The sequence below is a fragment of the Desulfovibrio porci genome, assembly GCF_009696265.1.
In the GTDB taxonomy this organism is placed as follows: Bacteria; Desulfobacterota; Desulfovibrionia; order Desulfovibrionales; family Desulfovibrionaceae; genus Desulfovibrio; species Desulfovibrio porci.
The window spans coordinates 56,740-112,761 of record NZ_VUMH01000005.1 but is presented as its reverse complement, the minus strand read 5'-3'; the positions used below and the strand labels follow the sequence as shown (position 1 = coordinate 112,761).

General features: G+C 60.3%; 52 protein-coding genes, 1 tRNA gene and 1 pseudogene (2 of these 54 cut by a window edge). 28 read left to right on the top strand and 26 right to left on the bottom strand.

Going from position 1 to position 56,022, the window contains the following annotated elements; all coding sequences use genetic code 11:
* The 5 genes from FYJ44_RS06655 to FYJ44_RS06635 form a co-directional block, all read right to left on the bottom strand.
* On the bottom strand, positions 1-614 hold the 5' portion of the coding sequence (locus tag FYJ44_RS06655; RefSeq protein ID WP_154510465.1) for a chemotaxis protein CheW. 52 nt of this gene lie to the left of the window's left edge; 614 of the gene's 666 nt are visible here — the first part of the coding sequence; it begins with the start codon at positions 612-614; its stop codon lies beyond the left edge, outside the window.
* Complete coding sequence (locus FYJ44_RS06650; RefSeq protein ID WP_154510464.1) at positions 608-1,384, bottom strand: ParA family protein; 777 nt, start codon at positions 1,382-1,384, stop codon at positions 608-610. Before FYJ44_RS06650 ends, FYJ44_RS06655 begins: the two co-directional genes overlap by 7 nt.
* Positions 1,385-1,396: 12 nt before the next feature.
* On the bottom strand, positions 1,397-2,233 hold the full coding sequence (locus tag FYJ44_RS06645) for a CheR family methyltransferase (RefSeq protein WP_229772580.1): 837 nt from the start codon (positions 2,231-2,233) through the stop codon (positions 1,397-1,399).
* 557 nt (positions 2,234-2,790) lie between these two features.
* Positions 2,791-4,728, bottom strand: coding sequence for a HEAT repeat domain-containing protein (locus FYJ44_RS06640; protein WP_229772566.1), 1,938 nt, complete (start codon positions 4,726-4,728; stop codon positions 2,791-2,793).
* A gap of 30 nt (positions 4,729-4,758) precedes the next feature.
* Entirely contained in the window at positions 4,759-5,826 is a 1,068-nt protein-coding gene (locus tag FYJ44_RS06635; protein WP_154510462.1) for a protein-glutamate methylesterase/protein-glutamine glutaminase, read from the bottom strand.
* A 134-nt stretch (positions 5,827-5,960) separates the two neighbouring features.
* On the opposite strand from FYJ44_RS06635, the gene FYJ44_RS06630 reads away from it, so the two are divergent.
* Positions 5,961-6,038, top strand: a tRNA-Pro gene (locus FYJ44_RS06630).
* A gap of 73 nt (positions 6,039-6,111) precedes the next feature.
* Here the strand turns inward: FYJ44_RS06630 and FYJ44_RS06625 are convergent.
* Genes FYJ44_RS06625 through FYJ44_RS06610 form a run of 4 tightly spaced genes read right to left on the bottom strand, consistent with a single transcriptional unit; the run spans position 6,112 to position 10,653 of the window.
* A complete protein-coding gene (locus FYJ44_RS06625; protein ID WP_154510461.1) occupies positions 6,112-6,939 on the bottom strand; it encodes a lysophospholipid acyltransferase family protein in 828 nt (275 codons plus the stop codon).
* A complete protein-coding gene (locus FYJ44_RS06620) occupies positions 6,939-8,165 on the bottom strand; it encodes a replication-associated recombination protein A (protein ID WP_154510460.1) in 1,227 nt (408 codons plus the stop codon). Before FYJ44_RS06620 ends, FYJ44_RS06625 begins: the two co-directional genes overlap by 1 nt.
* Before the next feature lie 2 nt (positions 8,166-8,167).
* Positions 8,168-8,920, bottom strand: coding sequence for a 16S rRNA (uracil(1498)-N(3))-methyltransferase (locus FYJ44_RS06615; protein WP_154510458.1), 753 nt, complete (start codon positions 8,918-8,920; stop codon positions 8,168-8,170).
* Positions 8,917-10,653: a hypothetical protein gene (locus FYJ44_RS06610; protein ID WP_154510456.1), complete on the bottom strand. Its 1,737-nt coding sequence runs from the start codon at positions 10,651-10,653 to the stop codon at positions 8,917-8,919. Before FYJ44_RS06610 ends, FYJ44_RS06615 begins: the two co-directional genes overlap by 4 nt.
* Positions 10,654-10,883: 230 nt before the next feature.
* Here FYJ44_RS06610 and FYJ44_RS06605 point away from each other — a divergent pair, with 230 nt between their 5' ends.
* Genes FYJ44_RS06605 through FYJ44_RS06595 form a run of 3 tightly spaced genes read left to right on the top strand, consistent with a single transcriptional unit; the run spans position 10,884 to position 13,747 of the window.
* Entirely contained in the window at positions 10,884-11,921 is a 1,038-nt protein-coding gene (locus FYJ44_RS06605; RefSeq protein WP_154510454.1) for a GAF domain-containing protein, read from the top strand.
* Between the two features lie 2 nt (positions 11,922-11,923).
* Positions 11,924-12,949, top strand: a complete 1,026-nt coding sequence (gene mreB / locus FYJ44_RS06600) for a rod shape-determining protein (protein ID WP_154510452.1) — start codon at positions 11,924-11,926, stop codon at positions 12,947-12,949.
* Positions 12,950-12,961: 12 nt separating this feature from the next.
* Complete coding sequence (locus FYJ44_RS06595) at positions 12,962-13,747, top strand: inositol monophosphatase family protein (RefSeq protein ID WP_154510450.1); 786 nt, start codon at positions 12,962-12,964, stop codon at positions 13,745-13,747.
* A gap of 23 nt (positions 13,748-13,770) precedes the next feature.
* On the opposite strand, the gene FYJ44_RS06590 is transcribed toward FYJ44_RS06595, so the two are convergent.
* Positions 13,771-14,289 (bottom strand): NUDIX hydrolase, encoded by a 519-nt coding sequence (locus tag FYJ44_RS06590; protein ID WP_154510448.1) that lies wholly within the window; start codon positions 14,287-14,289, stop codon positions 13,771-13,773.
* Between FYJ44_RS06590 and rimI the strand changes: the two genes are divergently transcribed.
* The 3 genes from rimI (at position 14,288) to secG (ending at position 16,143) form a co-directional block, all read left to right on the top strand.
* Positions 14,288-14,764, top strand: a complete 477-nt coding sequence (gene rimI, locus FYJ44_RS06585) for a ribosomal protein S18-alanine N-acetyltransferase (protein ID WP_229772565.1) — start codon at positions 14,288-14,290, stop codon at positions 14,762-14,764. The two genes, FYJ44_RS06590 and rimI, sit on opposite strands and share 2 nt — an antisense overlap.
* Before the next feature lie 21 nt (positions 14,765-14,785).
* On the top strand, positions 14,786-15,550 hold the full coding sequence (tpiA, locus tag FYJ44_RS06580; RefSeq protein ID WP_154510444.1) for a triose-phosphate isomerase: 765 nt from the start codon (positions 14,786-14,788) through the stop codon (positions 15,548-15,550).
* 188 nt (positions 15,551-15,738) lie between these two features.
* Complete coding sequence (gene secG, locus FYJ44_RS06575) at positions 15,739-16,143, top strand: preprotein translocase subunit SecG (protein WP_288957365.1); 405 nt, start codon at positions 15,739-15,741, stop codon at positions 16,141-16,143.
* Here secG and FYJ44_RS14645 read toward each other — a convergent pair.
* Positions 16,065-16,502, bottom strand: a complete 438-nt coding sequence (locus FYJ44_RS14645; protein ID WP_229772563.1) for a hypothetical protein — start codon at positions 16,500-16,502, stop codon at positions 16,065-16,067. The genes secG and FYJ44_RS14645 overlap by 79 nt on opposite strands.
* Before the next feature lie 78 nt (positions 16,503-16,580).
* Here FYJ44_RS14645 and FYJ44_RS06570 point away from each other — a divergent pair, with 78 nt between their 5' ends.
* Positions 16,581-17,252 (top strand): Smr/MutS family protein, encoded by a 672-nt coding sequence (locus FYJ44_RS06570; protein WP_229772562.1) that lies wholly within the window; start codon positions 16,581-16,583, stop codon positions 17,250-17,252.
* Positions 17,253-17,448: 196 nt separating this feature from the next.
* Here the strand turns inward: FYJ44_RS06570 and FYJ44_RS06565 are convergent, their stop codons facing one another.
* The 6 genes from FYJ44_RS06565 to xerD form a co-directional block, all read right to left on the bottom strand.
* The gene (locus FYJ44_RS06565; RefSeq protein ID WP_154510438.1) at positions 17,449-17,850 is read right to left on the bottom strand and encodes a DnaJ family domain-containing protein; all 402 of its coding nucleotides are present in this window, start codon (positions 17,848-17,850) and stop codon (positions 17,449-17,451) included.
* Entirely contained in the window at positions 17,847-20,591 is a 2,745-nt protein-coding gene (mutS, locus tag FYJ44_RS06560) for a DNA mismatch repair protein MutS (protein ID WP_154510436.1), read from the bottom strand. The genes FYJ44_RS06565 and mutS overlap by 4 nt, the downstream gene beginning before the upstream one ends.
* Positions 20,592-20,724: 133 nt before the next feature.
* Positions 20,725-21,171, bottom strand: coding sequence for a LapA family protein (locus tag FYJ44_RS06555; RefSeq protein ID WP_154510434.1), 447 nt, complete (start codon positions 21,169-21,171; stop codon positions 20,725-20,727).
* 167 nt (positions 21,172-21,338) lie between these two features.
* Positions 21,339-21,833, bottom strand: a complete 495-nt coding sequence (locus FYJ44_RS06550; protein ID WP_154510432.1) for an HIT family protein — start codon at positions 21,831-21,833, stop codon at positions 21,339-21,341.
* A 27-nt stretch (positions 21,834-21,860) separates the two neighbouring features.
* Positions 21,861-24,584: a CBS domain-containing protein gene (locus FYJ44_RS06545; RefSeq protein ID WP_288229253.1), complete on the bottom strand. Its 2,724-nt coding sequence runs from the start codon at positions 24,582-24,584 to the stop codon at positions 21,861-21,863.
* Positions 24,581-25,510 (bottom strand): site-specific tyrosine recombinase XerD, encoded by a 930-nt coding sequence (gene xerD / locus FYJ44_RS06540; RefSeq protein WP_154510430.1) that lies wholly within the window; start codon positions 25,508-25,510, stop codon positions 24,581-24,583. The genes FYJ44_RS06545 and xerD overlap by 4 nt, the downstream gene beginning before the upstream one ends.
* Before the next feature lie 106 nt (positions 25,511-25,616).
* Between xerD and FYJ44_RS06535 the strand changes: the two genes are divergently transcribed.
* The 3 genes from FYJ44_RS06535 to FYJ44_RS06525 all read left to right on the top strand — a co-directional run bounded on the left by FYJ44_RS06535 (position 25,617) and on the right by FYJ44_RS06525 (position 27,559).
* Positions 25,617-26,576, top strand: a complete 960-nt coding sequence (locus FYJ44_RS06535) for a diguanylate cyclase domain-containing protein (protein WP_154510428.1) — start codon at positions 25,617-25,619, stop codon at positions 26,574-26,576.
* A gap of 32 nt (positions 26,577-26,608) precedes the next feature.
* Positions 26,609-27,124: a 2-amino-4-hydroxy-6-hydroxymethyldihydropteridine diphosphokinase gene (folK, locus tag FYJ44_RS06530; protein WP_288229256.1), complete on the top strand. Its 516-nt coding sequence runs from the start codon at positions 26,609-26,611 to the stop codon at positions 27,122-27,124.
* 138 nt (positions 27,125-27,262) lie between these two features.
* The gene (locus FYJ44_RS06525; protein ID WP_154510424.1) at positions 27,263-27,559 is read left to right on the top strand and encodes a transcriptional regulator; all 297 of its coding nucleotides are present in this window, start codon (positions 27,263-27,265) and stop codon (positions 27,557-27,559) included.
* A gap of 66 nt (positions 27,560-27,625) precedes the next feature.
* Here the strand turns inward: FYJ44_RS06525 and FYJ44_RS14440 are convergent, their stop codons facing one another.
* Both FYJ44_RS14440 and FYJ44_RS06520 read right to left on the bottom strand, forming a co-directional pair.
* Positions 27,626-27,802 (bottom strand): hypothetical protein, encoded by a 177-nt coding sequence (locus FYJ44_RS14440; protein WP_195840968.1) that lies wholly within the window; start codon positions 27,800-27,802, stop codon positions 27,626-27,628.
* A 10-nt stretch (positions 27,803-27,812) separates the two neighbouring features.
* Positions 27,813-29,135: a M23 family metallopeptidase gene (locus tag FYJ44_RS06520; protein WP_154510422.1), complete on the bottom strand. Its 1,323-nt coding sequence runs from the start codon at positions 29,133-29,135 to the stop codon at positions 27,813-27,815.
* A gap of 239 nt (positions 29,136-29,374) precedes the next feature.
* Here FYJ44_RS06520 and FYJ44_RS06515 point away from each other — a divergent pair, with 239 nt between their 5' ends.
* From FYJ44_RS06515 to FYJ44_RS06455, 13 genes are all read left to right on the top strand, one after another.
* Complete coding sequence (locus tag FYJ44_RS06515) at positions 29,375-30,001, top strand: protein-L-isoaspartate(D-aspartate) O-methyltransferase (protein WP_154510657.1); 627 nt, start codon at positions 29,375-29,377, stop codon at positions 29,999-30,001.
* Positions 30,002-30,037: 36 nt separating this feature from the next.
* Entirely contained in the window at positions 30,038-30,952 is a 915-nt protein-coding gene (locus FYJ44_RS06510) for an Mrp/NBP35 family ATP-binding protein (protein ID WP_154510420.1), read from the top strand.
* 145 nt (positions 30,953-31,097) lie between these two features.
* Entirely contained in the window at positions 31,098-31,661 is a 564-nt protein-coding gene (gene pgsA / locus FYJ44_RS06505; RefSeq protein WP_154510418.1) for a CDP-diacylglycerol--glycerol-3-phosphate 3-phosphatidyltransferase, read from the top strand.
* Entirely contained in the window at positions 31,658-31,912 is a 255-nt protein-coding gene (locus FYJ44_RS06500; protein ID WP_154510415.1) for a hypothetical protein, read from the top strand. The genes pgsA and FYJ44_RS06500 overlap by 4 nt, the downstream gene beginning before the upstream one ends.
* A gap of 3 nt (positions 31,913-31,915) precedes the next feature.
* On the top strand, positions 31,916-32,239 hold the full coding sequence (locus tag FYJ44_RS06495; RefSeq protein ID WP_154510412.1) for an FtsB family cell division protein: 324 nt from the start codon (positions 31,916-31,918) through the stop codon (positions 32,237-32,239).
* A complete protein-coding gene (locus tag FYJ44_RS06490) occupies positions 32,223-33,311 on the top strand; it encodes a hypothetical protein (protein ID WP_154510409.1) in 1,089 nt (362 codons plus the stop codon). Before FYJ44_RS06495 ends, FYJ44_RS06490 begins: the two co-directional genes overlap by 17 nt.
* A gap of 94 nt (positions 33,312-33,405) precedes the next feature.
* The gene (locus tag FYJ44_RS06485; protein WP_288229259.1) at positions 33,406-34,887 is read left to right on the top strand and encodes a hypothetical protein; all 1,482 of its coding nucleotides are present in this window, start codon (positions 33,406-33,408) and stop codon (positions 34,885-34,887) included.
* 96 nt (positions 34,888-34,983) lie between these two features.
* A complete protein-coding gene (gene fbp / locus FYJ44_RS06480; protein WP_154510406.1) occupies positions 34,984-35,991 on the top strand; it encodes a class 1 fructose-bisphosphatase in 1,008 nt (335 codons plus the stop codon).
* Between the two features lie 28 nt (positions 35,992-36,019).
* The gene (gene tsaD / locus FYJ44_RS06475) at positions 36,020-37,102 is read left to right on the top strand and encodes a tRNA (adenosine(37)-N6)-threonylcarbamoyltransferase complex transferase subunit TsaD (protein WP_154510373.1); all 1,083 of its coding nucleotides are present in this window, start codon (positions 36,020-36,022) and stop codon (positions 37,100-37,102) included.
* A gap of 162 nt (positions 37,103-37,264) precedes the next feature.
* Positions 37,265-37,588 carry a thioredoxin gene (gene trxA / locus FYJ44_RS06470; protein ID WP_154510370.1) on the top strand — a complete coding sequence of 108 codons (324 nt, stop codon included), beginning with the start codon at positions 37,265-37,267 and terminating at the stop codon, positions 37,586-37,588.
* A complete protein-coding gene (locus FYJ44_RS06465; protein ID WP_154510367.1) occupies positions 37,585-38,514 on the top strand; it encodes an NAD(P)/FAD-dependent oxidoreductase in 930 nt (309 codons plus the stop codon). Before trxA ends, FYJ44_RS06465 begins: the two co-directional genes overlap by 4 nt.
* The gene (locus FYJ44_RS06460) at positions 38,507-39,238 is read left to right on the top strand and encodes an outer membrane protein assembly factor BamD (protein WP_154510364.1); all 732 of its coding nucleotides are present in this window, start codon (positions 38,507-38,509) and stop codon (positions 39,236-39,238) included. Before FYJ44_RS06465 ends, FYJ44_RS06460 begins: the two co-directional genes overlap by 8 nt.
* Positions 39,239-39,295: 57 nt before the next feature.
* A complete protein-coding gene (locus tag FYJ44_RS06455; protein ID WP_154510361.1) occupies positions 39,296-40,762 on the top strand; it encodes a cation diffusion facilitator family transporter in 1,467 nt (488 codons plus the stop codon).
* A gap of 13 nt (positions 40,763-40,775) precedes the next feature.
* Here FYJ44_RS06455 and yihA read toward each other — a convergent pair whose 3' ends face one another.
* Positions 40,776-41,390, bottom strand: a complete 615-nt coding sequence (yihA, locus tag FYJ44_RS06450; protein ID WP_154510357.1) for a ribosome biogenesis GTP-binding protein YihA/YsxC — start codon at positions 41,388-41,390, stop codon at positions 40,776-40,778.
* 195 nt (positions 41,391-41,585) lie between these two features.
* On the opposite strand from yihA, the gene efp reads away from it, so the two are divergent.
* From efp to lolA, 3 genes are all read left to right on the top strand, one after another.
* A complete protein-coding gene (gene efp, locus FYJ44_RS06445) occupies positions 41,586-42,143 on the top strand; it encodes an elongation factor P (protein WP_154510354.1) in 558 nt (185 codons plus the stop codon).
* A 99-nt stretch (positions 42,144-42,242) separates the two neighbouring features.
* A complete protein-coding gene (locus FYJ44_RS06440; RefSeq protein ID WP_407643776.1) occupies positions 42,243-44,600 on the top strand; it encodes a DNA translocase FtsK in 2,358 nt (785 codons plus the stop codon).
* Positions 44,601-44,627: 27 nt separating this feature from the next.
* The gene (lolA, locus tag FYJ44_RS06435; RefSeq protein ID WP_154510348.1) at positions 44,628-45,305 is read left to right on the top strand and encodes an outer membrane lipoprotein periplasmic chaperone LolA; all 678 of its coding nucleotides are present in this window, start codon (positions 44,628-44,630) and stop codon (positions 45,303-45,305) included.
* A gap of 128 nt (positions 45,306-45,433) precedes the next feature.
* Here the strand turns inward: lolA and FYJ44_RS06430 are convergent, their stop codons facing one another.
* The 6 genes from FYJ44_RS06430 to FYJ44_RS14435 all read right to left on the bottom strand — a co-directional run bounded on the left by FYJ44_RS06430 (position 45,434) and on the right by FYJ44_RS14435 (position 55,503).
* Positions 45,434-46,606: an NAD(P)H-dependent flavin oxidoreductase gene (locus FYJ44_RS06430; protein ID WP_154510345.1), complete on the bottom strand. Its 1,173-nt coding sequence runs from the start codon at positions 46,604-46,606 to the stop codon at positions 45,434-45,436.
* Positions 46,607-47,031: 425 nt separating this feature from the next.
* Entirely contained in the window at positions 47,032-49,947 is a 2,916-nt protein-coding gene (locus FYJ44_RS06425; protein WP_154510342.1) for a PD-(D/E)XK nuclease family protein, read from the bottom strand.
* Positions 49,944-53,186 carry a UvrD-helicase domain-containing protein gene (locus tag FYJ44_RS06420; RefSeq protein WP_154510339.1) on the bottom strand — a complete coding sequence of 1,081 codons (3,243 nt, stop codon included), beginning with the start codon at positions 53,184-53,186 and terminating at the stop codon, positions 49,944-49,946. The genes FYJ44_RS06425 and FYJ44_RS06420 overlap by 4 nt, the downstream gene beginning before the upstream one ends.
* 11 nt (positions 53,187-53,197) lie before the next feature.
* Entirely contained in the window at positions 53,198-54,502 is a 1,305-nt protein-coding gene (locus FYJ44_RS06415; RefSeq protein WP_154510336.1) for an ATP-dependent 6-phosphofructokinase, read from the bottom strand.
* 27 nt (positions 54,503-54,529) lie between these two features.
* Entirely contained in the window at positions 54,530-55,087 is a 558-nt protein-coding gene (locus FYJ44_RS06410) for an HD domain-containing protein (RefSeq protein ID WP_154510333.1), read from the bottom strand.
* A 44-nt stretch (positions 55,088-55,131) separates the two neighbouring features.
* The gene (locus FYJ44_RS14435) at positions 55,132-55,503 is read right to left on the bottom strand and encodes a hypothetical protein (RefSeq protein WP_195840970.1); all 372 of its coding nucleotides are present in this window, start codon (positions 55,501-55,503) and stop codon (positions 55,132-55,134) included.
* Here FYJ44_RS14435 and FYJ44_RS15015 point away from each other — a divergent pair.
* Positions 55,420-56,022, top strand: a pseudogene (locus FYJ44_RS15015) (glycosyltransferase family protein) (its annotated part continues 6 nt past the right edge of the window); the annotation flags it as partial. The gene FYJ44_RS14435 and the pseudogene FYJ44_RS15015 sit on opposite strands and share 84 nt — an antisense overlap.

Genomic DNA, 56,022 nt, shown 5'->3' with positions numbered 1-56,022 from the left:
ACACGATCATTGATATCGGCTATGCCGCATAAAAAATCCGCACTGGCCCCCAACTGAACTTCGGCATTCCAAGTTATTTTGTCTTGTTCAACAGTATGCATGGTCTGCACTTTATCGATAATCAAGCCTAATTGCATTTGCTCAGAGGTGCAGACAATGATGAAGCTCTGTGCCGTATACCGGTAGTCCCCCTCTTGGGTGAGCAGGGCGTCCAAATGGAGCAGGGGGGTCACCCGCCCACGCAGATTGACGACCCCGGCCACAAATGGCGGAGCCAACGGCAGCCTGACCAGGGGCATATACCGCAGCACTTCCTGAATGGCCGCCACGGGTAACAGAAAGGTTTGTCCGCGCACGAGGAAGGAAACCATCTGTATTCGGGCTTCGTCACGTAACCGGGCCTTCAGCGAAATCTGGGGCGCTGCGGCCTGTTCCGCTTCATTGACCGGCAGAGCCGCGTCCGGTTCCAAGACAGGCAGGCCCGCCAAGGCGTCGGCGCCGAGATATTTCTGAACGAAGGCCTGCTCGGCATCGCTCAGCCCGCCCGGCGTCCGACGGGAATCCGGCGTCTCAAAGCACTGGTCGGCAAAATATTCTTCCGGCGTCTTTACCATAAACTGAGCACTTCCTCGGCCAGAGAGTCATAACTAAGCGCGCCTCTGGATTGAGCGTCAATATCATAAATGGTGCAGCCCAGCGCGCTCGCTTCTCGAAAATGCGTATCCACGCCGATAATAGTGGCGAACAGGGCATGCCCCATCTTGCGCCGCATCAAATCCAGCACCCGGGTACAAGCCTTGGCCCTTTTGTCGTACATGGTGGGCACCGCCCGGTAGCGGATGGGACTCGGCAACACCTTGTTCAGCGTGTGCAATGTGTCAAACAGCAGTTTCAAGCCGTGCAGGGCCAAAAAATCGGTCTGAATGGGAATGATCAGCAGATCAGCCGCCACCAGAGCGTTGACCAGCAGAATGCCCACATGCGGTGGGCAGTCCAATACCACAAAGTCATATCTTGTCATCAAAACATGCAAACTGCGGGCCAGAACACTGCCCTTGGCAGTGCGCTCGCGGAAATCCACTTCCAGTTCCGAAAGACGGATGCTGCCGGGGGCGAGGTCCATGCCCTGCAGGGCCGCAGGGTGGATGATGTCCGGCCAGATGTCCGGCCATACCCCGTCTTGCGCCAGGAAAATATCGTACAGGCTGGCGCGCAGTTCCTCAGGGTAAATCTTGGCATGCAAGGTGGCGCAGGCATGCGGATCAAGATCCAGCAGCAACACCTTTTTGCCGCGTCGCGACAGGGCGCTGCCCAACGTCAAGGAAGTGGTGGTTTTGCCCACGCCTCCTTTCTGATTGGCTACAGCCAGGATTTTCGCGCCCATAACTTCATGGCGTCAACTCAGTTTGCGATAGACGATGGTGCCCTTATGATGCTCAAGCTGAAACGCGCGACTGATGTTGTGCAGCGATTCCGAATGACCGATGAGCAACACGCCGTTGGGCTCCAGATTATCATAAAACGCATTGATGACTTTCCGCTTCATCTCATCGTCAAAATAGATGATCACGTTGCGGCAAAAAACGATCTGTGATTTCTCCACCCGGCGCAGCTGTTCCTTGTCGCTCAGGTTGATCTGCCCGAAGGAGACGATATGCTTGAGCGCGGGGTCCACCTTGTAGAGATTGCCTTCTTTGGTGAAGTAGGAGGAAATGATTTCCTTGGGCGTCGTGCGCAAGGCATATTCGTTGTACACGCCGCGCCGCGCCGCGCCCAGAACGGCTTCCGACAGGTCATTGGCCGTGATCTTGATGTCCCAGGTACGGATATCGCTCTTGAGCACTTCGTGCAGAATGATAGCCAGAGTATATGGTTCCTCGCCCGTGGAACAGCCGGCGGACCATATTCTCAGCTTTTTCTGGCCGGATTTCTTACATTGCTCCAGCGTTTCGGCCAGCACGGATTTCTGAAACACTTCCAGCTGCGGCGGATTGCGAAAGAAGCTGGTTTCATTAGTGGTAACCACTTCAAAAAGTTTGTTCAGCTCGGTGCGCCGGTTGGCGTCGAAACGCAGAAAGTTGTAATATTCGTTGTAGCTTTTGAGGTTTAGTTCCTTGATCCGGTTGGAAAGCCGGTTTTCTACAAGGTATTTGCGGTTTTCGGCAATAAATATGCCGCATTGCTGGTAGATGAAATCCCGCAGCAGCACAAATTCCTCATTGGAAATCTGCAAATCCTTACGGAAGGGAGATGCCGCACGGAACGCGGGAACCGTCTGGTCCTGCGACCGGAAAGCGGTGCCGGGTTGCAGCGGCGGGCGCTGCGGGTCCGCAGGCTGCTGGCGGAAGGCGGAGGGGCGCGCGGCGCTCGTGCCGAAGGCTGATGCCGGAGTGGTTCCGTCCGCCTTGACGGCGGGCTTGGCAAAGCTTCGCAGGGGTGGCGCGGTCGGATTCTGCGCGCCGGCGGGCGTCTGACCGGCCGGCCTGAAAGCCGAAAACGGGCGCGCCGCATCCGTTTTGGCGGCCGCCGCGTTTTGTGTCGCGCTTCTGTTGAACAATGAACTCGCGGCTGCGTCGGCAGCCGGAGCGGGTGTTTTGAAGGAGGAACCCGGCTGGCTTTGCCCGGCGCCGGAGAATGCGGAAGGCTGCCTGGGCTTGTAGAGCGACGTGGGACGTTCCGTAGCGCCTGGGGCGGGCTGCGCGGGCTTGTCGGTTGACGGCGTCTGGGAATCCGTTTCGCCGCTCTTGAGCTGGGAAGTCTTTGGGAAAAGTGTGGGAGGGGTCGCCATAGTTACTCCTGTTCCGCCTGGATGGCGGCCACGGCATCAGCCGCCGCGTGCTGGATTTCAGGATCTTCATGATCCATCATGCCCAGCAGCACGCTGAAAGCGACATTGCCGCCGATCCTGCCCAGCGCTTCAATGATCTTAAATGCGACCATGGGGCTCGCGTGTTCTAGCATTTGCGCCAGGGTGGGCACGGCTTCGGCGTTTTTATTCACGCCCAGAGCTTCGATGGCGCGAATCCGCACCCATTCGTTCTCATCCCTGAGGGCCGTGACCAAATGCGGCATAACAGCCGAGGTGCCGATCTGCCCCAGAAGGTCCACCAGGGCCACGCGCACGTCCTTGTCTTCGTCAAACAGACGGGGCAGCAGCCGGGGCAGATAGCGCTCCGCCACGCCGCCCAGATTCAGAAAAGCCTCTACAGCCACGCGGCGGATGGCGGGGTCTTCGTCTTCCAGGGCTTCGGTAATTTCCGTGAGATTTTCGGTGACGCTGTAACGGCCCAGCGCATACACCGCCATCATGCGCTGCATGGCGTCATCGCTGCGGAACCGCTCTTTGAACCGGGCGTTCAGGTTGGCGCTGTGCAAATTGATGCAGGCCTCCAGCGCCATTTCCTTCACGTCCACATAGCGGTGGTCGAGCTGGCTGAACACCACATCTTCCACATCCGGGCAGGTATGCTGATTGCCGAAAAAGACCAGGGCGCTTTTGAGCACCTCCGCGTCATCGCATTCGTCGATGATGGAAAGGAAGAAAGGCATATCGTCGCAGCTGCCCAACTGGGCCACTTCCGCCACAGCGGCGCGCTGCAGCTCACGGCTCACCCGCCAGAACAGATTTTTGATTTCCTCCACCGGACGGTGATCGTCCATAAGCTGGCAGGCTTCCATGGCGATCATGGTACGGCTTTCGTCCTCGCTGCGCAGGGCGTCGCGCACAATGTCATTATATCCGATGGAAGCGATGGCCCGGATGGCGGCCTCATACAGCTCGGCCTTGCGCTCCGGATCCAGACCCGTGGCCAGATCCAGAATGGCGCTGCTGGCTTCTTCCTTGCCGATGGCGCTGAGGCCCTGCAGGGCCGCCATCTGAATCTCCTCGTCATTGTCGGAAAGAGCGTCCAGCAGATAGGCGCGCAGTCGCTCCTGCGACTTGGCAGCCAGCAGGGAAAGCGAGCGGCCGCTCAAAATCTGCACAATGGCCTTGACTATCTTGTGGCGCAGCACCACGCTGACGTTTTCCAGCGAGTTGAACAGCAGAGGAATGGTCTTGATGTCGCCCAGGCCGCCCAGCGCGTCGATAATCGCCGAGCTGACCAGCATGGAGGATTGCGGCAGCAACTGCACCAGGGCATTGATGGCTGACGGATCTTTGATTTTAGCCAGGGCCTCCACCACGGCGAACTGCACCCATTCTTCGTCGTGCATCGCCTGGCAGAGGTCGTTCACGGATTCGGGAAAAGCAAGATTACCCAGGCTGACGGCCGCCTGATAACGGACATTGACTTCCGGATCCTTGAGCAGGGCGTCGCCCAGCAGCAGAGCGGACTGGTGGCTGAGGCAATAGCCCAGAATGTCCGCGATGAAAATGCGCAGATCCGGATCGTCGTCGCGGAGATAGGGCTGCATGCTCTCAATGCTGTCCACCCCTATCTCACGCAGGATGTCCATGGCCACATTGCGCACCGGCGCTTCGTCACTGCGCAGCAAGGGCAGCAGTTCCACGATGGATTGAGCGCCGCGGATTTTGCGCAGGCCGTATTCCGCGGCTTCCTGCACGCCGATATTTTCGCTTTTGATCCGTTCACAGAGCAAGGGCACGGCCTCTTTCAGGCCCATGTCGCCCGCGCTGAACGCCGCGCTGCGCACGACATCGTTGTCACCGGATTGAAGGGCTTCAAGAATCTGCGCCGCGCTGTATTGTGAATTTTCCATGCTCATAATGGTATTATCCTGGTGAAATGCTACAGGTCAGCCTCTGACCGTTGTGATGATGGCCTGGGCTATTTCGTCGGCATCCAGAATCAGATTGGCGAGTTTTGCGTCTACCACGGCCTTGGGCATGCCATAAACCACGCAAGAGGCCTCATTTTGAGCGATGAGGCAACCACCCTTTTCTTTGAGAACACGGGCTCCGTCGCAACCGTCGGAACCCATGCCCGTGAGCATGACCCCCAAGGTGCGCCGCCCCATGCTGCGTCCCGCCGTTTCCATAAGCACATTGACTGTGGGCTTGTACAGCGCGTCACGCGGTTCATCAGTCACGGCCACCTCGGGCAGAGGACCGCGCATACGCACGCCGATATGCTTGCCGCCGGGACAGACATAGGCATGGCCGTTTTTGAATTTGTCGCCATTGACCGCCTCGGAAACCGAAATCTTGCACACGCTGTCCAGACGCTTGGCAAACGGGCCGGTAAAGGTGGCCGGCATATGCTGAGCGATCAGAATGCAGGCCGGAAGATCGGCGGGCAAAGCGGAAAGCACCTTTTGCACCACCGGCGGCCCGCCTGTGGAAACGCCGATGACGACCAGATCGCGCGGACCGGGACAGGGGGTTTGCACATAATCCGCCGGCTGAGAAGGCTGACTGCGGTGGGCGAGTGGTTGCACGATATGATTGATGCGGCGGTATTTCAGCTTGACGATGGTTTTTTTACGGGCAATGGCCTTGACCTTGCGGCGCAGTTCATCGCCGAAACAGTCGCGGTCGTTGCTCATGGTTTTAAGAATAAAATCCAGCGCGCCATATTCCATGGCTTTAAGCGTGCTTTCTGCACCGCTTTCCGTGAGTGAACTGACCATCAGCACCGGCATGGGATGTGTTTTCATGAGATTCTGAAGGGTAGCCAAGCCGTCGAGGCGCGGCATTTCCACATCCAGGGTCATAACATCGGCATCCAGCTCCACGGCTTTTTTCAGAGCATCCTGCCCGTCACGCGCCGTGCCGGCCACTTTGATATCCGGGTCCTGCTCCAGGAGAGAAACCAGGGCATGGCGCATGAAAGTTGAATCATCCACAACAAGGACACGGATCATAGAAACGCTCACTCCGGAATAAATTTTCCCGCGTTCAGAGAATTGTTCCGGTATGCTACGCCAGGCAAGATGATTTGACAAACAAAAAAAAGCCTTGCCAAATATACGAGGTTAGCATAGAGTGCCTTTCTCAACGGGATGTGGCTCAGCTTGGCTAGAGCGCAGCGTTCGGGACGCTGAGGCCGCGCGTTCAAATCGCGCCATCCCGACCAGGAAATTCAGGGCTTGCGTGACCGCGCAAGCCCTTTTCCATGATGGCCGTTCAGCACTTCCGACGGCCCCGCCTCAACGGTTCATACCGTCCTGTTCCTGCCAGGCCGCCAGCGTGCTGGAAATATATTCGCAGATGGCGGCGTGCTCTTCCTTGCCCTGGCCCCGGACGCGCATGGGCCGCGCGAAACGGTAGCGCACGGCCATGCCGGCTTTGACCGGTCCCAGTTCCTTGATTTTTTTGCCCTGGCCCCAGGCATCCGTCTTGAGAGCCACGGGCACAATGGGCACGCCCGCCTTCCGGGCCAGTTTGACGCCGATGCTGTTGAAATGGCGCGCGTCAAACACGCTGGAGCGTGTGCTCTGGGGAAAGACGATGATGGAAATGCCTTTTCTGAGGCGTTCCACGCCGCCGTCCAATACGGCGGAGAGATCTTCGCGGGGATTGACCCGGCCCACCACAATAGGGTCGCGCGAGCGCATCACCGCGCCAAAAAAAGGCATGGTGGTCAGGCTCTTCTTGACCACAAAGGTCACGGGCCTGCGCGGGCGGATCATGCCCGGCAGCATGAAGGTCTCCAAGGTGCTCATGTGGTTGGCCACAAAGAGGCAGGGACCGTCCTCGGCGGTAATGGCGTCCATGCCCTCCACTTCAATGGGGCAGCCCATGCGCTCCATAAGATCCGCCGTCCAGATGCTGGCGTAGACCCACGCGGCGTCGTCGCACAGTCCGCGCGCGGCCCGGCGGCAGAGCCAGCGCACCGGCCCGAGAAAAAGACGGCTGTAGAAGGAAAGCGAGGGCAACATCCGGCTGAATACGCCCGCCTGGATTCCGGGGCTGCGATAGGTGTCGCCGGTGAGGAATTTTTCAAGAAAAACGCCGTCAATATGCTGGGGAATCATCACTGATCATCCGTTTTTTTGATTTTATGGATTTTGCGCCACCACTGCGAGAGCCGCGGTTCCTCACCATTGTCGCGCGGCTGGTAAAAACGCCTGCCTTCCAGCTCGGGCGGCAGATAGGACTGTTCCACCCAGGAATCAGGATAATTGTGCGGATATTTGTATTCCTTGCCGTAGCCCCACTCCTTCTGCAATTGCGTTGAAGGATTGCGCAGATGCAGGGGCACGGCGCGCGCGCCGTTAAGTTTCACCTCGCGCACGGCATTGAGATAGGCCGCGTAAGAGGCGTTGCTTTTGCGGGCCAGGGCCAGATAGACCACCGTTTCGGCCAAAGGAATAAAGCCCTCGGGCATGCCTACGAACTCCACAGCCTGCTGGCAGGACACGGCCAGGGGCAGGGCGTTCGGATCGGCCAACCCCACGTCCTCTGAAGCGGAAAGGATCAGGCGGCGGCAGACGAAGCGCGGATCTTCGCCGCCTTCCAGCAGGCAGGCCAGATAATAGAGGGCCGCGTCCACGTCGCTGCCGCGAATGGACTTGATCAGGGCCGAGGCCAGTTCGTAATGACTGTCGCCGTCCTTGTCGTGGCGGACCAGCACTTCGGGCAGAGCCGTCTTGATCTGCTCCAGATTCCGCTTGTCCTCGGGCAGCGCGGCCGCATATTCCACCAGATTGAGCAGGCTGCGGGCGTCGCCGTGGGCCACACCCGCCAGCAGGTCCAGCACTTCGTCGTCCAGCCGCACCTGAAGATCCTGCGCGCCGCGCCGCGCCAACTGCATCAGCTCGGAGCGGCCCAGAGGACGCAGGCGCAGCACATGTAGCCGCGAGAGGAGCTGGCGGGTGACGCTGAAGGACGGATTTTCCGTGGTAGTGGCCAGCAGGGTCAACTCGCCGGATTCCACCAGGGGCAGAAAAAAATCCTGCTGGGCCTTGGAAAAACGGTGCAGTTCATCCAGCACCAGAATCTCCACCCCGGCCAGGGAGCGGCGCAAATGTTGCAGACCCGCTTCCGGCGCACTGAGGCGCAGGTATTTTTTACCAGTGGATTTGGCCAGCAGCAAAGCCAGTGTGGACTTGCCGCAACCGGGCGGGCCGAAAAAAAGCAGGCTGGGCAGGCGCTTGGCCTGCATCAGCGAACGCAGACGGTCCGTCAGATGAGTCTGGCCCAGAAATTGCGCCACGTCGTCCGGGCGCATGCGTTCCGGCAGGGGCTTGCTGATGGCCATGCTCAGCCCTCCGCGCGTTCCGCGCCCCGGCCCGGCAACTGCGAGGCCCACCAATGGATGCCCAGACAGAGGGTGGCCGCCGTTTCACAACGCAGGACCCGGGCTCCCAGGCTGACCGCAGCAAAGCCCGCCGTGTGCAGAATATCCAGCTCCCGCGCTGAAAAACCGCCCTCGGGCCCGATGACATAGACGGAGAGGCCCGGCCTGCCCGCCAGATCCGGCGTGAGCATGGGGACGTTTTCCTGCATTTCCCAAGGCAGAATGCGCTGGTCGGCGGTGCGGGAAAGCTCGGCAAGCTCGTCCGCGCCGCTGCTCAGGACGCGCACTTCCGGCAGCCAGGGATTTCCGCTTTGCTTGGCTCCGGCGATCATCTGCCCCAGGCAGGACTCACGCGCGCCGGCCGGCAATTTGCCCTGACTGTGGTCGCCCTGCCAGAGCCAGACGGCATGCGCGCCCAGCTCCACGGCTTTTTCCATAAAAAAGCCACGCCGCACGGCCTTGCTGAAGGCCAGAGCCATCACGGCCAGGGACACGGGCCGGGGTGTAAAAGATTCGTCCAGGCATTCCAGACGCGCGTTTTTTTTTCCTGCCGCGCGGATGACAAAGCGGCCTGTGCGGCCTTGGCCGTCCAGCAGGCCCACTTCATCGCCCGGCCCAAGACGAAGTACCTGACCCAGATGTTTGGCCTCCTGGCCCTCCAGGGCAACTTCGTACCCCCAAGCCTCGGGCGGAAGATAGAAAAAAGGTCCGCTCATGCCACAACCGTTTCCTTCATCAGCTTGCTTTCCGTGCCGAGACGCGCCTTACGCACGGCTTTGAAGCCGTCCTGCAGAGAAACCAACCTGCCGTAATTTTTGCGTATCTCCAGCCCGGCCTTGGTCAGCGCGCCTTCGGGCACGTCCAGATAATTGCGCCGCAAATACCGGTCACGCAGAATTTTTTCCACACACTCAATGATATCATCCACCAGGGCCGGGAAGAAGTTGACGATCTCAAACTTGAGTTCATTAAGCAGGTCCACGGCCTCACGCATCATCTGCCGGTAGGTAATGCGCGCGCCCTTGAAGGTGCGCTGGCAGATATCCTCCAGGATGCGCACCCGGCGGGCCTGCTGGATATAGCTGAAGCGCGTGCATACCTCCTGGTACAGATCGCGCATGCTGTCGAAAGTTTCGGCATTGTCCGGCTCGAAAAGATATCCAGACAGCACCTTGCTGACATTGGCGAAAAACTCATCACTGTAGCTGATCATCCGGCGCTGATGCTTGGTCAGCCAGGTGTATAGAAACTTGAGGCGCTTTTCGTCCGTATCGGTATTCTCCACCACCTCGGTGCGCTTATAAACGATGCGGCCCGTGAATTCGCCCCGGACGATGTCGTTGAGGCGCAAAAACATATTGCTGGCGTCCTTGATGATGTTCAGGCCGCGCAGAGGTTCGCCGGTGAGCGGATGCAGCACTTCCTGTTCGACCACGGAAAGGGCGCGGTCCTGGCGCACGTTGCTGGAGTCGAAACGGTGCTGGCGGTAGGTGATCCGCATGATGACCACGCGCCGGGACTTGTCCAGAAAAAAACCGTCCCGGTCGATGATGTCCAGGGCTTCTTCCTGGTCCTCGTCCACGGCCACCAGGGCGATTTTTTCCAGCAGGGGGTAGCGCCGGTTTTCGCCGTTGGAAAGGTAGGTGGTCAACGTGCGGTCGGTCTGGCCCATGACGCGCAACAGGAAGCGCTCGCCCATCTTGTGCAGCTTGCGGGCGAAAAGCGCGCTGGAGGTGCGCCGCTCGGACACGATGGGAAAGCCGTACAGTTCCATGAGGTACTGATAGACAAACATCCGGTTGCGTTCGTACATATCGCTGTCGCCGTAGACGAATTTGCCGATACGGATGCCGAAGCGCTTGAGCTCGCTGTCGATGTCGGAAGGGAAGGAGGCGAACACTCCGGCCAGATGGAAAAGCTTGTCCGCATCCCAGGCCAGAACCTGGGCTCTGTCCATATTCAGCAGATAGGGCATCAGGGATGGATAGTTGTCCAGCAGCACTGTGTCCACATAGCGGAACTGCTGGCGGAAAATATCCTGATGGATGCGCGGCAGGCGCGAAGCCAGGGTCTGAACGTTCTGGCCGATGACCTGATTTTCCAGAGGGCAGCAGGCGCCGTCGGCCTCGGTGATGACCGGGTGGAGTTTGTCGAACTGGAAAATCTCGGAAAAGTAGTCCAGCTGGCGGGCAAAGGCCACCAGGGCGAAGCCCGGCAGATCCTTGTACTCGAACATATCGTTGTCAAAGGAGGGCAGCAGTTCGCGGCCTTCCACCAGCGGATAGTTTTTGTTCTCCTGATAGGGCTTGGCCAGGCAAAAGCGGATGTGCACCGCGTCCAGAAAGCGCTTGAGCGCGCCCAGCTCGCTGACGGCAACAGGTTCGGACAACGTCGCGGCATCTCGCCAGGGCAGCCCGTCTTTGCTGAAAACCTCTTGCCATTTCATCATCCACAAATCCTGATAACAATTTTTTTTATTTTTTTAACCTTTTTTCTAAAATATTTCCAGTACTCCCGGCATGGCTTTGAAGATTTTCCATTGCCGTTCAGCCTAACGAGACAAGGACAGCGACAGGCGCGAAAGCAGTTGCGACGCCGGAAACGCTTTGCTACAACAAGTCAGCGCATGCGATCCTTTGTCCCAACCGCCGCGCCCCGTCACCTTCAACCCCACGCGCTATGACCGCAAATTCTCTTGAGAAACATATTCTGAGCATTGTTTGCAGCGTTTTTGACGCTTATTCGGCCGTGCTGTTTCTGCCTGACGAGGAAGGCGAGGCCCATCATCTGTCCGCGGCCTTCAGCCTGGGCGACAAGATTTCTCCCGATATCGCCATTCTGCCGGGCAGAGGGCTGGTGGGCTGGATCATCCGCAACCGCCAGCCCCTGCTGGTGCCCAATTTCGATCAGCGGCAGAGCAATCTGGGCTATTACGAGGACGGCGAGGAAGCCAGCATCAAGGCCTTCATGGGCTGTCCGGTGCCCACTGGCGGCGCGTTGTGCGTGGACAGCAAACGGCAGTATTCTTTTTCCGACAAGGATCACAAAATACTCCAGCTCTTCGCGGAACTGATTTCCCGCCAGCAGGGCAGCAAAGGCCGCCAGGAACTGGCCGGGGATATTCCGCGTTATTTCACGGAACTGGGCGTTATTCAGGACTTGCGCTTCCGCTACAAGCGCTGGCCGCAGTTTTTGCAGAATTATCTGCGCACCATGGCCGACGCCACGGGTTTTGACTACTGCGCCTTCGCTTCGGTGGACGCGCCCGGCGAAACCTACTGTGTGGAATGCGAGTCGGCCCGTCTGCTGCTGATGGACGGCGAACCGCTGATTCTGCCCATGGGTAGCGGCATCACCGGCTGGGTCTTCCGCAACGACCAGCCTGTGGTGGCCGAAGGCGTGGAAGGCGCTCCGGCTTCGGTGCTGTTCGGCAAGCTGCCGGACATGCCTGATTTTCAGGCCGCCATGTGCATGCCGGTGATGGTCAATAAAAGCACGCGCGGCGTGCTTTGTCTGGCGCACACCAGTCCCCGCCAGATCGACGAGAGCATGCGCAGCTTCGTACGCCAGGCTGTGGATCATCTGGCGCTTTTCCTGGAAAATCTGTACCTCAAAACCCGGCTGCGGACCATGCTGCCCAAGGCCAGAGTGCACAGCGACGGCCCGCAAGCCTATGATCCGGACACCGCGCCCATGCCGCCCGGCAAAGAACTGTAACCATGTTTCTGCAGCGTTTTTTTCGTTTTTTTTCCAAAGACATAGCCATGGATCTGGGCACGGCCAACACCCTGCTCTATACCAGATCCCACGGCATTGTGATCAATGAGCCTTCAGTGGTGGCCATTGATACCCAGAAAAACGCCGTGCTGGCCGTGGGCGCCGGAGCCAAGGAATTTCTGGGCCGCACGCCCAGGCGTATCCGCGCCATCCGCCCCATGAAGGACGGCGTCATCGCGGATTTCGACGTCACCCGCGAAATGATCGCCTATTTCGTGCGCAAGGCCATCGACGGCCTGCGTCTGGTCAAGCCCTCCATGGTCATCTGCATTCCTACGGGCATCACCCAGGTGGAAAAAAAGGCCGTCATTGATTCCGCCCTGCTGGCCGGCGCGGCTGACGTGGGGCTGGTGGAGGAGCCCATGGCCGCGGCCATCGGCGCCGATCTGCCCATCCATGAGCCGCTGGGCAACCTGGTGCTGGACATTGGCGGGGGCACTAGCGAGGTGGCAGTCATTTCTCTGGCGGGCATCGCCAACGCCCAGTCCATCCGCGTGGCCGGCGACGCCATGAATCTGGCCGTGCAGCGCTATATGCGCGACGTCTTCCGCATGGAGTTGGGCGAGAACACGGCGGAAAACGTCAAAAAAATTCTGGGTTCAGCCATGCCCCAGCCCAATGCCCCGTCTCTGGAGGTTTCCGGCAAGGATCTGGTGCAGGGTACGCCCAAAGTGGTGACCGTGAGCGAGGGACACATCCGCGAGGCCTTGCGTGAGCCCATACAGGCCATTCTTGAGACTGTGCTGCGCGCTCTGGAAAAAACGCCGCCCGAGCTTTCCGCCGATATTTACCGCAACGGCATGCTCATGGCCGGCGGCGGTTCGCTGCTCAAGGGTCTGGATCAGTTCATCGCCCGTGAAACCCGCCTCAAGGTCTTTGTGGACAAAGATCCGCTGACCACGGTTCTGCGCGGCACAGCCAAAGCCATGCTTGACCGCCGGGCCTATCAGGCTGTTTTCATCAACTGACAAGGTTGTGCCATGTTTCAGGCTGCGTCCATCTTATGCGAGTGCGTGGACATCGTGCGCCGGAGCGGCGAAATCATCCGCGCGCATTGGTCCGGGCCGCGCCGTGTGCGGCACAAGGGCAGTATTGATCTGGTGACGGAAACGGATCTGGCGGTGGAGGCTTTTCTCAAGGAAAAGCTGGCTGCCCTGTTGCCCGGGGCGGCTTTCATGGCTGAGGAGAGCAGCGCGGCGGACCGGGATCCCGGCGCGCTCTGCTGGATCATCGACCCGGTGGACGGCACCACCAACTTCGTGCATCGCATCCCGCAGGTGGGCACTTCCGTGGCGCTCTGGCAGGAAGGGCAGGTCACCCTGGGCATCGTTAACGTGCCCATGCTTGACGAATGTTTCTGGGCCGCGCGCGGACAGGGGGCCTTTTGCAACAACAGGTCCATTGCCGTATCCGGAGCCGACACGCTCACCGAGGCGCTGGTGGGCACGGGTTTTCCCTATGACGTGGCGGAACGCCTGCCCGAAGTGCTGGAGCGGCTCGCGGCCGTCCTGCCCGTGAGCCAGGGGCTGCGGCGCATCGGAGCCGCGTCGGTGGATCTGGCGTATCTGGCCTGCGGGCGTCTGGACGCTTTTTACGAGGCGGGACTGAAACCCTGGGATCTGGCTGCGGGCTGGCTTCTGGTGGAGGAAGCGGGCGGCCGGGTCAGCAACCTGCGCAATGAAAGCCTGCACTTCGGTGAAGCGCTGCTGGCGAGCAACGGCCGCCTGCACAAGGCCATGACGGCCCTGTTGGCGGAAACGGCCTGAATCCGTTTCCGGCGTTCTCCGGTTCAGCGTGGACGCACATAACCGCCCTGCACGGCCACCCGCATGAAAGGGGAGAGCAGATCATCGAAATGCGCGCGCAGGCCTTTGAGTTCATCGTAATCCAGCAGCATGTTCCGGTCCGGATCCAGGGCCTTTTGCGCGGCCAGGGCGGCGGGCAGACGGGCTTCAAACAGGGCCACAAAGGCCTGACGGCTTTCCGGGCAGGGAGGACAAAAGCCCAGGGACAACAGACGGCCGCCTTCCTCGCGCCAGTCCTCGCGCAGCATGGCGCGGGCCCGCGCCTCAAAGGCCTGTCCCGCCCTGACCAGGGCAAATGATGAAAAGCCCCAGCCGCGCCCCGCGCGAAAGGTCAGTAACGCCCGGCCTGCGCTGTCGCGGATCAGCAGGGCGACGGCGCGATGGCGCAGGCGCTGGCGCAGCACATCCTTTTCGGCCATGACGCAGAGTGGGGTGTTGCGTTCGTCCACCACCTCCAGAAACAAGGCGGCGTTTTTCAAGCCCGGATAAAGGTTTTGTTTCATGTACGGATCCGTTTCCATTGCAGCTTCCTCAACGCCGCTTTTTCAGCGTCTTGACGCGCGTCACGCCACGAGCATGCACGCGCTTGAGCGGCGCTGTTTTTCCCTGCCCTGGTCCGAAGCGCAGTGCCGCGCGGCCTTTGCACAGCCGGCCTTCGCGGCTTTTGGCCTTTTTCGGGGGCCGGAACTGCTGGCCTATATTTCCGTATACCATACCCTTGATGAACTGGAAATACTCAACCTGGCCGTGGTTCCTGAAGAGCGTCGCAAAGGCTTCGGACGCCGCATCCTGAACGCGGCCTTGCATGTGGCCCGTAAAATGGGTATGCAGAAAGTCTTGCTTGAGGTGCGGGTGGGCAACCACGCGGCCATTGCCCTCTACCGGAGCAGCGGTTTCCGCCAGGTCGGCGTGCGCCCCCGCTATTATACGGACAGCGGCGAAGACGCGCTGATTTACGTTTGTTCCCTGCAAGAATGATCCCCAGCCAAAGGTGCTGTTATGCAAAAAATTATTGCCGCCAACTGGAAGATGTATAAAACGCGCCCTGAAGCCGCGCAAACCGCCGCCGAATTGGCGCTGGCCCTGCCCGACGGCACGCCGCATGGCCGTTTGGTGCTGGTTTTCCCGCCGTTCACGGCCGTTGATGCGGTGGCGGAGGCTTTTACCGGCAAAAAGAACCTGGCGGTGGGCGGGCAGAATTTTTATCCCGCCGCGCAGGGAGCTTTTACCGGAGAAATTTCGACGGGCATGCTGAATGATGCGGGCGCGACCTGGGTTCTGGTCGGCCATTCCGAGCGTCGCCATGTCTTCAGCGAAAGCGACGAGCTGATAGCCCGCAAGACCGCCTTTGCCCTGGCGCAGGGCTTCAAGGTTATGCTCTGCGTGGGCGAAATGCTGCATGAGCGTGAAGCCGGGCAGCTCAGGGACGTGCTGTCCCGCCAGCTTTCCACAGCTCTGGAGCCGCTGCCCGAAGCCCTGCGCGGGACTTTGGCCGGGCGGCTGGCTGTAGCCTATGAGCCTGTCTGGGCCATCGGCACGGGCAAGGTGGCCGGTCCGGTGGAGGTACAGGAGGCGCACGCGGCCCTGCGCGCGCTGCTTGCAGACATGCTGGGCGAAACCGCCGCTGAACTGCCCATTCTGTACGGCGGCAGCGTCAAACCGACCAACGCCTCCGCCCTGGTCGGACTTGACAATGTGGACGGTCTTCTGGTAGGAGGCGCTTCTTTAGAGGCGCAAAGTTTTCTACAGATTATCGGATCGTAGTAAACGCCCGTCCCTGTCTGCCCGCTCCGCGGATGAGGCAGAGGACGAGTGCGTTTTGGCCGGCTTCGCCGATTGACGGCGGAGCGCCCGCAACAGCCGGGTCTTGTGCCGCGATTTTGTGCAAGGCGGGATCGGCTTATCCTTTTTTGGCGCGCCGCCGGGCTGTGCCGGGCGGTGAGGAGGAATTCGTGCAGACTCTTATTCTTACGCTGCATATTATTGTGTGCGTATTGCTGGTCATTCTGGTCCTGCTTCAGGCGGGCAAGGAAGGCATGGGCGTCATTTTCGGCGGCGGCAACACTTCGGTGTTCGGCAGCGGCGGCGCGGGCGGCATTCTGGCCAAGCTCACCACGCTGATGGCCGTCATCTTCGTGATTACCTCCCTGAGCTATACCTATGTGACGAGTTCCCGTCCCAGCAGCGAGTCCACCATTCTGAACGTCAAAATTGAAGAACCCGCCGCTTCGGTTCCGGCACCCGCGGTTCCCGCGCCTGCGCAGGATCCGAAGGCCGGTCAGACCGCTCCCGCGCCGCAGCAGCCCGCCGCGACGCCGGGTGCGGAAACCCCGGCCGACGCGCCGAAGGCGCCATAGCTTTTTCTCAGTCGACTTTTGTTGAGCCGCGGCATTGCCGCGGCTTTTTTTACCACCACGAAAATCCGTCCGGTTATAGCGCCATGTCCGACAATGATGCTTTTGCTGAAAACCCGTTCCGAGCCCTGAATCTCAAATCCTTCCCTGACAAAAAAAAGAACGCCGCAGCGGAATCCGTGCTGCGACGGGAGAAAAGGCGAGGAAAACAGTGTGGTTCCACCGCAATGCCTGATGCGGAAGATGCCGCGTTGGATCCCGAAGACGCCGCGCTTTTTCTGTGGGCCATGAGCCGTGTCCAACAAGGCGCGGGGAAACGAAAAGACCGTGCGCGCGGTTTTCGCCTGGAAGAGCAGTGCCATTTGCCCGGAGCCGGGGAACGTAAAAAAAAGCGTGCTGCGGGACAAGCCGCCGGACAGGAAAGCGCGGGAAAGAAAAACATGTCCTTGTCCGTCGGCGACGCGAAAAAGAGCGCGGAGTCTCCGCAACGGGACGAGGCGCTGTTGTTCGCACGTCACGAGGGAGGCGATGGCCCTGATGACGCCGAAACAGCAGCCTTTTTGCGGGCTATGGGAGAGGTGCGCCCGTTACAGGCGCGAGGGCGTGAAGTCAGTCCGGAACCGCAGCCCGGCACGCCGCCGCCTCAGGGAGAACTGAGCCTGCAGGATTTCATGGACGGCAAGCTGGAGTTCGCTCTCTCCTTTACGGACGAATATCTGGAAGGCCATGTGGTGGGTCTGGACCAAATGATCATGAATAAATTGCGCGCCGGCGGCCTGAGCCCCGAGGCGCATCTCGACCTGCACGGCCTCAATGCCGTACAGGCCTTTGAAGCCTTGCGCGGCTTTATGCGCAGCTGCTGGTACAAGGGACTGCGCACTGTGCTGGTGGTGCCGGGGCGGGGCCGCAATTCGCCCGACGGCATGGGCGTGCTGCGGGAAAAACTGCAAAGCTGGCTGACCCAGGATCCCTTCAAGCGCGTGGTGCTGGCCTTTTGCACGGCCCAGCCCCATGACGGCGGGCCGGGTAGCGTCTATGTGCTATTGCGCAAGTACCGCAAAAAAGGCCGTATTTACTGGGAGCGCATGCCCGCGGACGCGGACCTATATTAGAGCCTGTTGGAATCATGCCGTTTTGCCCGCCGGCTGCGCCGGATTTCACCTGCTTTTCCGATCGGGCGCAGATATCTGCTTCCTCATCCGTAAGCAGCTTCACTGCAACGGCCGAGACAAAAGTACGCTCCCTCAATGCAGGTGTATCTTCCTTGCAGACGAACAAAACCCTATAGTGTTGAACCGTTAGCCCCTCTCAATGAGCTTTGTCCAGAGCGCTCAGACGCTCCAGCAGCCGCGCGTAATAGGGATCGTCCTGCTCAATGCGGATGGAGCGCTGGTGGCGCATCCGGGCGCGCTGGATCATAAAGCGCAGCTTCTGCATCTGGCGGACGCGCTCCCGCTCGTCCTCGCACCGTTCCAGAAGATCCACAAGACGGTTGATTTCCTTGCGTTCGGCCAGTTCCGGCGGCAGACAGCCCGCATTGCGCAAAATTTTGTAAGCCATGCGCAATTCTTCGGGTACATGACTCATATCTTCCAGTTCCAGAGGTCGGCCACGGCCGGGGAGATCGTCGAATTCTCCCTTGGCCTGCGCCTCTTCAATGCGCTTTTCGGCAATAAACTGGATGACGGACCAGGGATTGGCGTCGCTCATGCTTCTTCGACCTGTGCCTCTTCGCTGTCGCCGTCAGGTTCCGTACCCCAAAGCCGCTTCCATTCCATCAGAAGCTTGAGCGCGTCCAGCGGGCTGAGCGTCTCGGGCGCGAGATCGCGCAGCAGACGGACCAGAGGATGCTCCGCCGCAGGCGGTGCGGCGTTGATTTCCGGCAGCGCGTCCGTAGCGGCGTCATTGCTGTTGCCCTGCGGCAAGTCCAGACCCGGCAGAGGCATGGATGCCACTGCCACGGCTTTTCGCGCGCCTTCGCGCCCCCGTTCCAGACCGGCCAGAATAGCTCTGGCCCGCTGCACCACGGGAACAGGCACACCGGCCAAGCGCGCCACTTCCACGCCGTAGCTCCGGTCTGAAGGACCGGGCACCAGCTTGTGCAGAAAAAGAATGTCGTTATTGTACTCACGGATGGCGATATTCATGGTGAAGACGCCGGGAATGCGTCCCTCCAAGGCCGTGAGTTCGTGGTAATGCGTGGCAAAAAGCGTGCGCAACTCGCCGCCCGCGCGCCGGGCGAGGTCTTCCACCACGGCCCAGGCCAGGGCCACCCCGTCATAGGTGCTGGTGCCGCGCCCGATCTCGTCCAGGATGACCAGACTACGCCGGGTGGCCTGGCGCAGAATACGCGCGGTTTCCATCATTTCCACCATAAAGGTGCTCTGTCCCTGAGCCAGATTGTCCGAAGCGCCCACGCGGGAGAAGAGCCGGTCCACCAGCCCCAGCGTGGCTTCGGCCGCAGGCACCATGGAGCCCATCTGAGCCAGCAGGCAAATAATGGCCACCTGACGCAGCACTGTGGATTTGCCCGCCATATTGGGACCGGTGAGCAGGCAGAGGCGGCGCTTCTGGTCCAGGCGGAAATTGTTGGGCACAAAATTGGCGCTGCCCATCATGGCTTCCACCACCGGATGTCGGCCCTCGCGAATGTCCAGATGCGCGTCGTCTGTAAGCCGGGGGCGGCACCAGTTGTTCTGGCGTCCCACGTGGGCGAGGCTTTGCCAATAATCCAGCTGGGCCACCAGATCCGCCATATGCACAATGCGTTCACGCTGGCGGGCCATGTGCTCGCGTAGATCCTGAAACATCTTGTATTCCAGGCTCTTGCGCTTATCCGCAGCGGAAAGCAGCTCTTCTTCCAGTTCCTTGAGCGCCACGGTGGTGAAGCGTTCGGCATTGGCCAGAGTCTGCCGACGGATGAAATGCTCAGGCATGGGACCGGAATGGGACGCGCGCGTCACCTCATAATAATAGCCGAACACGCGGTTATAGCCCATCTTCAGCTTTGAAATGCCGGTTCGCCGCTGCTCTTCTTCAAGTAATTCCTGAAGTTTTTGCTCGCCGTGCTCCACCAGGTCCAACAGTTTGTCCAGTTCGGCATTGTAGCCGCTTTTGAACAGGCCGCCGTCAGTGATCACGGAGGGGGGGCTGTCGACCAGAGCGGCACTCAGCAGCGCGGCGCAATCCTCAAGGTGATCCCAGGTTTTGACGATCCGGCAGAGGCTTTGCGGCAGTTCATGGCCCAAAGCCTGCGCTTCGGTGGCGTAGCCCGAGTCTGAATTTTTAATCAGAGCCGCGTAGACGCCGGGCAGGGCGGCAAGACTGTTGCGCAGGGCGATGAAGTCGCGCGGCCCGCCGCGATTGAGGCTGATTCGGGTGGAGAGGCGCTCCAGATCATACACCTCGCGCAGGCTCTCCCGCAATGCGGCGCGACGCCGGTCGTCGTCATGAAAAAAGGCCACGGCTTCCTGAATCTGGGCGATAGGTCCGGCTTCCCGCCAGGGATGGCGGAGCATATCCTCCAGAAAGCGCCCGCCCATGGGCGTCATGGTGTCGTCCAGCACATGCCGCAATGTGCCTTTGCCCTTGCGCCCGTTAAGACGGGTGAAGATCTCCAGGTTACGCTCGGTCACCTCGTCGATCAGCAGCCGACGGCTCAGGTCCAGGGGTCTGAACGGCATGAGGTGGTCGGGATTGCGCTTCTGGGTCTGGTCCAGATAGACCAGCAGCGCTCCGCAGGAGCGCATCAGTTCATTCTTGCCCTGCAGACCCAGAGCCCCGGCCTCGCGCACACCCTGCGCCCTGAGCACGCGTTCCGTGGCGCGCTTGAGTTCAAAGTGCGCCGCAGGTATACGCACAAGGCGCACGCCTTCCAGCAGGCAGTGCGGCGGCAGTTCCAGACCTTCGGGCACCAAGAGTTCACGCGGGGCCAGTTTCTGCGCCCATTGCCAGAGTTCGGCCTGGCGTTTGAATTCCACGCCCGACCACTGGCCGGTGGAAATATCCGCCCAGGCGAAGCCGCCCCGCCCCTGTCCCGTATCGTAGCAAAGCGCGCCGAGATAGTTGTGGCTCTTGGTGTTCAGATTGGCGTCTTCCAGCACCGTGCCCGGCGTAATCACGCACGTGACGGCCCGTTTGACCAGCCCCTTGGCGGCCTTGGGGTCTTCCGTCTGGTCACAGATGGCCACATGGAAGCCCTTGTCGATGAGCTGGGCCACATAGCTCTGCACGGCATGCCAGGGCACACCGCACATGGGCACAGGGTTCTCGCTGTCTTTGCTGCGGCTCGTCAGCGCGATCTGAAGTTCGCGCGCTGCGGTGACGGCGTCGTCGAAGAACAGTTCGTAGAAGTCGCCCATCCGGTAAAAGAGCAGGGCATCAGGGTAATCAGCCTTGATGCGCATGTACTGTTCAAACATGGGCGTCAGTTTGGCGGGAGTTTCGGCCATGGTGGTTACGCTACGCTAAAAGGTGATAAGATCGTTTAGTAATAAACGATAACCTATTCACGCCATCGCGTAAACCATATAAAAAGGACCGCGCCCGTCAAAAGTTGAAAGGGGCGCGGTCCGGCGGGATCAATCAGGCCTTGTCCGGGTCGGGAGCCAGCACGTCTTCCGGCAAGGCGGAGGAAGCGGCGGATTTGCTTTCGCCGGATTGCTTTCCGGCATCAGTCGGACAGCCTTGCGTCTTGCGCAAAAAAGAACTGCGTGAAGTTTCCGCGCCCAGTTGCTTGCGCAACTTTTCCACCTCACGTTCAAGGCTGCTGACGCGCCATTTGCTCTTCATCAGGCGCGCGGACAGGTTTACCTTATCCCAGACCAAAAAACCGAGCGCCAGCACGGCCCCCACAAAAAAGGCCGCCACAACCATGAAATAGAAGGGCAGGGGAATGGAGGCCATGGGAGGCAGGAAGAAAAGATTGAGCGTCAACACCAGATTCTGGGAAAGGGCGTTCTGGTTCTGGAAAAAGAAGACCAGCGCCAGAAAAAAGAGGATGGCGAGTAACAGAACCTTGACATACCGCATAGATATACTCCTTGAGGCTACAAGCTGTCCCAAAATTTTTCCAAGGCGTTCTGGAAAATCGCTTTACCTGAAAAGCAAAGCGCCGAGCACATCGTCAGCGGATCACAATGCAACGGTTCCGCCAGTCGTGTTGCCCGCCGTTTCCCGCGCAGGAAACGACGCGGACGTCAGACCGTTTCCTCTCCGCGACAGAAATAAGGCCGCAACGCCGTATATGTCCGGTTGAGGTGCTCCGGCATGGTGCGCACCTCGTCAAACACGGCCATGAATGAGGAATCGCCGTTCCAGCGCGGCACCAAATGAAAATGCAGATGCTCGCGAATGCCCGCGCCGGCGGCCTGTCCCTGGTTGAGCCCCACGTTGATGCCTTCGCAGTTAAAGTGTTCCTTGAGGATCACAGTGCAGCGCCGGACCAGGTCCATGATTTCATGGGTGTCCTCAACGGGCAGGTTGGCAAGAGCCATGACATGCCGGTACGGACAAACCATGATGTGGCCGTTATTGTAGGGGTATTTGTTCATGATCACAAACGCCCGCGCGCCGCGATACAACACCAGACGCTCCTCGTCTTCTTCCGTGGTGGCAGGCAGACAGAACACGCAGGCATCGGGTTTGGGACCGAGAATGTATTCAATGCGCCAGGGCGCCCAAAGTTGTTTCATGACCAAATCATCATACATTGTATGGAGTCAGGGAGCAAGCATTGATTGCTTGCGCATGGGGCGATCACAGCTTTTGCCGCCGCTTTCGGGCACGCCTTCCAGCATCTTGCGGGCCAGTCTGAGCTGGCTTTGGGCATTGGGGGCTTCGCCGTCCAGCTTGGCCTCCAGAGCGGCTTTCAGAATGCGGCCATAGAGTGGTCCGGGAGCAAGCCCGAGGCGGCGCAGGTCCGCTCCGCAGATGTCGGCCTTTTCCCGCCGCCATTGGGTAATGTAACGCGAAAGATTTTTCTGAAGGCCCGGATTATCCGTTGAAGCCATGATGTACAGCAGACACTCCAGAGAAATGGAGCGCAGCAGATCGCACAAGACGCTGACCTTGGTCCGGCCGACGTCGTCCTGACGCTGCCAAGTTTCCAGTTTGCCGCGCACGGCGCGCATTTGTTCACGCTGGCCCAGAATTTCCGTCTTTTTGACCTCCGGCAGTCCCAGGCGGTGAAAATGGGCCGACGTTTCCGCATAGTTCAAGTTAAGGTTGAGCCCCAGGAAATAGAGCAGCCAGGCTTGCGCCGGTTCGTCGAAATAAAGCAGGCGATACCAGGTGAGCATTTCCCGCAGGCGGCACAGCAGATCCCGCCTGTTGGGCGTCAGGGCGAGATGGGGCGAAATGGCCCGCAGAATGCCCAGCTCGTCCAGACGGAAAAAGCAGGCCGGCGGGTCGGCCTCGTCGCAGATATGCTGGTACTCGCTGAACAGGCGCGGCCCGGAAAGGCGGTCCATGAGCTTGAGGGAAAGCGCGTTTTTAATCAGTTTTTCCGCGCCTGCGCCGATGCGGAACTTGTAGCGCTGCTCGAAACGCACGGCCCGGAGGCAGCGGGTGGGATCTTCCACGAAGCTCAGGGTATGCAGCACGCGGATGACGCGCTCCTTGACGTCGCGCTGGCCGCCGAAAAAGTCCACCAGCTGGCCGAAAGGCGTGCTGTCCAGGCGCACTGCCAGGGCATTGATGGTAAAATCACGCCGGAAAAGGTCCATCTTGATGGAAGAAAGCTCCACCGTGGGCAGAGCCGCCGGATATTCGTAGTATTCCAGACGGGCCGTGGCCACATCGATACGCGATTCGGCCCCCTTGGCGTCGTGAAAAATCACCACCGACGTCAGAAATTTCTGATGTTCCCGCACCCGCCCGCGCAATTCCTCCGCCAGTGCCTTGGCCAGAGCGATGCCGTTGCCCTCCACCACCAGGTCGATATCCTGATTGGGCCTGTCCAGCAGCAGATCACGCACAAAGCCGCCCACGGCATAAACGGGCAGGCCCAGCTTTCTGCCCAGTTGCCCGGCCAGGTGCAGCAGGTCGCGGATTTCGGCCGGCAGGCGGTCCTGAATGAGCTTGCCGATGTTGCGTTCCTTGCTGTTCTGGCTTTTCCGGTCCAGCAGGCTGCCCGGTTCGTCGGCAAAAACATTGATCAGGTCCGTGCGCGTGACCACGCCCACCACCTTTTCGCCGTCCACAATGGGCACCAGGCGCTGGCGCGCGTCCACAATGATGGCGGTGAGATCCTTCAAGCTGGCGTCGGGCGGCAGGACATGCACGCGTCGCTGCATGTAGTCCTCCACCGGCGAGGAACCCAGACCGTGCGCGCTGGCCCGCGAAGCGGTCTGAGCGTCCAGCAGTCCCACGCAGGCGCGCGTGCCCGGCCGGAACACGGGCACGGCCTTGAGGCCGAAATGGAGCATGAGTTCGTCGGCCTCGCGGATGCTGGAGGCGGATTCAATGCCCACAGCCGGCGACGACATGTATTCGCGCGCCGTTTTGTCCGGGTTGGCCTGATCGTACAGGCGGCGCAGAATGGTTTCACGCACCTCGTGGATGGTCATGGAACGGATGGAGGCCGAGGCCGCGTAGGCGTGGCCGCCGCCGCCCAGTTCGGCGCAGATGTCGCCCACGTTCACCGCGTCGCTGCGGCTGCGCGCCACCACCTGGATGCGGTCGCCCATGATGCCGATGGCGAAAAGCACGGAAAATTTTTCCATTTCCATCAGCCGGTGAGCCAGGTAGGCGAAATCCCCCAGGTAGTGCTCCATGGAGGCTTCGGCCAGAACCACCTGCGTGTTATTGATAGTATAGGTATGCGCCGACTCCAGCAGACTGTTCAGGGCCTGGATGTGCAGGCTGGTCAGTTCATGGGCGGCCATCTCGTTGATCTGATTGACGTCCATGCCCTGGCTCAGCAGCCAGGCGGCGGCCTGGAAGTCCTCGGGCGTGGTGGAGGAATAGGTAAACGAGCCCGTGTCGCCGTAAATGCCCAACCCCAGCAGGGTCGCTTCGGCGGGCTTCAGACGCGTGTTCCGCACCCGCAGCGCCTGAACCAGCAGACTGGTCACCGCGCCCACCTGAGCCAGTTGCACCGCATCCGCCGCCATGTCGTCCGGCGAGTCAGGGTGGTGATCCCAGACCTCTATCCGCACGCCGGAACGCTCCAGCAGGGGAACCACATGGCCCACGCGGCTGCGCTGACGGGTATCCACCAGCACCAGGCGGCCGAAATCCTCCCAATGCAGGTCGGCGACTTCGGCAAATCCGTAGGCGGCGCGATCCAGACCGGCATAAACTTTTTGCAGCCCCCGCTCCTGGCTGCCGGGAAAAAGCAGCACACAGGGGGCATAGAGATGACGCGCGGCCAGCATGGCCGCGAAGGCATCGAAATCCGCATTGGCGTGGCAGGTGATCAGGGTTGCCGTGGCGGCGCTCACAACTGGCTCCGGGGATGAAATTGACGGTGAATGCCGCGCAGGCGCTCAGCCTGGACATGGGTATAAATTTCAGTGGCGCTGATATCCGCGTGACCAAGCAGCAATTGCACCGCGCGCAGGTCCGCGCCGCCTTCCAGCAGGTGGGTGGCGAAGGAATGCCGGAAGGTGTGAGGCGAGATGGGACGCCGGATACCCGCCAGTATGGCGTATTTTTTAACCATTTTCCAGACGTATTGCCGACTCAGCGCACGGCCCGAGCGGTTGACGAAAAGCTGATTGCCGCTGGGCGAAAACTGCGGACGCCAGGCGCGCAGATAGTCGGCCAGCAGTTCCTGAATCATGTCGTGCAAGGGCACCAGGCGTTCTTTGGCTCCTTTGCCGAAGACACGCACCAGACCACGTTGCAGATCAAGATCGGCCACACTCAGATTGCGGAGTTCGGAAACCCGCAGGCCGGCGGCATACAGCAACTCCAGCATACAGCGATCACGTCGGCCGCTCTTGTCGTCCATGTCCGGCAGGGCCAGCAGCTTTTCCATTTCTTCACGGCTGAGCACCTCCGGCAGGTACTGGGGTAATTTGGGATTCTCCAGCAAAAGCGCCGGGTTGGTCTTCAATACGCCTTCCTCCACCGCAAAGGCGAAAAAGGCCCTCAGGGCGGAGAGCCGCCGGGCCAGCGTCCGTCCGGTATTGCCCCTGGCCCGCAGCCAGGCCAGATAAAGAAAAATTTCCTGTTCGTCCGGGCCGTTTTCGAGGCCGCCGCTCTGCCCGAGTTCTTCCTCAAAGAGGAAAAAGCTTTCCAGATCCTGACCGTAGGATTCCACGGTACGGGGCGAAAGCCCACGCTGCGCCAGCAGATAGTCACGCCAGGGCGGAAGCAGGTTGGAAAGGGGAGGGGACGCTTGTGTTCTTTTCATAGCCGTCATGCTAGCCGCCTTGCCGTCACCGGGCAAGTGCCGAACGGGTAAAAAGCGCTCCATTCGGGTTCGACGGGCTTCCCTCGCGTCCGTAAATGCGTTATGAGGAATCATTATGTACACTATCCACAACGAAGCAAACGTGGGCCCCTTGGGTCGGCGCGGCGTGGCCTTAACCAGCGAAATCATGAATCGTCACTATGCTCGCGATGAGGATTTTGTCTGGGACAAGCTCGTGGAAAACGTGATGTGGATCGGTCCTCTGCGTTCCCAGTTCGTAACCGGACTGGACAAGGTTAAGGCGCTTCTGGCCCAGGAGAAGGACGTGACCTTTACCATGGAGCAGGAAGAGTACTTTGTGCCTTACGAGAATGAGGATTTCTGCGTGGTGTCCGGCTGTTATTATGTGACCTCGGATCCGGAGACCAAGCTCTTCATCCGCTGTCACCAGCGGGTGAGTTTTTTCTACCGCCTGTTCGGCGACCGGCTCAAAGTGGCGCATATGCACCTTTCCCATCCTTATGAAGTCACGGACCCGGATGAATATTTTCCTTTCCGCTTCGGCAAGGAAGCCTATGAATATATTGCCAGCACCCACCAGCTGGCCTTTACGGACAGCCTCACGGAACTGGGTAACCGTAATGCCTATGAAACGGATCTGCTCCAACTTTCCGAACATCTGCCGGATATGAGTTCATTGGGTATGGTCCTCTTCGATCTTAACAATTTGAAGATGATCAACGACAGTCTGGGGCACCTCGCGGGCGACCAGTTGATCCGCAGTTTCGCCTTTCTGCTCAGGGAATCCATGCCCGACACGGCCAAGCTGTACCGCTACGGCGGGGACGAATTCGCGGTTTTTCTGCCCCAGACTGATAGGGGCGTTCTGGAAAGGGCGCTTCAGGAACTGGAAGACCGCAAGGAAGCCTATAATGCGACCAATGCCACCCGTCTCAGCTTTGCCGCGGGGCATGCCTTTTTCAAAAAAGGTACGGACAACACCCTTTCCGACGTCATCAAACGGGCGGACAGTCGTCTGTATGCCCGCAAGCGGGCCATGAAAAAACTGCTTTGAACCGGCATGGTGAAACAAGAGTGGAGGAGCGCGTGTCTCCACATGCGGAGATTCGGGCCTATGTGGGTCTGGGGTCCAACAGCCTTGATGCGGAGGACATGCTCACGCGGGCACGCGAAGGGCTTTCCCGTCTGCCGGGTCTGCGTTTGAACGCAATATCGCCTCTTTACAGCACTGAACCGCAGGGCTATACGGATCAGCCTTGGTTTCTGAACCAGGTGGTGGAGCTTTTGCCAGCATCGTTCTGGCGGCCGCAAAGCCTGCTGGCGGCCATGCTCCGCCTGGAAAGCAAGCTCGGACGCGTGCGCAGCCCGGATCCGGCGTTGCGCTATGGCCCGCGCGCCATAGATGCGGACCTCCTGCTTTTTGGCGAGGAGAGTTGCGCGGACCCGGTCTGCCGGGTGCCGCATCCGCGTCTGGTGCAGCGGGCTTTCGCTCTGGTGCCGCTGCTGGACATCGCACCCCATGTCCGTATCGACGGAATTACCGCGGCTCACTGGCTGGCGCGCCTGAACTACAGGCTGGACGGACGCAGAATTTTTCAGTGACGCGCCCCGGCCTCTGTGCTAATTTGTCAACCGGCCCCAAGCATGGCCCGCAAAAGCCACTGCGCGCCGATACAGTGCGGACACACGCCATATTCCGTTGCGGCGCAAACAGTCGGCAACGGTGAAGGAGCATGACGGATGTTGAAATGGCTTGTTCTGATCGTGGCGGTTTATGTTTTGTACCGCCTCTTCGCCAATGACGTGCTCAAGAAAAAAAAGACAAGCAAGGAAGAAAGCGCCGCAGATCTGGAACGGAAGGTGGCTGCGGGCGAAATGGTCAAAGATCCAGAATGCGGCACATATGTCTCGATAGACGGCAATATTTCCGTGCGAGACGGCGACAAGGTTTACCGTTTCTGCAGCTATGACTGCCGGGATAAATTTTTACAGCGCCTGCAAGAAGGCGGCCGTGAATTGCCCCCCCGCGACGAATAGGGCGGATTACCTTTTGGTGCGGCGTTAACGTAGAGGTCCGCCGGAACGCATTGACCGTCGGTGCGGTCACTGGCTGATGGAATGACAAAACGCCCCGCTGGCTGTCAGATCAGCGGGGCGTTTTACGTTTTTTTCGGAGAGCCTCAGAATATCTTGCTTTTGAAATTGTACCAATTCAAGCTGCGCCAGCAGCGCGTCGGCTGAGTCCGATGTCCCACGAGTGGCGCGGATATGTCCACGCATATAACATGCCTTAATTGGCCGCCGCCTCCAGTCTGCCCGTGATATTGTCGCGGACCCATTTGGGGTCGATCCATTCCAGAGGCGTCACTTCCACGCCGCCCACCAGGATGCCAAAATGCAGATGGTCGCCGAAGGCCAGGCCGGTGCTGCCCGTACGGGCGATGATCTGGCCTTTCTTGACCACGTCGCCTTTGTTGACCTGTATTTCGCTCAAATGCGAGTACAGGGACATGAGGCCCAGGCCGTGGTCGATGACCACAAGGTTACCGTAAATCCCCTGCTCACCCGTATAGACTACCCGGCCGCTGTTGGCGGCGGGCACGTCGGCGTTGCGCACCGAAGCCAGATCAAAGCCCAGATGGAAGGATTCGCCCACCAGCTTGCCCTGATAGTGGAAGAAGCGGTGGTCGGCGAAACCGGCCCGCGCGGCGGAGCGGGGCAGGCGGGTGAAGATGCCGCTCCAGAGCATGGCCGCCGCCGTATCCTTGCCGATTTCACGCAAGGTCTGCACATTGGCCGCACGCACCTGATTATTGATGTAAAGATAGCACTCAAGCGGATTGGCCGCATTGGGGGCCAGAGCGCGCAGCTTGTTTTCCACGGAGAGCAGAAAATCGTCCTTCAGCTCCAGGCTGTCGCTTTTGAAATTGCGCTCAAAGGCCATGACCGTCAGACGGCTTTTGGTCACGTTGCCGGCCAAGTCGGTGGCCGTGATTTCCACCGCGTTTTTAAAGTCGCGGGCCGTCATGGTATAGGGGAAAGGGAAAAAGCAGAGATAACTGCCGTCCTTTTGCAGAAAGCCGGGCACGAAATAGCCCGCCACCAGCACGCCGCTACTGCTCACGTCTTCGTCTATGGTATAGCGGACCACCGCCGAGCCGCCCCGGCGCACGTTGGGCGGCAGAGTTTTAACGGAAATGCGCGGCGGCTGGGTGTCCAGACGCATGGGCAACTGCACGGTGCGGGTGTTGCCCTGGCCGAAACCCGCCAACGAACCGTCCGTGGCGCGGATTTCCAGATCAAAAGCCCCTTCGCGCAGGTTGGAGTCCTTCAGGGGCACGTCCACCACACGCTCGGGCAGGTACTCGTCAAAATGTCTGTTGAAGATCACATTGAGCACGTTGTTTTTGCGGATGCCCACCGTAAGCGAGCGGATGCCGGAGGGGTCGTTCATATGAATCTGCAGCACCGTGGCCGGCGAGACCCTGCCGGTATTGGGCGTAACCTGAACGGCCGGTCCGTCCATATCTTTAAAAAAAGTATAGCCGCCGGCAGCCAGAGCGGCTATGACCAGCAGAACTAACACTGTGGAAAACATACTTTTTTTGCGCATTGATGGCTCCTCGTGACGGTCTTTAAAATGTTGGCACAAAGAAGGGCGATTTTCAAGGAAAAGTCTTGATTTTTTCTTGACCGCGCTCGGGGCGGCGCTGGACGCGCATTGACTTGGCTGCCAAAATCTGTTTTTTCTTCCGCAGTATGCAGAACGGCAGATACCCATATGGCCAGAGCTTCCCGAGTTCGCAAGAGACGCGCAATCCGCAGGTGGATCCCAGACGCCTGCGCCGCCGGATGGTACGGGAACAGCTTGAGGCCAGGGGCATCAGCCATCCCGGCGTGCTGGCGGCCATGGGGACCGTGCCCCGGCATCTTTTCGTGCAGGAGGCCTTGCGCTCCCAGGCCTATGAGGATACCCCCCTGCCCATCGGTTACGGCCAGACCATTTCCCAGCCGTATATAGTCGCCCTGATGAGCGAGCTGCTGGAGGTTGACCGGGGCATGCGCGTGCTGGAAATCGGCACCGGGTCCGGTTATCAGGCCGCCGTGCTGGCCGCCATGGGCTGCACTGTTTTTACGGTGGAGCGTCTGCGCGAACTCTATCTGAATGCCGGCGCCCTCTTGCGGCAACTGGGGCTTCGCGGTATCCACATGCAGCGGCGCGACGGCACCTTGGGCATGCCCGAGGCGGCGCCCTTTGAGCGTATCATCGTCACGGCCGGCGGCCCCGAGATTCCCCGCCCACTGGTGGACCAGTTGGATGAGGGAGGCATTTTGCTCATTCCCGTCGGCGCGCGTCCGCGCACCCAACGACTGATGCGTCTGCGCAAGGAGCAGGGCCGCATCCATACCGAGGATCTCGGTTCCGTCATTTTTGTGGATCTGGTGGGCGACCACGGCTGGCAACCGTCGGGACGTTAAGTTTCTGAAATTCCGTTAACGCATGAAGGAGATCCCATGTCCTCCTGTTCTTCCTGTTCTTCCGCCTCCTCCTGCCCCAGTTCCACGGGCAAGGGAGGCGATGGAAACTGCAATGACCTGATGGCCCGCCAGGACCGGATCATTGCGGCCACGCTGGGGCATATCCGCCATAAAATTTTCGTCATGAGCGGCAAGGGGGGCGTAGGCAAAAGCTCGGTGACAGTGAACACCGCAGCGGCTCTGGCCCGGCGCGGCTTTAAAGTGGGCATCCTGGATGTGGATATGCATGGTCCCAGCGTGCCCAATCTGCTAGGCCTTACCAGCACCGTTGAAATGGATGCCGGCGGCGAGCTGATGCTGCCCGCGGCCTATAATGAAAACCTGTCCGTCATTTCCATGGACTCGCTGCTGCAGGACCGGGATCAGGCCATCCTTTGGCGCGGTCCCAAAAAATCCGCCGCCATCCGCCAGTTCATCGCGGACGTGAAGTGGGGCGAACTCGACTTTCTGCTTATCGACTCCCCTCCGGGAACCGGCGATGAGCACATGACCGTACTGAAAACCATTCCCGACGCGCTCTGCGTGGTTGTGACCACCCCGCAGGAAATTTCCCTGGCCGACGTGCGCAAGGCCGTGAACTTCCTCCAGTACGCCAATGCCAATGTGCTGGGCGTGGTGGAAAACATGAGCGGCCTGGTCTGCCCGCATTGCCACAAGGAAATTGATCTCTTCAAGAAAGGCGGCGGGGAAGAACTGGCGCAGCATTACGGGCTCAGATTCCTGGGGGCCGTCCCTCTGGATCCGGCCACCGTGGTGGCCGCCGACCGGGGCGTGCCGGTGGTCTACCTGGAAGGCGAAGGCCCGGCCAAATCGTCTTTCCTGGCTCTGGCCGACGCCATCGCGGCCGCGGCGAACAACAGTCTGGAAGCCTTGTCCACTCCCAACTCCTGAAATCACGAGCCCCTTCAAGCGAAGGGGCTCTTTTCATGCAAGAAGCGCGCGGGTCCGCCGGAAGAGGGGATATTTCTCCTTTTCTCCACCGCGCTTTTGTGCTAGAAAAACAGAAAAATTTCGACGGTAACGCCAGAGAGGGACGATGCTCAACCTTGCCAATAAAATTACCTTGTTGCGCATTTTGATGGCGCCTCTGGTCGTTGTTCTTCTGTATTTCCAGGGTCCCGTTTTTTGTCTTCTGGCCGCGCTGGCCTTTATCTTCGCGGCTATCACCGACTGGGCCGACGGCTACATCGCCCGGCGTGAAAACATGGTCACCAGCATGGGCAAATTTCTGGACCCCCTGGCCGATAAAGTGCTGATCTGCTCGGTGCTGATTATGTTCGTCAAGCTGGATTGGGCTCCGGCCTGGGTCGTGATCGTCATTGTTTGCCGCGAACTGGTGGTGACCGGTCTGCGCGCCATGGCCATTGACGAAGGCATCGTGCTGGCGGCCGACAAATTCGGCAAGGCCAAAACCGTCTTGCAAATCGTGGCTATTGTGCCGCTGATCCTGCACTATCCCCTGTTCGGCGTTGAACTCTGGCCGCTCGGCGAAGTGTTGCTGTATGTGGCATTACTGCTGGCCCTGATCTCCGGCATCAACTATTGCTACTATTTTTACCGGCATGCCTGCGACAAGGTTCAAACCGGAAAGACCGCATGAGCACCTTGCAAATCCGCCTCAAAAACTGCATCCAGACCATTCTGGAGCTGGAGCCTGACATGCGCTCCGGGATCTGGGGGCGTCATTTCGACGAGGAGCTTTCCACGCTCAAGGAATATCTGCAACAGGTGGACCACATGAATCTGGCGGAAGACGACGTGCAACGCCTTGAAAACGCCACAGCCAGCTTTCTCGCTGAACTCAGGCTCTCCCGCGGGGGACAGCCGCAACAAAAACGTCTTCTGCAGTAAGTTATGTTCTGGCGTGTATTCATCCTTGTGGCCCTGGGACTTATCAATGTGGTTCTGTTCAGTCGCATGGTCTGGGGACCCACCGGACTTGTGGAATACCGCGAACTCAAACAGCAATATGCCGCTCTGCAAGAGCAGATCGCCGGTCTGGATGCGGAAAATCTGACCTTGAGCCGGGAAATCCGTTTATTGCAGTCCGACAACCAGTATGTGGAAAAAATGATTCGCCAGCGCCTGCATTACGTGCGGGATAACGAGGTGCTGTACCTCTTTGGCAATTCGGCCAAAACCGGATCGGGAGCCGCAAATAATGACGGAAAAAATTGAGTGGTATAAAGAGGTTCTGGAGCTGGAACCCAATTCCAAGGTCTTTTTCCCTCTGGCGCGTATGTTGGCGGAAGAACAGCGCTTTGATGAGGCTGTGGATGTGCTTGAGCACGGCCTGGAGCGTCACGGCGAATTTCTGGAAGCGCGTCTTTTTTTTATTGAACTTTTGCATAAAACGGGCCGCAGCCAAGCCTGCGCCAGACAAATAGAGAACCTCAGCGGCATGTTTTCCGCCTATGCGGGATTCTGGCAGGCTTGGGCTGCCTGTCTGTCCGCAGCGGACGCCTCGCCGGATACCGCTTCAGTGCTGCGCTTTCTGGCCGCCCACTTCATGCGTGGCCCCGTCTCTCTGCACGAAGTGCTGGACAGGGGCATTGCCGCGTTGCTGGAGGAAACGCGGCCGCAGGACGGTTCCCCGGCCGCCCATGCGCAAATGCCGGGAGCCGGAATGACGTCAGAGGAAGCCGCGTCGGGGGAACCTTCGCTCACGCCGGAGAAAACCACGCCGCCGGATGATTCCCCTTTGCCTTTGCTGCCGGAAGAAGATGAGCTGAAGCTCCGCCTGACGCCCTCGCCGGTTTCCTCCGTCCCGGCAACGGAGGATGACGATCCCCCTTTTGAAGAGACGAGCGGAGAAAAATTTGATCCCGACGCCGCCATGGCGGACGAGGAAGCTCTGCCCGAAGCTCTGGAAAACCCCGCCCATGAAGAGACCCGGGGCGGGTCGCTTTCCGCTCCTGCTGCGGCTGACGCGCTGCCGTCGGAGGACGGCGAGGAGAGCGAGGAGCGTTTTTCTCTGCGCACCCGTTCCATGGCCGAAGTGCTGGCGGAGCAGGGGGACATCAAGGGGGCGCTGGATATTTATCATGAGCTGGCTGCGGCGGCGGTTTCCCCTGAGGAAAGCGCTGATCTGCAGCAACGCATCGCCACGTTGAGCACGCGCCTTGGCAGCGTGCAGGAAGTGGAACAGGGGCAGCCTCCGCAGCAGGAGGAATCCGCCAGCGGCAAGGATAAGCTGATCAGCATGCTTGAGGCTTTGGCGGAACGCGTGGAAGCCAGGGCGCAAAACTAGAGCAGGTCAGCGTCACGAGAGGCTTGCGGGTGTTTTTTTCTCACTGGTGAGCGGCCATCTCGGCGTAACATGCTCCGGAGCACGGGGGAATATAGTGTCGAATTCATTTTTGCGTTGTTTTCTGCTGCTGATGGCCGTGTCTCTGGCAACCGGCTGCAGTTCTTATCAGCCCACCAAAAACGCCTGGAAAAGCACCAAGGGCTTTTGGAATACCTACGTCAGCCCTCCGGCCAGCGTAGACTATGAGGAAAAAGGGGATATTTCTCCCCGGGCTCTGGCGCTGACCAACAGCATGATGGGCATTGATGTGGAGCTGGGCCGTCTGGAGCGAGTCATGCTCAATGCGGACAAGCCCCCTACGCGGGAATGGATCACCACGTTCTTTGCTTCATTCCCCTGGATCAGCGGTTTTGCCGGCGTCAAATACGACGGCACCATTTTGGGACAGGAACCGGCGACTTCCATGAAGGAGCTGGACTTCATTCCGCTGCTCTATGAAGATAAAAAACAGAACAGCCGGGCTTTGCGCGCCGATGTGCAGAATACGCCGCTGGGACCCGAGATCATGCTGGCCGCGCCGCTTTACGACGGAGTGGACTTCCTGGGCGTGGTGGCGACTTATTTCGACATGCGCGCGCTGATGCAGTATTCCAGCAGCCCGGAAAATATGGTGATTCTGACGCCCCAGGCCTTGCTCTGGCCCGGCAAATACGACTTTGCCGCCACGCCGCTGGCCGGCGTCAACTGGTCCGAGGTGGTAAGCAAGAGCTCATCCGGCACCTGCACCAACGCCACGGGTTCTTTTTATTATATGGTTCGCTACCTGGGCAATTTGCCCTTGGTGTTTGCCGTGGTCGAATCCGGCACCTTCCCCGAAGGCAAGGGGGATCTGGAACAGGGTTTGCCCTTCTTCCCCAAGGAACGCGAAAAACTGCCGCCGCCTCCCCAGCCGGAGCGCAAGGAGAAGGCGGATGTCGCCAGCGCGCCGAACTTCGGCACCCCCTCCGGCGAAGACGTTCCGGCCGCGAGTATGGGTGCGCCCGGCGAGCCTTCCGGAACTGGCGGGAGACCGGACAATGAAATCCAGCCGGGCAGCCGCGACAGCATGCTGCTGAAGGGCAAAGCTTCTGAAAAGCAGCGGGTGCAGGAACGCGCTCTGGAAGGCGAAAACGTGCCTGTTGAACGCGTGCAGCGTCCCAGAAAGGCCGTACCGCAGCAGCCCCGTCGCAGCGCGCCGCCCGTGGATCTGGTTCCGGATGCCGATATGCCCGTGCTGTCCGGCGGCCGTCCGAGTCCCTTCGGACCGCGTGAAGAAGCGCCGGTCATCAAGCGCCCGAGTCCCTTCGGTCCCCGTACGGACAGCCCTGACGCGTCCGCTCAGGAGCAGACGGCTCCCGCGACGCAGCGGGAAACTCCGGCGGACGCCCCCAAACAGGAAGCGACCCCGGCCGCGTCACCGGCGTCCGAAGCCGACACCGCGCCGGAGCAGACTCCGGCCACGGAAAAGGCGGACGAACCGCAAGCTCCCGCAACCCTGCCCGGCGGCCGACCGAGTCCTTTCGGCCCACGGGACTGACGCATCGCTGAATGCCGACTTGCGCCGCCTCCGGGTGGCGCAAGTCTTTCCGGCCCCAGGGCATCCCGCCTTCAGGCCGTTATCAAGGAGGCTCTCATGGCTGACATTACGGTTACCGAGCACCTTCTGCTGCACCAAAAGCGCACGCCGCAGGCGACAGGACAATTTACCGGATTACTGTATGATCTGATTCTTTCCGGCAAATCCATCTCCCGCCGCATCAACAAAGCCGGTTTGCTGGATATTCTGGGCGGCACGGGTGAGGTCAACGTCCAAGGCGAAAACGTCCAGAAAATGGACGCCATCGCCAACCGGATAATGATTTATCGCATGGAGCGCTGTGGCGCGCTTTGCGCCATGAGTTCCGAAGAAGAGGCTGAACTCATCCGTGTCAGTTCCGAATTCCCGCGCGGCGATTATATTCTGATCTTTGATCCTCTGGACGGTTCTTCCAATATTGACGTGAACATCAACGTCGGCACCATCTTTTCCATTTTGCGGCGGCCCGAGGGGCACACGGGCGAGGTGACGCTTGAGGAAGTGCTTCAGCCGGGCCTGCAGCAGGTGGGGGCGGGGTATATTCTGTACGGGCCGTCCACCATGCTGGTGCTCAGCACCGGCCAAGGCGTGCATGGCTTCACCCTGGACCCGGGCGTGGGAGAATTTCTGCTCTCCCATCCCGACATGCGCATTCCGGAACAAGGGCATATTTACTCCGTCAATGAAGGCTACTGGAGGGACTGGGACGAACCCACGCGCGAAGCCGTAAACTGGTTCCACAATTGCGAGAGCCCGGATGGCAGCCCCTATTCCTCCCGCTATGTGGGCGCGCTGGTGGCGGATTTTCACCGCACCCTGATTTATGGCGGCATCTACATGTATCCGCCGGACGCGAACAAACCCGACGGCAAGTTGCGTCTGATGTGCGAGGCCGCGCCACTCGCTTTTCTGGCGGAACAGGCCGGAGGCAAGGCCAGCGACGGGCGGCGGCGCATTCTGGAACATAAGCCCGAGCGTCTGCACGCGCGTACGCCGCTGTTTATCGGTTCGCGCAAGGACGTGGAAGCCGTGGAGCGCATCTATGCCAAACATGCCAAGGCCTGAAACCGTGGCGACGCGGGAGCTGTGATCCATGCTTTGCCTCGGCATTGAAAGTTCCTGCGATGAAACGGCGCTGGCTCTGGTGGAGGACGGCCGTCTGCTGGACTCGGTGCTGGCCAGCCAGGCGGATGTGCATGCCCTGTTCGGCGGGGTCGTGCCGGAATTGGCCTCGCGCGAGCATTATCGTTATATTGGGCCGTTGTTTGACGAACTCATGCACCGCTGCCAGCGGCAAGCCGCTGATATCGATCTTGTTTCGGTGGCTCGCGGCCCGGGTCTGTTGGGCAGCCTGCTGGTGGGCGTCGCCTTTGCCAAGGGGCTGGCCCTTGGTCTGGGCGCGCGCTTTCTGGGCCTCAACCATTTGCACGCGCATTTACTGGCCGTGGGGCTGGAACAAAAACTGACCTTTCCCTGCCTGGGGCTGTTGGTTTCCGGCGGGCATACCCATATTTATCGGATTGAGGCTCCCTGGCGTTTTCTGCCGCTGGGCCGGACCCTGGATGACGCTGCCGGCGAAGCCTTTGACAAGGTAGGCAAACTGCTGGGTCTGGCCTATCCCGGCGGCCGGCTGATGGATGCCTTGGCCAGGTCGGGCAGAGCGGACGCCGGGCTTTTCCCGCGCCCGTATCTTGACAATGACAATCTGGATTTCAGTTTCAGCGGCCTGAAAACAGCGGCCGCCGCCTACATAGAACATTACCTGGACGGGCGCTGGCCGCGTCCTCTGCAATGTGTCGAAGATGCGCCGCAAGCTCTGAGAGATTGTTGCGCCTCCTTCAATCTGGCCGTGGTGGACACATTATGCGCCAAAGTGGCGCGCGCCCTTGACCGGCAGCCGGATCTGCGCACGCTGATCGTGGCTGGCGGGGTAGCCGCCAATACCCTGTTGCGTGAACGCTTGAAAGAGCTTATGCGGCGGCGCGGCGGCGAAATTCTGGCGCCGGGTCCGGCCCTGTGCACGGACAATGCGGCCATGACGGCCTACGCTGGCTGGCTGTTGGGCAAAGCCGGTTTTCATCATGATCTGCGCATGGAAACCATTCCGCGCGGCAGAGTGGTGCCGGAGGATATGCTGTGCCGTGCGGAACAGCCGCAAACCGGGGAAACCGCCTGAATGGCGCAGATTATCTTGACACCAGGGCATTAGAAATCTACTCTCTGCCGGTACAGACACGGTCGCGCGCATTGCCGCTCCGTCTGCACAATGCGCGTCGCGCGGCCTGCAGCATTGCTGCGCCGTCTTGCGCGACGCCAAGCAACCTAAGGAGTAATTAATATGGCTGAACAGGTTACTGACGCCACTTTTGAAAGTCTTGTTCTCAAATCCGATCTGCCGGTTCTGCTTGATTTCTGGGCTCCCTGGTGCGGTCCTTGCCGCGCGGTGGGGCCGATCATTGACGAACTTGCCAAGGAATACGAAGGCAAGGTGCGCGTGGTCAAAATGAATGTAGATGAAAATCCCGCCACGCCCACCAAATTCGGCATCCGCGCTATCCCCACCCTGGTGCTTTTCAAAAACGGCGAGACGGTGGAACAAATCACCGGCGCCGTCACCAAGGTGGCCATGAAGGAACTGCTTGACTCAAAGGCTCTGGCATGAAGTTGTATGACGCCGTTGTCATCGGCGGCGGACCAGCCGGTATAACGGCTGCCATGTATCTGGCGCGCTCCGGTTGCTCAGTTCTGCTCTTTGAGCAGCTGACGCCGGGCGGTCAGGTTTTGCAGACCGAATCCCTTGAGAATTACCCCGGCTATCCCAAGGGCATCAAGGGCTATGAGCTGGCTGATCTTTTTGCCGCCCATCTGGACGGCCTCGACATTGACCGGCCTACCGGCGCCGTGGAATCCGTTTCCGGCGCGGCGGGCCGGTTCAATGTGCGCGCCGGGGGAGGAGAGGAGCACGCCGCCAGAACGGTGATCGTCTGCTCCGGGGCGCGCCACCGCCAACTGGGCCTTGAAAACGAAGACAAGCTGACGGGACGCGGGGTTTCCTACTGCGCCCTGTGCGACGGCAACTTCTTCCGCGGCCAGACGGTAGCAGTGGTGGGCGGCGGCAACGCAGCCCTGGAAGAATCGCTGTATCTTGCCAAAATCGTGGACAAGCTGCATCTGATCCACCGTCGGGAAGGTTTTCGTGGACTCAAGGTTTACCAGGACAGGCTGGAAAGCATACCCGACAAGGTGCAAATCCACCGCAGCACGGTCATCACAAGCCTGCACGGCGGGGATCATCTGACGGGACTCAGCCTGCGCAATGTTCAAAGCGGCGCGGAGGAAGAACTTCCGGTGGACGGGCTTTTCGTCTACGTGGGTTTTGCTCCGGTGACCTCTTTTCTGCCTGTGGAGCTCCAGCGGGACGATCAGGGCTTTATTGTGACGGATACGGAAATGCGTACAAGCATACCCGGCATTTTTGCCGCCGGGGATATTCGCTCCAAACTCTGCCGTCAGGTAATCACCGCTACCGGTGACGGCGCAACGGCTGCGCAAGCGGCTTTTGTCTTTTTGGAACAGCTCCATGCATAAAAAACTGCTTCGCTGCCTTGTGCTTGCCTTCAGTTTGTTTGCCGTCTCCGGTTGCGGCATCATCGACATGATTTACCTGCCGCCGGCTGAAGATACGGCCCAGGAAATCTTCGAAGCCGCCAACGACGCCATGAGTGAAAAGAACTATGTGCGCGCCGTGGAGCTGTACAACAAATTACGCGACGCCTATCCGTTCAGCCCCTATACCATTGACGCTGAACTTTCGCTGGGCGACGCCTATTTTCTGGATGAAGAATACGAGTTGGCCGCCGAAACCTACAAGGATTTCGAGTCGCTCCATCCCCGTCATGAAGCCATTCCGTATGTGCTGTACCAGACGGGCATGTCGCTCATGAAGCAGTTCCGCTCCATTGACCGGGCCACCACGGAACTGCAGGAAGCCTACGATTACTTTAACCGTCTCCGCCAGATGTACCCTGATTCGCCCTATGCCAAGGGCGCGGAAGAGCATATGCAGACCTGCCGCAAATTCATGGCCGAGCACGAGCTGTATATCGCCGACGTGTTCTGGCACATGAAGAAGTACGGCCCGGCTTGGCGGCGGTATGAATTCATCATGGAAAACTTCAAGGACGTGCCGGAAGTGGCGGAACACGCCAAGGAAAAGAGTCTGGCCGCCTACCACAACTACCGTGAGGAGCAGGCTAGGGAGACGCGCGAAAAGCGCCAGGGCTCTTGGCGGCAGTGGTTCACTTGGCTGTAACATCGCGGCAAAGCAGCAAAAGAGCCCCTTCGGGGGCTTTTTTTATAGGGAGTATTCATGGAGAACCTCCGGCACGAAGACGGCGCCGCTGAAAAGCATCGCGCCGCGCTGGTTTCGCTGGTCGCGGCCCTTGCCCTGACAGCTCTGAAGCTTGCGGTGGGCCTGTATACCAATAGCCTGGGCATTCTTTCCGAAGCGCTGCACAGCGGCCTCGACTTGCTGGCGGCGGCCATGACTCTGGCGGCGGTACGCATTTCTGCCCGCCCGGCCGACAGCCGCCATCCCTACGGGCACGGCAAGATCGAAAACCTTTCCGCCCTGGCTGAGACTCTGCTGCTGTTCCTGACCTGCTTCTGGGTGGTTTATGAAGGCGTGCAGCGGCTGCTGGACGGTGTCAGTCCCGTTACCCCGTCGCTCTGGGGTGTGGCCGTCATGGCCGTTTCCATGGGCGTTGACATCAACCGGGTGCGCATCTTGCGAAAGGTGGCCCGGCGGTACAAGAGCCAGGCCCTGGAGGCCGACGCCCTGCATTTCTCCACGGACATTCTTTCCTCGGCCGTGGTGCTGGTCGGCGTGCTGGCCGTATGGGTGGCCGCCGCCCTGAATCTGCCGGAGCCGCTCTACCGGGTACTGGCCCAAGCCGACACGGTGGCGGCCCTGGTGGTGGCTTTGCTCATCTTTCGCGCCAGCCTGCGCATGGCTGCGGAATCCATCAACACCTTGATGGATTCCGGGTCCACCAAGGAGCGGGGGGCTGTCGCCAAAGCCGTTCGAAAGGTGCCGGGCATCACGGCCGTGCGGCGGGTGCGCCTGCGCAACAGCGGCCCACAGACCTTTGTGGATTTGACCGTGGGCGTGGAGCCGGGCATTCGTGTCCGCGACGGGCACAGGCTGGCCCATGAAGCGGAACAGGCCGTGGCCGCCATCCTGCCGGGCGCGGACGTGTGCGTGCATGTGGAACCCATGAGCGCCCGCGCCGGGAAAGACGACAATCCCTTTTCCCTGGTGCAACGCATGGCCTCGGAACACGGCTTGGCGGTACATAATGTGCATGTGCTGCGCACCGGAGGATTATTTCATATTGAACTGCATGTGGAACTGCCCGGCGGCCTGCCGTATGCCGAAGCCTATGCGCGGGTGCGGCCCTTTGAGGATGACCTGCGCCGGGCGCTGCCCGGCGTGGAAGTGGTCAGCCACCTGGAGCCTGAGGGCGCGGCCAGCGCGTTGCACGCCGGAGCCGCCGTTTCCGTGCCTCTGGCCGAACTGGCCTGGCGGGAAGTGCGGTTGGCTGTGGAAAACGAGCCTTTACTCTGCGATCCGCACAAATTTTCCACCTACGAATTGCCGGAGCAGGGCATCTGCATTTCTTTTCACTGCGGCATCAGCGGTGAACTGAGCGTGGAGGAAGTCCACAACATCTGCGTGCGCCTGGAAAAACGGTTGCGCGGCGCCGTGCCGCCGCTGGGCAGGATTATTGTTCATGTGGAACCGGACGCCGCCACGGCAGCGCAACAGGCGGACTGAGCCTGTCCGAACGTCACTCCACTGTCGCCGGCGCGGTGGCGCCATCCGTAATGGCGATGTCGGCGGCCGCGATCAGTGCACGCCAGAGTTCCTCCATGCCCAGACGGCTGCTGGAGGAGGTCAGGACAGGCTTGACAGCCAGCAGATCCTGCCACTCCTTCTGTCGTGAGGAGCGTTCGCGCTGGCTGCATTTATCGGCTTTTGTCAGTACGGGCAGCAAGGGCAGGCGGCAGGTGCGGGCAAAGGAAGCCAGCTCGAGGTCAATCTTCTGCGGGGGCAAACGGCAATCCAGCAGCAAAGCCAGAGTCTTGAGCGTCTTGCAGTCCGTGAGGTAGTGCTCCAGCAGTTTCGCCCACTTGCGTCGCTCTTCGTGGCTGGCCCTAGCGTACCCGTAGCCGGGCAGATCCACAAGATAAAAATTCTGCGGCTCCACTTTATAAAAATTGACGGAGCGCGTTTTCCCCGGCGTGGCGCTGACCTTGGCCAGTTTTTTACGCCCGGCCAGGGCGTTGATCAGGGATGATTTACCTACATTGGAGCGCCCGGCAAGGGCAATCTGCGCCTCAGGCACGGCCAGAAGCTGATCCAGGGTATAGGCTGTTGTTTCCAGGATAAGGCTGACGGCCATATAAACCTCATGTAAAGCTTGAACTTTCAATCTTGACAAGCGGGCATTTTTCCACAAATATATTCAATTCGGAACAACGAGCGTTCGTGGAAGACCACGTCCGCCATACGGTAGCCGCTCTCGCGCCGCTTGGCAATTGAGATCGGCGTTATTTTCGCCCATACAGAACATGCCGCGGCATGGCAGGAGGAACGCATGTATTCAACCACCGACTTTCGCAAGGGCCTCAAGATCGAAGTGGAAGGCATTCCTTACGAAATAGTGGATTTTCAACACTTCAAGCCCGGCAAGGGCGGGGCCATGGTCCGCACCAAGCTGCGCAACATCCTCACCGGACGTATGCAGGACATCACCTTCCGTTCCGGTGAAAAAGTCGGCAAGCCCGACCTGGAAACCCGTGATATGCAGTTCCTCTATCGCCAGGACGACGAGCTGATTTTCATGGATATGACCAATTATGAGCAGCTGCAGATGGCCGCCGCTTCCACCGGCGGCAAGGAAGGCTTTCTCAAGGACGGGCAGGAATGCCGCGTGCTGCTCTACAAGAGCAGTCCCCTGGATATCGACATCCCGCTGAGCCTGGTACTGGAAGTTACGGAAACCGAACCCGGCGCCAAGGGCGACACGGTGAGCAACGTCACCAAGGCCGCCAAACTGGAAACCGGCCTCACGGTGCAGGTGCCGATTTTCGTGAACACCGGCGACCGGATCAAGGTGGACACCCGCACCAAGGAATATCTGGGCCGGGAATGATTTCAGCAGTTCTCTGTCCGGGAGGGTAGCTCTACGGACGCCCATAAATTCAGCCGCGAACTCTTCGGCCTTTTTCTGCTCTTCTGGGCTTTGCTGCTTTTGCTCAGCCTGGCCAGCTTCGATTCCAACGACCCTAGCCTCAATCACGTGGTCAGCGGCGTCGTGGCAGTGCAGAACAAGGCCGGATTGTTCGGCGCCTACGCGGCGGGCTTTCTCAACGATGTCTTCGGCGTGGCCGCCTTTCTCTGGCCGCTGGTCTTCGGCGCGCTGGGGGCGGCCTACGTTTCTCCGTCCTATGCCATGCACTGGTGGCGATGGTGCGGCTTTTTCCTGCTGACTGTCTGTCTGCTGGTCATGGGCGCGGCCTGGGATCTCTCCCTGGGCGATCTCTGGGGCGGCGGCATGGTGGGCAGCGCCCTGCATGACAACGCCAGCCGCTATCTGAGTCCCGGCGGTTCCGCCCTGTTATGGCTTTTTGTCCTGCTGGTGGGCCTGCAACTGGCCTGCAACATTTCCTGGTTCAGCCTGGCGGCGCGCTTCGCCCATTGGCTGCGCGGCAAGCTTGAGAAACAGCTCGACGGCAAATCCCAAGACGCCGAAAAAAGCTCTGAGGCCGAAATCCCGCGCCGGGCCTGGAAGCTGCCCCGGCTGCGTCTGCCGCAATGGTCTTTTCTGGCCCGGTGGCGGGACAAACTGGGAGATATTCACCCCACCGCCGATTCCCTGCCTGAAGTTTATGAGGAAAAGCATACTGCCGGGCCCGAAGACAGGGGTGCGTCGACATCCGCAAAAGCAGTTTCTTATACTTCGCCCGTTGTGGATGAGGACAATGACGATCCCTTCGCCGTGGCAGAAGATCTGAGCGGCGCGCCTGTTGCCGTCGTCACGCAGGAAGCGGACGAACCCCGGGAAAAAGATGCGCAGGATGCTCCCGAATCTGAGGCGGCAGTTGTAGCCGCTCCGGCTGCGGAAAAAGCCGAGCCCAAGAAGCATGTTTGGGACAATCTGATTTCCGCCGCGCTCGGCAAAAAGGCTCCTGTGCCGCTGCCCGCCCTGGATCTGCTTACGCCGCCTGCCAAGACCACCCCCAGCGGCCGCGAGGACCGTGAGGGCAAGGGCAAGGCCTTGATGGCCTGCCTCAAGGATTTCGACATTCAGGGCGAACTGGTGCGCATCACTCCCGGACCGGTAGTGACCATGTACGAGGTGCGCCCGGCCCCCGGCATCCGGGTCAGCCGCATCGCCAATCTCAGCGACGATCTGGCCCTGGCGCTCAAGGCCATGGCTGTGCGCATCCAGGCGCCCATCCCCGGTTCGGACACCGTGGGCATTGAAATTCCCAATGACAACCGGGAGACCGTCAACTTCCGGGAGCTGGCCGCCTCTGAAGCCTTCCGCAAGGGCTGCGGACCGTTGACCATGATTCTCGGCAAGGACATCGCGGGCAAGCCTTTTATGGCCGATCTGACCCGCATGCCGCATTTGCTGGTGGCCGGGGCCACGGGCGCGGGCAAGAGCGTTTGCCTCAACGGCATTTTGATTAGCCTGCTGTACCGCACCCAACCACAGGACATGCGCCTTTTGCTGGTGGACCCCAAGCGCATTGAAATGGCGGTCTACGCCGATGAGCCGCACCTGGTCCATCCCGTGGTCACGGAAATGGCCGAGGCCAAAAACGCCCTGGATTGGGCCGTGCATGAAATGGACCGCCGCTACGAGGCCATGGCCCGTCTGGGCGTGCGCAACGTGGCGGGCTTCAACCAGAAACTGGCGGCGTTTAAAAATGAACTGCCGCCCGATTTCTCGGACCTGGAGCCTTTGCCCTATCTGGTTATTGTCATTGACGAACTGGCCGATCTGATGATGACCGCCGCCCGCGAGGTGGAAACCAGCATCGTGCGTCTGGCCCAGTTGGCCCGCGCTGCGGGCATTCATATGATTCTGGCCACGCAGCGGCCCAGTGTGGACGTGGTCACCGGCCTGATCAAAGCCAACTTTCCCTGCCGGATATCCTTTCAGGTCACTTCCAAGCACGACTCGCGCACCATCCTGGATCAGGTGGGCGCTGAACATCTGCTGGGCCGGGGCGACATGCTTTTCAAACCCAGCGGCGGCCGTTTGCAGCGCCTGCACGGGCCGTTTCTGAGTGACGAGGAAGTGCAGTCCGTCGTGGCGCATTGGAAGAGGCATCTGAGCCCTTCCTACCAGGTGGATTTCGCCCAATGGGGCGTGGAAACCGCTTCAGGCCAGGGTGTTGGCGGGGGGGATGCGGCTCAGGATCCTTTATATGCCGAAGTGCAGGCCTTTGTCAGCGAGCAGGGACGGGCATCCATCTCTCTCGTGCAGCGGCGTTTCAAAATCGGTTTCAACCGCGCCGCTCGTCTGGTGGAACAATTGGAGATGGACGGCATTATCGGTCCGGCCGACGGCAGCAAGCCCCGGCCTGTGGTCAGATAACGCGCTGATGATTCAGCGGAGGTTCTAATGCGTATATCCGGCATGTTTACCGCAGCGGGCATTGCGCTTTGCGCACTGTTCTGGCTGTCCCCCGCCATGGCGGCTGATTTGGCCTCCGTCATCCAGGAGCGCTATGAGACGCTGAAGTCCTTTTCCGCGGATTTTGAACAGACGCTTACCCACAAGGAAAGCGGTTCTGTGGAACGGCGGCAGGGTAGCCTGCTGTTCCAGAAACCCCTGCTGATTCGCTGGAACACCGCCAAGCCGCATGAGGAAACCCTGGTGGTCACGGCCAAGGAAATCTGGGATTATCTGCCCGACGAGGAAGTGGCTTATCGCTATCCGCCCAGTCTGGTGCGCGATTCACGCAGCATTATCCAGGTAATTACCGGCCAGGCGGCGCTGACCAAAGATTTTGAAGTGAAGCCCGAAGGCGAGGAGCAGGGTTTGGCCAAGTTGCGCCTGTATCCCAAAGAACCCGCGCCGCAGATGGTGGAAGCCCTGATCTGGGTGGAGCCGGGCAGCGGCTACATCCGCCGGGCCAGTATTGTGGATTTTTACGGCAACACCAATGAGGTGCGCTTTACCTCCTTCAAACCCGACGCGCGTCTCAAGTCCTCGGATTTCAGCTTTACGCCGCCCAAGGGCATTGAGGTGGAGGATCGCATTGACCGGGATGTGCCGGAGCGGGAACTCTTCAAGTAAAAACGACTTTCACAGAAGCAAATTACAGTCAGCTTAGAGGGTTTCCATTCATAAAAAAGAGAGCGGTCCGGGGCAAGCATATCTGCCCCGGACCGCTCTCTCTGCATTCCGACAGCGTGATCTCCCGGTCAGCGCATCTGGGCTTGTTCAGGCTTGTTGCCGTATCCCAGCATGGATTGCATGTTCTGCACGCCCTTGCTCAGTGAATTCATGGCGTCGTCGAATTCACGCTGCAGGGAATCCATCAGTTCATGCACGGAAATGATCTTGTTCACCCGGAAGACATTGGCTCCGCAGAAGGCGAAACCACGCTCCAGATTGCCGCGCATGGCGCTGATCAGCGCCTGAGCGATGCAATATGGGGTCTTTTCCTGCTGGCAGGTGCTGACGCAGTGGAAAATGCACTTAAAGGGCTTTTTCAGCCCCTCGCGCGCGGCATTGATGAAATCGTTGGTCAACGCGCGGCCCGGCATGCCCACAGGGCTGCGGATGATGGTCACGTCTTCCTGCCTGGCCGCAAGATAGCTTTGCTTGAAGCGTTCGTCCGCGTCGCATTCATGGGTGGCCACAAAGCGCGTTCCCATCTGGACGCCGGCGGCTCCCAGATCCAGGAATTTTTTAATGTCCGCGCCGGTGTATACGCCACCGGCCGCAATAATCGGCACAGCTCGACCGAACTTGTCTTCAAAGGGTTTGACCGCTTCCACCACCTCGGGCACCAGAACTTCCAGCGCGTGCGCGGGATCCTGGATTTCCTCGGGTTTGAAGCCCAGATGACCGCCCGCTTTGGGGCCTTCCACCACAAAGGCGTCCGGCAGATAATTGAAGCGGGAGAGCCATTTTTTGGCAATAACCGTGGCGGCCCTGCCGGAGGAAACAATGGGAACGAGTTTGGTTTTGAACTCTTCCTTCTTTTCCTCGCAGAGCTGCAGCAGGTGGCGCGGCATGTCCAGCGGCAGTCCCGCGCCGGAAAAAATGATATCCGCCTTGTGCTCAATGGAGGTGCGCACCATCTGGCTGAAGGTGGTCAAAGCCACCATGATGTTGACGCCGATAATGCCGTTGGAAAGTTCGCGGGCCTTGATAATTTCATTGCGCAGGGCGCGCAGATTGGCTTCCAGAGGATTTTTGGCCACATCCGGCTCTTTCATGCCGATCATGGCTCCGGCAATGACGCCGATGCCGCCCTGGTTGGCGACAGCCGACGCAAGACCGGAAAGAGATATTCCCACGCCCATGCCGCCCTGAACGACGGGCACTTTAGCCGTGAGATTGCCGATTTTCAAAGAAGGGAAGGGCATTGTGACAAGACCTCCGTCTTGAACCAGTACGGGGTCCGCCGTCGGCCCCCCGGCCGACATCTGACGGTTATCCCCAACCATTTGGCAATTAGCATAGAACGAAAAGTCACAAGGCGCAATAAGACGGAGCGGGTAACGGCAATTTTTTCATGCCGAACCGCATTCTGCCCGCCCTGTTTGTCATGCCGTTCATTGCAGAACATTAATAACTATACCGGAAAAACTAATTTTCAACAGCTGCTTTCCCGCAGTATGCCACCACAGTGATCGTTTTTCCTGACTTTTCGTGTTTATTACACCTGTACGTAACTGAATCCACATCATATTTCATTCTCTATTTATAAGAACGACAAAGAATTAGTCAAGAATAGTCAATGCGGGTACGGACGGGAGAACAGAAATGAAAATACTGTATGCGCCCGTGTTCAGGCCGCGCACAATCCGGCATACGGGCACCAGGCGCAATGCCTGTCGGGCCGGGCCGCGAAATGCGGAGCGCTTTCCAGGTGGCGCAGCACCAGCGCCAGGCTGAGGTCGCAGTAGCCGAGAGCCTCCGCCAGATCTTCGTCCGCCAGCCCACCGAAAAGGGGGATTTCCGCCCCATCTTCCTTAAGTTCCACCAGGGCGGCATCGCCGGGATTTCCCATTTTTCCGGCCATGAGCATGGACAGGTAACAGGGCAATTGCAGGCTGGGCAGACGCTCGCGCAATTCCTCAAACAACGCTTCCGGAGAAGCATCCTGCTCCGGGGCACAGGCCAGGGCCACCTTCTGAAAGAAGGGGGCATCGGTCCAGAGCCCGCCGTCGTGCCGTTTGATGCCGCCGGTCTTGTAGTCCAGCACATGCAGCTGGCCGTCGCGCCGGTCCAGACGGTCAAGGGTGCCGGTAAAGGCATAACTGCGCCCGTTAAGCGCCAAATCCGCAGTCAGTTTTTCTTCCAGAGCCAGGATCAGCGTGCTCTCGGGCTGTTGCGCCAGAAAGCGCTCCAGACGCAACGGCGCGGCCGTTTCCAGCATCAGGCAACTGTCCGCCGGGAGAAGGCGGCGCAGATCCGCCGCTTCCAGAGCTTCGTAGAAGCGGGCCCGCACGGTTTCCATGGAAATGTCGCCCCGCCGCACTTCCTTATGCAGATAGGGTTCGTACAGCGCGCGCAACGTATTGTGAATGCATATGCCCACGGCCGCCGGATCGTCGCCCTCGTTGATTTCCCGCTGGGGTGCGAGGCGGCAGAGGTATTGCCAGGCGAAGCGCAAGGGACATTGCAGATAAACATCAAGGCGAGTGGCGGAAAGCGGTTCGCGCAGAAGCTTTTGTACCGCCGCGTCCAGGCCCGCCCGGCGTTCCAGGCTTTTGGGCCGGGTCTGGGTGGCGCGCACCGTGCAGCGCGCCGCGGCCAGCGGCGCCTCACCGGGTGCGAGCAGCGCGCCCCGGCGCTGTTCCTCCTCCCAGATCAACTGCTCCACAAAGCGACTGCGGCTTTTTTTGCCGTCAAAGAGCGCGGAACGGCTGATGCCCTCCTGCCAGAAAAAATGCACTTCATCGGCTCCGGCGCACAAACGGTAGAGCGTATGCGCCGCCGTGCGCTCGCGGCGGCGGGCGTCGGGCAGGCCCAGAACCTGGCGCAGGGAATCCGGCAGCAACGGGTCCTGAGCCGGATTACCGGGCAGTTTGTCGTCCGTGGCGTCCACGATCAGCACGCGCTCAAAGTGCAGCAGGCGGGTTTCCAGCATGCCGAGCACCTGCAGACCCGTGAGCGGCTCAGCCTCAAAGGGCACGCGCTCCTGCTCCAGCACCTGGCGGGTGATGCCGTGCAGCACGGTCGGCGGAAAAGGCGTTTGCGCCAGGCAGGTTTCGCGCAGAATGGGTTCGGCGTGGCGCATCAGACGGTACATGGCTTCCGCATCCAGAGGAAAATGACGCCACATCTCGCCGCCGTAGTCCAGCAGGAAATCACAGATGCCGCGCAGGCATTCGGCCATGTCCGCTGTGGTACGTGCGGCGGACACGGCGTCCAGCATGACCGACAGGCATCGGGAAAACAGCGCGGCCAGAGGCTCGGGCAAGGCGGCGCGGCATTCGTCAGCCAGGGTCGGCAGATCCACAAAACGGCTGCCCGTGCGGACCAGATTCTCCAGACGGCGCAGGGCGTCGCACAACGGCAGGCTGCGGCCGTCCGCATCATCCGCCTTGAGCATGTTCAGATAGGGATGCCGCAGACATTGCAGCAGGTCGCGCCAGTAATAACGCCCGTCCTCGGAACGCCCGGCCTGCAGGCGCAGCAGGGCGTCCAGCAAACGGTTGAGGGGCGAGCGGGGCAGGGGATAGCCCATGGACACGTTGACGTCTTTGTCCGGCAGATGGTGCAGCACGGGCATGAGCAAGGCGCTGTCCGTCAGCACCACGGCGGTTGAAGGCGTAGCGGCATCCGGCTTGTCAGCCAGGGTCCCGCGCAGGGCCTGGAGCTGCGAATGGCAGTCATACCCGGCGAAAAAAGACAAACGCGGCTTGTGCGCCGCCTCCTGCGGATCGGGTTCCAAGGCTAGGCGCGCGCGGGCCTGCCAGCGCCGCAGCCAGGCCGCGTGTTCGGCGCAGGCCCAATGTGCGGGGGCATTTCCGGCCAGAGCCGGATCACTGTGCAGGCAAATGTGCGCTCCCGCCCGCCAGAGAGCGCGCAGAAGCCTGTCCTCCGTGCCGGTCAGCACGGAAAAGCCGGCCACCAGCACCGGTCTGTCCGGGGCGGGGACGAGCAGCGGCGGGATTTGCGACGCATGGCGGCCAGCCATGTACTGATCCAGGCCCGGCGTGGTCCACTGGCGCTCGTCCAGGGCTTTCAGATAGGCGCGGCCGATCCGCCCCAGCGCTCCCAGCAGGGCTGCGGCGGTTGCGGCCACTTCATTCTCCACGTAGGCCAGATCGGCGGCTTCCAGTCCTTGGCCGAGCATTTCCTCCAGCAGAGCGGCCAGACGCAGCCCCCAGGGCAAAAAAAGCGCCATGTCCATGCGCGCGAAACGAGCGGAAAGGGCCGCGTCCTCCCCGGTCAGAGACTGTACGCAGCCGTGGAGCAGAGCCACGCGGTCCAGCAGGTTGGCCGTGTGCAGCGGCGCATCGCTGGCGCCGCTCCGCCAGATCTTCACCATCTCGGACAGTGTGAGGACTTTGGGCAGCAGGCGCGGGCCGCCTTCCTGGGCATAGAGCTGCAGAAGATAGCGCCAGGGACGGTTGTGCGGCACGATGAGCAGGGCCGAGCCGGGCCGTCCGCCGCTGCATTCTTCCAGCATTGCTTTAAGATCGGGCAAAAAAGCTCGCTGCCAGGGAAAAATCAAAAAGGGCGTCGCGCTCATGCTCTGCCCCCGGCTGTCGGCAGAAGCGCGCCGCACGTTTCGCAGAGTGCTGAAACCTTGTCCGCCTCCACCAGCTGGAAGCGCCGCTGGTCCAGGTAGATCAGCAGGCCGCGCGCCGTGCCGCTACAATCGCCGCACTGTTCCAGACAGGCCAGATAGCGGCGAACCTGAAGAATATGTTCCTGTTCAGGACGGCCGCTTTTATAGTCGATGACCAGCGGGCCCCAAGCTTCGCGCACCAGCAGGTCCATACGCAGCACATGCCCCTGCCCGTCCATGAGCGACTGTTCGGGCCAGCCGTACGCAAGCCAGCGTGCGGCCTCGGGCTGAGCCGCGAACCAGGCCAGAGCTCCGGCCAACGACTTGCGCAGGGCTGCGTCGTCGGGCACGGGCAGAGGGAAATGGCGCAGGCCGAAGAACAGGGCGGACCTGGCGTCCTCTTCCGCATGGCCGGTGATGCGCAGATGTTCCAGACAGAAATGGAGCAGACTACCGCGGTCCTCGGTTTTGAACGCAAAGCCGCCCAGAGGGTTACGGAAGATTTTCAGACGCGGCAGCCACTGCATGGGCCGCCAGCCCTGTTCCGCCGCAGCCGTATCGGCGCAGAGCGTGGAGGACGGTTCAAGGCTGGCCGCATCGTCCGGTATGGCTGTCGGCAGGTCCTCCGGCGGCGCGCCCTGACTGTAGGGCAAGGCCAGACCGGCTTCCTGCCAGAGAATGTCCAGAGCCGCGCAGAGCGAGCCGGATTTGTCCTGACTCGGCGTGCCGGTGCGGAAAATATGCAGTTCGTCCCTGGCCCTGGTAAAGGCTACGTAAAGCAGATCCAGATTTTCGCAGGCCTGCCGCGCCAGATCCTCATAGTAGATTTCACCCAGCGCCTTGCGGTTGGGCACGACCATGCGCAGGCCCTCGCGCTCCAGCAGGACGGGACGGCCCGCCGGACGCACGCTGAAGCCGGTCCAGGGCAGAATCACCACCGGAGCTTCCAGCCCCTTGGATTTATGGATGGTCATCACGCGCACGGCGTTCATGTTTTCGGGCATGGGCACCTTTTCTTCGCCGCTTTTGTCCCGCCAGTGCTCCAGAAAAGTGGATAAGGTGGCCAGACCTTTTTCTTCCGCGCTGTGCAGCACTTCCATGAAACGACGCAAAAAGGTACGCGCTTCCGGGAAGCGCTTTTCCACTTCCAGATGCGCGAACCATTCCAGCACCGTGTCATAGGGCGTCATCAGGCCGGACTGTCCGTGGAAGGGCGCGAGCAGATCCTGCCATATCCGCGGCCAGCGCCGCTTGAAACGCAGGTAAAGAGGGCCGCGCCCGGAGTCGGCGCACCAGCCGTGCAGCGCCTCCCAATCAAGTTCTGCCACCTGGGGGTGCTCCAGCACGATGGAACCCGTGAGCAGGGTCCAGAAAGCGATATCGTCCTCGGGGTTGTCCAGAAAAGCCAGCAGGGCCACGGTCTGGACAATAAGCGGATGCTCGGCCAGCAGCAGGCTGTTCTCCGTAATGACCGGAATGCCCTCGCGCACCAGGCCTTCGGCCGTCACGCGGGCGGTTTCGTTGCCCCGCACCAGCACCAGCACGTCGGACCAGGCGCGGCGCGGGCCGATTTCGTCCCGCAGCAGTTCGCAGAGGCGTTCCAGCACGAGTTCACGCAAATCGTCCTGCGACGCCCCCTGTATATCCTCCGCCCGCACCAGGCCGCCATTGCGGGCTTCGGGCGGGCATTGTTGCGCCGTGGCCGCGAAGGCCCTATTCAGGCGTTGTGTGGCGGCGGCCAAGACATCCTGCGGCGTGTCGGCGGGCAACAGGGCGGCAAGAACGCGCTGTGCCGTGATCACGTTTTCCAGCGGCGCGAAAATCCGGTTGTTGTGCTCCACCACTTCACGGCGGCTGCGCCAGTTGCGGGGCAGATTACGACGCTCCCCGCCGGGGGCCAGCCGGGTCAGGCCCTGATCCTCAAACACCGCGTCGAACAGTTCCGGTTCGCCGCCGCGCCAACCGTAGATGGACTGTTTGACGTCCCCCACCCAAGTCAGGGAACCGCCGCGCGACAGGGCTTCCTCCACCAAAGGACGCAAAGCCTGCCACTGTTCGCGGCTGGTATCCTGAAATTCGTCCACTAGAAAGTGGGTCAGGCGCGTGCCCAAGCGGCAGAGCGCTTCCGGCACGCCGCGTTCGCCTTCAAGCACCTCCTGTGCCAGACCCGGCACCAGCAGGCCGGGCAGCGCGCCTTCCTGTTCCTGATTTTGCAGAAAAGCGCTCACCAGCGCCCGGGCAAGGCGCACAAAAGGAGAGATGCGCAGAGCCTGCACAATCAACTCGCCATCCACAGCCCGGCGGCGGGCATTGGCCGCATAGGCGGCAAAAGCCCGCGCCGCCTCCTGCGGCACCACCGCGCCTTTGAGAAACAATTCCTCGGGGGTCTCCTTAACGGCGAAAGCGGAAGAACATTTGTCCATCCGGCCCTGAGCCAGTTGTTCCACCGCGCCCAGAGCAGGTTTTTTCCAGCGCAGGCCCGCAGCCTGAGCGGCGGTCAGAAGTTCCCGCGCGGCGCGTGTAGCGGCCGCGTCCATTTCTTGAAGCTTTCCTTTAAGAATCGGCTCCGGCGTCAAATCCTCAAAGCGGCCCAGCAGCACGTCGTCCAGCAAATCCCGCAACTGGCGGAGCAGTTTTTCCCCGGCCAGAAAGCCTTTGCTCCTGCCATGCACCACCAAGGCACGGCAGGCATCGCGCAAAAGATCGCGCATGGCCGCATCGTCCCGCCAGGCCCGCTCCAGAAAAAGTTCCAGATAGGGAGTCAGTGCTTCTTCGGTGGCGAACACCGGCTGGAAGTCAGGATGAAGATTCAGCTCCAGAGCGGCGGCGCGCACGATGAGGTGCAAGAGGCTGTCAATGGTGCGGATGTTCAGCGCGCTCAGGTCGCGCATGATCACATCCACCCAGCGGCGGGCTTCGTCGGCGTCAAGGGGGAGGTCGCTGGAGCGCATGCCCAGAGCCGCGCTTTTCAGTCGGCGGATGACGCGCTCGCGCATCTCGGCGGCGGCGGCATTGGTGAAGGTGACGGCCAGGATATCGCCCCAGCCGCACTGTCGGCCTTCAGGAGCCAGCGCGCAGGCCGGGGAAGCCGCCACACCGGCCGTGTGCCCGCATTCCATCAGGCGCAACAGAAAACAGCGGGTCAACTCATAGGTTTTACCGGAACCGGCCGAGGCCTTGACCTGGCAAAGACGCGACATGAAAAAACGCTCTATTCGGGCGGCAGCATGCCCTTGAGCATGCCCTGTCCCGTGGATTCCAGCACCGCGCGCCAGAGATCGGAATAAATATTCAGCTTGCGGCGCGTGCGGGTGACCAGTTCCAGCGGCAGATGCACGTAGCGGTCCTGAAGTTTGGCCACCACCATATCAGTGCGCCCGGCCATGGCCGCATGCACGGCGTATTGGCCCAGAAAGCCGCAGTATACCTTGTCGTTGGCATTGGCGGGCACGGAACGGATGATGTAGCTGGGGTCGATGTATTTGATGGAATGTTCCATCCCGCGGTCATTGAGGTAACGGTGGATTTCCTTGCGCAGCAGGTCGGCTATTTCACCCAGCACGGGATTGCCGGAGGCGTCCGTACCGGCGTTGTGCTCCAGCAGATGCTGGCCCGCGCCTTCAGCCGCCACGATGACCGCGTGTCCCCTGTCCCGCAGGCGCTCCTCCAGGGCGGGCAGCAGACCGCCTTCGCCTTCCAGGATGAAAGGCGCTTCCGGAATCAGCACGAAGTTCACTTCCTTGAGGGCCAGCGTGGCCCGCGCGGCGATAAAGCCCGACTCCCGGCCCATGAGCCTGACCAGGCCGATGCCGTTGGGGGTGCCGCAGGCCTCGGTATGGGCGCACTCAATAGCCTCGGTGGCTTTGAACACGGCGGTTTCAAAGCCGAAGGACTGGGGGATGAAGTTGATGTCGTTGTCAATGGTTTTGGGAATGCCTATCACCGTGATTTTCAGGCCCCGGTTCTGTATTTCCCGGCTGATGGACAGGGCGGCCTTCATGGTGCCGTCGCCGCCGATGACGAAGAGGGCGTTGACGTTGCAGCGCTCCAGCGTGTCCACGATTTCCTCGGGCGACTGCGGCCCGCGCGACGAGCCCAGGATGGTGCCGCCGAAACGATGAATGTCGGCCACCACTTCCGGCGTCAGCTCCCGCAGGCTGTGCCGGTATTTGGGGATAAAGCCTTCCAGCCCGTAGGGAATGCCCACGATGGAAGGCACCTTATAGGCATGGTAGGCCTCCATGACAATGGCGCGGATCACGTCGTTGATGCCGGGGCACAGGCCGCCGCAGGTGACGATGGCGCACTTGGCGCGGGAGGAGTCGAAATAGAGCTTCTTACGCGGTCCGGCCGCCTCAAAGGAGACGACGCAGGCATCTCCCTTATGCTCGCTCAGTTCCTCATCCACAAAAATCTGAATGCTTTTGTCGTCTGCCCAAGTGCGGTAGGGCAGGCGCGACTCCAGCTTGCAGGGGCCAAGGGTGCGGATGCTCGTATCCAGCGCGCATTCTTCCATGATCTGCCTCATAAAAAGGTAAAACGCTTATTTGCTCAAGTCCAACTCGGCGGCCCTGGCGTGCATGGCCTCAATGGCCAGAGCCAGAAATTCGTCCAGTTCCAGCCCGGCGTTGGCGCACTGGCGGATATTGTCCCGGTTCACGCTGGCGGCAAAAGCTTTGTCCTTCATCTTTTTCTTGATGCTTTTGGGCTCCATGCCTTCCAGGCCGGTGGGGCGCATGCGCGCCGCTGCGCTGATGAGTCCGGTGACGGTTTCGCCGCAGCGCAAGGCATAATCAAAACGGCTTTGCGGTGTCGCGCCGTTCATTTCGCCGTTATGGGCACGGATGGCGGCGAGGGCCTCTTCCGGCAGTTTGCCGGACAGCAGCTCAGCGCTCTCCAGGCCGTGCCGCTCGGGCGCTTCAGCGGTGGAAGGGTAGTCCAGATCGTGCAACAGGCCGGTCAGGCCCCAGAGTTCCTCATCCTCGCCGAAACGGCGCGCCAAGGCGCGCATGATGGCCTCGGCGGCCAGTGCGTGCTGCAAAAGCGATGTCGGCGTGCCCTGATCCGCCAGCAATTTCAAGGCGTCATCTCTTTCGATCATTCTTCGTCTCCCCTTTATGCCGCAAATGTAAAACAGGGGGGCAGCTATGGCAAGGCGGGAGGTTCCGCGTATGCTTTTCCCGGCTGGACAAAAGCGGGCGCTCGGGTAAAATCAACCAATAGGGTAATGTCGATCGTATTTTTGACGGAGCGCATCAACAATTTTTGTGCAACATGAATATCCTTCTGGTGGATTGCAATTTTGGAGAAATGCCGGGTCATACCGTGCGCAGGGTCAACCTCAAAGGCGAGGGTGGCCTTGTACCGGTACGGCGGCTTCTGCGTGGCCCCGACGCCTCGGGGGAAAAGTTCAGGCCCGATCTGCTTGTGCAGATGGAACATTTGGCACGCAGGATTTTTTTGAGCGGTCTGGAGGAACTGGATTGTCCCAAGATTTTTTGGGCTCTGGACAGCCATCTGAATCTCTTCTGGCAGCGCTGGTATGGCCGGCTTTTCGACCTTGTTCTGACGCCCCACCCGAACTTGTTCAATTCATTGCCGGCGGCATGGCGGCTGCGGAACGATGCGCGCCCTTTCGCCATGCCGGGCTTCGGACGCGCATGGCGTTCTCATGCCCAGCGTCGCCAAACGGCCGCCTTTGTGGGCGTCATTGATCAAAACCGTCCCCGGCGATCCCGCTTCGCGCAATTTTTACAACAACGCCACCATGTGGACGCCCGCCCGCTTTCTTTTCAGGCCATGCTGGATTTATACGACGACACCCGCATCCTCCCCAATGAATCCATTTGCCGGGAATTCAACTTCCGCATCATGGAGGGGGCTTCCTGTGGTTGTTGCGTGCTCACCGAAGATATCGGGGAAGATTTGCACGCCCATTTTGAGCCGGGCAAAGAAGTGCTCACCTATCGGCACGCTCTGGAACTTGACGAACTCCTTTCTTTTTTCTCCGTACGCCCGGCCTTGACGGAAAAAATC

Excerpts from the sequence above, each read along its gene's own strand:
- FYJ44_RS06650 (WP_154510464.1), bottom strand. The coding sequence starts at position 1,384 with ATGGGCGCGAAAATCCTGGCTGTAGCCAATCAGAAAGGAGGCGTGGGC.
- FYJ44_RS06640 (WP_229772566.1), bottom strand. The coding sequence starts at position 4,728 with ATGAGCATGGAAAATTCACAATACAGCGCGGCGCAGATTCTTGAAGCC.
- FYJ44_RS06635 (WP_154510462.1), bottom strand. The coding sequence starts at position 5,826 with ATGATCCGTGTCCTTGTTGTGGATGATTCAACTTTCATGCGCCATGCC.
- FYJ44_RS06625 (WP_154510461.1), bottom strand. The coding sequence starts at position 6,939 with ATGATTCCCCAGCATATTGACGGCGTTTTTCTTGAAAAATTCCTCACC.
- FYJ44_RS06620 (WP_154510460.1), bottom strand. The coding sequence starts at position 8,165 with ATGGCCATCAGCAAGCCCCTGCCGGAACGCATGCGCCCGGACGACGTG.
- FYJ44_RS06615 (WP_154510458.1), bottom strand. The coding sequence starts at position 8,920 with ATGAGCGGACCTTTTTTCTATCTTCCGCCCGAGGCTTGGGGGTACGAA.
- FYJ44_RS06610 (WP_154510456.1), bottom strand. The coding sequence starts at position 10,653 with ATGATGAAATGGCAAGAGGTTTTCAGCAAAGACGGGCTGCCCTGGCGA.
- FYJ44_RS06605 (WP_154510454.1), top strand. The coding sequence starts at position 10,884 with ATGACCGCAAATTCTCTTGAGAAACATATTCTGAGCATTGTTTGCAGC.
- mreB (WP_154510452.1), top strand. The coding sequence starts at position 11,924 with ATGTTTCTGCAGCGTTTTTTTCGTTTTTTTTCCAAAGACATAGCCATG.
- FYJ44_RS06595 (WP_154510450.1), top strand. The coding sequence starts at position 12,962 with ATGTTTCAGGCTGCGTCCATCTTATGCGAGTGCGTGGACATCGTGCGC.
- rimI (WP_229772565.1), top strand. The coding sequence starts at position 14,288 with ATGTACGGATCCGTTTCCATTGCAGCTTCCTCAACGCCGCTTTTTCAG.
- FYJ44_RS06590 (WP_154510448.1), bottom strand. The coding sequence starts at position 14,289 with ATGAAACAAAACCTTTATCCGGGCTTGAAAAACGCCGCCTTGTTTCTG.
- tpiA (WP_154510444.1), top strand. The coding sequence starts at position 14,786 with ATGCAAAAAATTATTGCCGCCAACTGGAAGATGTATAAAACGCGCCCT.
- FYJ44_RS14645 (WP_229772563.1), bottom strand. The coding sequence starts at position 16,502 with ATGGCACTGCTCTTCCAGGCGAAAACCGCGCGCACGGTCTTTTCGTTT.
- FYJ44_RS06570 (WP_229772562.1), top strand. The coding sequence starts at position 16,581 with ATGTCCTTGTCCGTCGGCGACGCGAAAAAGAGCGCGGAGTCTCCGCAA.
- FYJ44_RS06565 (WP_154510438.1), bottom strand. The coding sequence starts at position 17,850 with ATGAGCGACGCCAATCCCTGGTCCGTCATCCAGTTTATTGCCGAAAAG.
- mutS (WP_154510436.1), bottom strand. The coding sequence starts at position 20,591 with ATGGCCGAAACTCCCGCCAAACTGACGCCCATGTTTGAACAGTACATG.
- FYJ44_RS06555 (WP_154510434.1), bottom strand. The coding sequence starts at position 21,171 with ATGCGGTATGTCAAGGTTCTGTTACTCGCCATCCTCTTTTTTCTGGCG.
- FYJ44_RS06550 (WP_154510432.1), bottom strand. The coding sequence starts at position 21,833 with ATGAAACAACTTTGGGCGCCCTGGCGCATTGAATACATTCTCGGTCCC.
- xerD (WP_154510430.1), bottom strand. The coding sequence starts at position 25,510 with ATGACGGCTATGAAAAGAACACAAGCGTCCCCTCCCCTTTCCAACCTG.
- FYJ44_RS06535 (WP_154510428.1), top strand. The coding sequence starts at position 25,617 with ATGTACACTATCCACAACGAAGCAAACGTGGGCCCCTTGGGTCGGCGC.
- FYJ44_RS06525 (WP_154510424.1), top strand. The coding sequence starts at position 27,263 with ATGTTGAAATGGCTTGTTCTGATCGTGGCGGTTTATGTTTTGTACCGC.
- FYJ44_RS14440 (WP_195840968.1), bottom strand. The coding sequence starts at position 27,802 with ATGCGTGGACATATCCGCGCCACTCGTGGGACATCGGACTCAGCCGAC.
- FYJ44_RS06520 (WP_154510422.1), bottom strand. The coding sequence starts at position 29,135 with ATGCGCAAAAAAAGTATGTTTTCCACAGTGTTAGTTCTGCTGGTCATA.
- FYJ44_RS06515 (WP_154510657.1), top strand. The coding sequence starts at position 29,375 with ATGGTACGGGAACAGCTTGAGGCCAGGGGCATCAGCCATCCCGGCGTG.
- FYJ44_RS06510 (WP_154510420.1), top strand. The coding sequence starts at position 30,038 with ATGTCCTCCTGTTCTTCCTGTTCTTCCGCCTCCTCCTGCCCCAGTTCC.
- pgsA (WP_154510418.1), top strand. The coding sequence starts at position 31,098 with ATGCTCAACCTTGCCAATAAAATTACCTTGTTGCGCATTTTGATGGCG.
- FYJ44_RS06500 (WP_154510415.1), top strand. The coding sequence starts at position 31,658 with ATGAGCACCTTGCAAATCCGCCTCAAAAACTGCATCCAGACCATTCTG.
- FYJ44_RS06495 (WP_154510412.1), top strand. The coding sequence starts at position 31,916 with ATGTTCTGGCGTGTATTCATCCTTGTGGCCCTGGGACTTATCAATGTG.
- FYJ44_RS06490 (WP_154510409.1), top strand. The coding sequence starts at position 32,223 with ATGACGGAAAAAATTGAGTGGTATAAAGAGGTTCTGGAGCTGGAACCC.
- fbp (WP_154510406.1), top strand. The coding sequence starts at position 34,984 with ATGGCTGACATTACGGTTACCGAGCACCTTCTGCTGCACCAAAAGCGC.
- tsaD (WP_154510373.1), top strand. The coding sequence starts at position 36,020 with ATGCTTTGCCTCGGCATTGAAAGTTCCTGCGATGAAACGGCGCTGGCT.
- trxA (WP_154510370.1), top strand. The coding sequence starts at position 37,265 with ATGGCTGAACAGGTTACTGACGCCACTTTTGAAAGTCTTGTTCTCAAA.
- FYJ44_RS06465 (WP_154510367.1), top strand. The coding sequence starts at position 37,585 with ATGAAGTTGTATGACGCCGTTGTCATCGGCGGCGGACCAGCCGGTATA.
- FYJ44_RS06460 (WP_154510364.1), top strand. The coding sequence starts at position 38,507 with ATGCATAAAAAACTGCTTCGCTGCCTTGTGCTTGCCTTCAGTTTGTTT.
- FYJ44_RS06455 (WP_154510361.1), top strand. The coding sequence starts at position 39,296 with ATGGAGAACCTCCGGCACGAAGACGGCGCCGCTGAAAAGCATCGCGCC.
- yihA (WP_154510357.1), bottom strand. The coding sequence starts at position 41,390 with ATGGCCGTCAGCCTTATCCTGGAAACAACAGCCTATACCCTGGATCAG.
- efp (WP_154510354.1), top strand. The coding sequence starts at position 41,586 with ATGTATTCAACCACCGACTTTCGCAAGGGCCTCAAGATCGAAGTGGAA.
- lolA (WP_154510348.1), top strand. The coding sequence starts at position 44,628 with ATGCGTATATCCGGCATGTTTACCGCAGCGGGCATTGCGCTTTGCGCA.
- FYJ44_RS06430 (WP_154510345.1), bottom strand. The coding sequence starts at position 46,606 with ATGCCCTTCCCTTCTTTGAAAATCGGCAATCTCACGGCTAAAGTGCCC.
- FYJ44_RS06425 (WP_154510342.1), bottom strand. The coding sequence starts at position 49,947 with ATGAGCGCGACGCCCTTTTTGATTTTTCCCTGGCAGCGAGCTTTTTTG.
- FYJ44_RS06420 (WP_154510339.1), bottom strand. The coding sequence starts at position 53,186 with ATGTCGCGTCTTTGCCAGGTCAAGGCCTCGGCCGGTTCCGGTAAAACC.
- FYJ44_RS06415 (WP_154510336.1), bottom strand. The coding sequence starts at position 54,502 with ATGGAAGAATGCGCGCTGGATACGAGCATCCGCACCCTTGGCCCCTGC.
- FYJ44_RS06410 (WP_154510333.1), bottom strand. The coding sequence starts at position 55,087 with ATGATCGAAAGAGATGACGCCTTGAAATTGCTGGCGGATCAGGGCACG.
- FYJ44_RS14435 (WP_195840970.1), bottom strand. The coding sequence starts at position 55,503 with ATGGCTGTCCAGAGCCCAAAAAATCTTGGGACAATCCAGTTCCTCCAG.